Below are 56,472 nucleotides of genomic sequence, written 5' to 3'. Positions count from 1 at the left end.
CGTCGATCGTTTCGGCGTTGTGAGATTTGTCCGTCGGGATGAAGGTGACGGTATCGCCCTTGGCAACCTTGAGGGAACTCGGTTCGAATACCATCGCGCCGTCATTGCCCTTGTTGAGCATATGCACCTCGAAATCGGCCGCCGACGCCATTGTCGCGCAAACAGCCGAGACGATCGCCGCACCGACCATGGATGCCAGAATCTTCTTCATTTTCTTACTCCTGTTTGGAAGCCCTCGGCTTCGTTGAAATTCACACTAGGGCAAAAACGCCGGTGCTCTTTGACCTACGACAACCAGTTTTGAGTTTGCCGCGGCTCGTTTTTGCGTCGGTTTGTGGCCTGGACGGCACGATGACGATCACGTCGCCCAACCCGCCCGGCGAAGCGTCCTCAGAAGTGGCGCATACCACCGGGTGGACTTGACTAGGCGAAAACCCAGATTGGCCGGCGGCGTACCCACCGCGCAGCCGCCGCCTTTTGGATCCCGGATGAACGAACTCATCGGCGAGCGATGCGGGCCAACAGTCACGTAGACGCCGCCCCCGTAGCCCAGACATAGTCGCCATGGCCGCCGATGAGGTGAGGCCGCGTGTCGCGGTTTGCCTGCGAATGGACGATCAGCACCTTTTCGCCAACGGCGGCGGTCATGGCATTCTGGCCCGTCAAGGCGCCGACGGCCCCGTTGAAGACGATATGCGTCGGTGTGAGCGTCCGCATCACCGCCAGCGTGTCCTCATAGGCTTCGCCGGCGCTGGCGTATTTCTTGAACTTGCCGTTTTCGTCGCGCGGCACATAGAAATCCTGTTCGCCCACATAGTAGATCTTGTCGTAGGGCAGCGGTTTCCCGTTGCCGTCCTTGAGGCCATCGCGCGGCAGCACCATGATGGCGCCGTTCATGCCCGAGGTGACGTGCCACGGCACCATTCCGGGAGGTGCGCAATGGTAGACGAAGACGCCGGCCTTGGTTGCCTTGAACCGGAGAACGGTTTTCTCGCCGGGGTTCACCACCGTCAGCACCCCGCCGCCGAGCGCACCGGTCGCCGAGTGGAAGTCGATATTGTGCGGGAGTTCGTTCGTATCGGGATTGATGAGGGTGAGCTCGACGTAGTCGTCCTGATGGACGACCATGAGCGGACCCGGAACCGACCCGTCGAAGGTCATCGCATTGATCTCGGTGCCTTCCTTGTCGAGGACCAGCTTCTTCTCCTGGATGGTCAGCGTAAATTCGACGACCTTCGGCGGGCCATCGGCTTTCTGAGCATGGGCATGGACGAAAGGCGGCTTCACGAGTTCGACCTTCTCGCGGCGGAGGCGCGGGAGGTCGCCCGGCTTCATCTTTGCGGGGCGCGCTTCGTCCGCATGGGCAAAGGAAGCCTGCACGACCGGCGCGATCGCGCCAACAAAGGCTGCCCCCGCAAGGATCGAGCGTCTGGTCATCTGAATTTTGTCGGTCATGGTTTCTTTCCTTCGGAACAAGGGGCGGAGTAAATCGCCGTCCTCTGGAAATAGAATTCATGTCGACGCCAACCTCTTCTCTTTGACGCGAAACAAACAGGGCATGGGCACTTGCTTGCTCTTTCGCAAGAAAGCGGGGGAAATCTGGTTCGACGGCGACTCCCTGAGGAAGTAGCCTCCCGTCCGGCAGGCAAAACCTGCCGGCTCATGCTCGGGGAGAGGTTGGGAGAAGGACGCCCTATTCGGTCGCCTGCGCCCCGAAAGCGTTGTTGCGATAGGGCTCGCAGAGAGCCTCCATCATCTCGACTTCCTCCGCGGTCAGGTCGGTCAGCGGGGCGCGAACCGGACCCGTATCGAAACCCATCAGCCGCACGCCGGCCTTGATGGCGGAAACCGCGTAGCCCTTCTGGCGGTTGCGGATCTCCATGAACGGATAGAAGAAGTCGATAAGGATCCTGTTGGTGCCGGCCGTATCGCCGGCCCGGAGCGACTTGTAGAATTTCTGGGCCAGCCCTGGGACGAAGTTGAAGACAGCCGACGAATAGGTGGTGACGCCCGCGCCGAGATAGGCGTCCGCGAAAAGCTCGGCCGTCGGCATGCCGCCGAGATAGGTCAGGCGGTCGCCCATGACAGCCGTGATCTTGCGCACCAGACCGATGTCGCCCGAACCGTCCTTGAAGCCGACCAGATTGGGACAGGCCTCGCAAAGACGGGCCAGTGTTTCCGCCGAAAGAATCGAATTATCGCGATTATAGACCATCACGCCGATGCCGACCGACTGGCAGACGGCCTTGATATGCTGGTAGAGGCCTTCCTGGCTGGCATCCATCAGATAATGCGGCAGCAGGAGAATGCCGTCGGCGCCGGCCCTTTCGGCGGACCTGGCGATCGAGACGGCGATGCGCGTGCCGTAACCGCAACCGGAAACGATCGGCGTGCTGCCGGCAGAAGCCTTGGCGGCAGCGATGATGTCCGGAATTTCGGAAGGCTCCAGTGAAAAGAACTCGCCCGTGCCGCCGGCGGCAAACAGCACCGAAGCATCGAAACCGGCCAGCCAGCCGACATGCTGCTCGTAGGCCTTGCGGTTGAAGAGGCCATCCTTGCCGAACGGCGTGACGGGGAACGACAAGAGGCCGGCGCCGAGCGCGCGCTTCAGTTCATTTGAGTCCATAGACATGGCAGTCCCTTCCTGGTTGATTTCCAGAAGGCTACCAAGTCATATTATGACTGTCAATACTTGTATTATCTTTGCCGGTGTCTCAGGGACGCCGTATCAGCGAACGATAGCGTTGCTGGCTACCCTTGAGATGCATGCGCATCGCGTCGCGAGCAGCCGAATCGTCGCCATCGGTGATCGCGCGGGCGATACGGGCGTGTTCGTCCTGAATCTGGGTCAGGTATTCGGCCGGCGAAATCTCGATTTCCCCCTCCTGCAGCAGCGATCGCGGGATCATCTGCTTGCCGATCGCTTCCAGGAGTTCCCGGAAACGTGGGTTGTTGGTCGCATCCGCGATAGCCAAATGGAAAGCCCGATCGCTTTCAACCGTTGCCGCACCGGCAGCGATCTGCCGCTTGATGGTCTCGAGACATTCGAAGATCAATTCCTGCTGCGCTGGCGACGAGCGGACGGCGGCGAGACCCGCAGCCTCGATCTCGATCGCAGCGCGAACTTCCAGCATTTCGATGATGGAGGAAACGCGGCTGGCATCCACGGTGCGGAAGCCCGCCTGCAGCCCGCCTTGCGGCGCCAGAACGAAGACGCCGACGCCGTGACGGACTTCGACGAGATTATCCGCCCGCAACGAAGCGATCGCCTCGCGGATGACCGTGCGGCTGACCTCATACTGGAGCGTCAGTCCGCTTTCCGTGGGCAGTTTGTCGCCGGGTTTCAACGCTCCGCTCGCAATCGCATCCCGCATCCGCCGACCAACCGTCTCGACCAGATTGCGGCCTTTTCGCGAGGGCGTTTCCCCGGTGATGTTATCTGCTCTCTTCAATGTCGGCCCGCTCCCTGGCTTTGCCATTTCAGCCACTTAGAGGGGTAAAAGCCCACTCCGTTGTCAAGCGCAAGGGAATAATTTTATTGACGCGAGGCCCTAGACCTATAGTATGAGATGACCTATGAGGTATTATGACATAGCGGACAGATGCTTATTCGCCGTTGATCCGTCCGCGAGGGAAGAATGCTTTGAACCTGCGCCGAGGACAGTGTCGACCGGACAATTCGGCCGACGCTGGAGGACCGGACGGATGCGTGAACGGTGGAGGCTCGTCCCATCGCTTCTGACAGGAGGAATTTCGTGAAGATCGTAGACGTCCATGTGCGGGTATTCTCCCATACCACGCGCCGCCATCAGGATACCGCCGGCCATGCCCATCCGGGCCCGCCGCACAAGGTCAACCTGGCGCTTTTGACCATCGTCGATGACGATGGAGCCGAGGGTTACTGCTTCGCTGCGCCGGAAGTCGTTCGCCCGCACGTGATCGACAAGTTCGTCAAGAAGGTGCTGATCGGCGAAGATCCGTTCGCGCGCGAAAGGCTGTGGCAGGACCTCGCCCACTGGCAGCGCGGCAGCGCGATGCAGCTGACAGACCGGACGCTCGCGATCGTCGATTGCGCGTTGTGGGACCTTGCCGGCCGCAAGCTGAACATGCCGGTCCACAAACTGATCGGCAGCTACCGCGAAAAGATCCCGGCCTATGGCTCGATCATGTGCGGCGACGAGCTGGAAAACGGCCTCGCGACGCCGGAAGATTACGGCAGGTTCGGCGAAAAGCTTGTCAAGCGCGGCTATAAGGGCATCAAGCTGCACACCTGGATGCCGCCGGTTTCCTGGGCGCCGGACGTCAAGATGGATCTCAAGGCCTGCGCCGCGGTTCGCGAGGCGGTCGGCCCCGATATCCATCTGATGATCGACGCCTTCCACTGGTATACCCGCACGGAAGCGCTGGAACTCGGCAAGGGCCTCGAAAAGCTCGGCTTCGACTGGATCGAGGAGCCGATGGACGAACAGAGCTCGGCCTCCTACGCCTGGCTTGCGGAAAACCTCGACATCCCGGTCCTCGGCCCGGAAAGCGCCGGCGGCAAGCACTTCAGCCGCGCGGAATGGATCACCAGCAAGGCCTGCGACATCTTGCGCACCGGCGTCCACGATGTCGGCGGTATCAGCCCGGCGATGAAGACCATGCATCTCGCCGAATCCTTCGGCATGAACTGCGAAATCCATGGCAACGGCGCTCCAAACCTGATCGTCGCCGCCTGCACCAAGAATGCCAAATGGTACGAACGCGGCCTGCTGCACCCCTTCCTCGAATATGACGACGGCTTCGAATACCTGAATGCCCTTGTCGATCCGATGGACGAGGAGGGCTTCGTGCATATCTCGGACAAGCCGGGCATGGGCGAAGACATCAACTTCGATTTCATCAACGCCAATCTGGTGGGGTGAACCGTTATTCTGCCTCCCAAGCAGGAAAGAGAAGCCTGGTCCCGTTTTGGGGCCGGGCTTCTTCGTTCTGTCATCGCTACGATCAGCGGTGAGTGGATCCTCGGGTCAAGCCCGAGGATGACGAGTGTGTTGAAAGGATTGCGCGAAAACGCAACCGTCCCGCTCGCCGAAACCTTGTTTTAAAGGCCCCTCCCCTGTGAATACCCGCGCACGCCCTCTCCTTCGTCATCCTCGTGCTTGACCCGAGGATCCAGCCGCGCATTGCAAGCCTTCGCGCGGCACGCTCAAGCTCGGCCAACATTCTGGAGCCCGCGCAGTCGCCTGCCGTGGTTTTCAAAGATCGGAGAGCCCACACGAATGCGGAACCTCAATAGAGTTTAATAGGTGGCTCCGCATTCGCGTGGCCTTCGGCGTCTTTTCGGGGCTTCCGGCCCCTACAGGTGATCACCTGGCCTCGCTGCATGGCTTCGTTCGCGGCTTCCTTTCGGGAAACCTAGCCACTTGCACGGCTCAACCGAACCCGGCCCGGTGGCCAGGGGGAGGCTTGATAGGAAGGCTTGCCTTTCAGCGCACCCTCCATGGCTTTCACCTCCCTCACCTTCCCCGCACGTTACGGATCCAATGAGGGCGCCGGCCTCCGCCTGCCCGCGAACGTCTCGCGAAACACTCCGGCGACGGAAGCGGGGGGATTGTAGGCATGGGATGGGAGGCCGTGGATGATGAGGTGGTTAAGTTGTTGGAGATGCTGGGCGGAGGCGATGAATTGTCCACGGGGCAAAACCGAAGACAGCATTGAAGGGCGTGCCCCGCGATGCCACAGGCGCAATCGCGGCCGTTCAGAAGGACTGCAGAGGAAGCGGGCCAGCCCCATCCAACCCGCATTTCACGAAGGACTTGCCTTACCTCACATCACCCGCGCGAGCCAATCCATCGCATGGTCCTGCTGATCGATGGGAAATGCATGGGCGGCCCCCTGCCACAGCCGGGTTTCGATGCTTCGTGCGGCATCCGCCGCCGCCCATATCGCGTGCATCTGTTCATGCGCCGCCAAAGCCGTCGCTTTCGGAAAATGCTGGTCTTCGGCGCCGCTGAAGACCAGCGCGGGTTTCGGCGCCGCCAGTCCGGCGAAATGCGGATAGTCCAGCTTTCCCGCGATCTCAGGATGCAGCATCGTGAAGGCGGATTGGCCGCGAAGCTGGTTGTTCCCCGGCTGCATGAGGCCCTGGAGCGTCCCCATCCAGCCACCGGCGACGCAGGCTTTCACGTCGCCCGAAAGTGCGGCGAGCTGCCAGGCGCGTGAACCGCCCATCGAGTAACCGAAGCTCGCGACGCGGCGGGCATCGATACCGGGCAAGCGGCACAACAGGGCAAGCGCCTCCATATCCTCGCGCAGGATGACCGAGGCGTAGGAAACTCCGAACTGCATGAGGTTGGCCGCCAGCGCCTGCTGCGCTTCGTAACCGTTGCCTTTCCGGCTTCCCCAGCCGAGCGTATCGGCGCAAAGCACCGTATAACCGCGCCGGGCGAGTTCATTGCCAACGTGGCGCCCGCCGTAGAGCTTTGCCGTCCAGTGGTCGATATCGGCAGCGATCTCCGCGGTCTCGCCCGGGCGGCGGATCAGTTTCTCCTTGCCGATCGAAAAGAACGAGCCGTGGTCGTGCAGCAGAAGTGCCGCCGGTGTCGGAACGTCGTTATCCGGCCGAAGCAGGTAGGCGCCGGTGGTTTCGCCGTTGGAGAAACGAAGCTGCAGTTCCTGGCCTCTGCAGCCGTCTTCGTTCCATTCCCTCACCACGGAAGCCTGGGCAGGGGTTATGCTTTCGACATCGAGTGCCGCGCGGACCCTTTCACGGATCCGTTCTCTCCAGGCTGCGAAATTGTCCTCTGCCGGATCAAAATTCCATCCGAAAGAAAGGGCGTCGCGAAGCCTCACGGCCAGGCTCGACATATTGTCGCCATCGATCATGGCGCATTCCGCGACCGCGCGATCAGCCGGTCACGGCTATCGGACAGGTGCTTGCGCATCGCCGCGCGGGCACCCTCGACGTCCTTGCCTTCGATCGCCAGGAAGATCGCCTTGTGCTCGTCGTTGACGCGCTGAAGGTGTCCGGCGAAGGTTTCGTCATCGACCTGATGCGCCTGCATGCGCATGCGCGGCATCAGCGTTTCACCGAGATAGTTGAATATGCCGATGAAGTGCTCGTTCTGGCTGGCGGCCGCGACAGCGCAGTGAAATTCGAAGTCCGACTGCGTACTGCGGTCGAGCTGCCTGATCGAGCGGTCCATGGATTCAAAGGCAGCGTGCATGGCCGCGATATCGGCTGCTGTCCGGCGCTCGGCGGCGAGAGCCGCGGATTCGGATTCGATGCCGATGCGCAGTTCGAGGCCCTTCAGCACGCTTTCGACCCGCATCATATTTTCATCGGCGAGCCGGAAAGGCGTGACGCCGGCATCCTCGCGCACGAAAACGCCGATGCCGTGGTGGATGGACACGTGCCCGCTTGCCCGAAGATTGGCGATCGCTTCCCGAACAACCGTCCGGCTGACGCCCAGTTCGTCGATCAGCGCCTTTTCCGTCGGAAGCTTGGACCCGCGCGGATAGTCCCCGAGCTTGATGCGCTCGGCGATCACGCGCACCACCTGCGAACTCAGGGTCTCCCTGCGGCGCCAGGTGGCAGATGGGGCTTCGGCTGTCATCGGGGGCACCTCCATGGCATCTCAGACGCGGAACTCAGACAGCGTGGTCGTATTCGAGGCTCGCCTGGATCAATTCGCGGGCGTAGGGATCCTTGGCTTCACCCGTCGCCAGCACGTCTCGGCTCATCACCTCGACCACGCGGCCATGCTGCATCACCGCCAGCCGCTCGCACATATGATCGATCACCGCAAGGTCGTGGCTGACGAAGAGATAGGTCAGATTGCGTTTTGCACGCAGATCGGCAAGCAGATTGAGCACTTCCGCCTGCACCGAGACGTCGAGCGCCGAGGTCGGCTCGTCGAGAAGCAGGATGCGCGGTTCGAGGATGAGCGCGCGGGCAATCGCCACGCGCTGCCGCTGGCCCCCCGACAATTCGTGCGGATAACGCGACAGGAAGGCCGGATCGAGGCCGACATCGACCAGAGCCCGCTCCATGCGTTCGACCTGGCGGTCCATGCGATGGATGCGGAGCGGCTCCTGAAGCGCGGTGCGGATCGATTGGCGCGGATGGAGCGAACCGTAGGGATCCTGGAAGACCATCTGGACCGTGCGGCAATATTCGACAAAAGGCATGTCGTTGACCGACCGTCCCTCGAGCTGGATGTCACCCTCCCAGACATTCAGGAGACGGGCGATGCAGCGCAGGATGGTCGACTTGCCAGAACCAGATTCGCCGACAAGCCCGAAGGATTCGCCGGCCTCGACCGAAAAGCAGACATCGCCGAGAATACGCTTCTTCGCAGAGCTGTAACCCAGATCGATCGAGAGATTGCGAACGTCGATGGCGGTCATGCGCGCACCTCTTTGGTCTCCTGGGAGATGACTTCGCGGTTGAGGACCGGAAGCGGCCGGCGAGCGCCGCCGATATGCGGCTGCGCGGCAAGCAGGCCTTGCGTATAGGGATGCGTGCAGTTGCGCATGTCCCGGGCCGCCCGTTCCTCGACGACCTCGCCATGGCGCATGACCAGAACCCGGTCGCAGAAATTGCGCACCAGGTTGAGGTCGTGGCTGATCATGATCAGGCCGATGCCCTTGTTGGTCACCAGTTCGTTCAGGATGTTCAGGACCTGCATGCGCACCGTCACGTCGAGCGCCGAGGTCGGCTCGTCGGCGATGATGATCTGCGGTTCGGGGATCAGCATCATGGCGATCATGATGCGCTGGCCCATGCCGCCCGAAACCTCATGCGGATAAAGGCCGTAGACACGTTCGGGGTCGCGGATTTTTACCGCTTCCAGCATTTCCAGCGTCTTCTGCCGGGCGACCTGCGTCGAGGCCTTGTAGTGAACACGATAGGCCTCGGCGATCTGGTCGCCGACGCGGTGCACCGGGTTGAGCGAGAATTTCGGATCCTGGAGGATCATCGAAATGCGCCGGCCGCGGATCGTCAGCATCTGCTTTTCGCTGGCGGAGATGAGGTCGATGCCCCCGAAATCCATCCGGTCGGCCTCGATCTTCGCGGTCGGCAGCAGCTTCAGCAGCGCGCGGCCGATCGTCGACTTGCCGGAGCCGGACTCGCCGACAATGCCGAGCCGCTCGCGGCCGAGATCGAAGGAGACGCCCTTGACGACGGTGTTGTAGGCCCGGCCAGCGCGATAGCTGACGCGGAGATTTTCGACCTTCAGGAGTGCCTGGCTGTTATCCATGAGGGAATCCTAACACTGTTTCGGGCCTATCTTTGCTTGGGATCCAGCGCGTCGCGCAGGCCGTCGCCGAGAAGGTTGAAGGCAAGGCTGACGAGCAGGATGGCGCCACCCGGGAAGGCGACCAGCCACCAGTTGTCGAGCATGTAGCGCCGACCGGTGGCGATCATTGCGCCCCATTCGGGAAGCGGCGGCTGGGCGCCGAGACCGAGGAAACCGAGGCCGGCCGCCGTCAGGATGACGGTCGCCATCGAAAGCGTGATACGCACCAGGACCGACGGCAGGCACATCGGCATGATCGACTTGATGATGATGCGCAACGGCGATGCCCCCTGCATGCGCGAGGCCGAGATATAGTCGGCACCGCGAAAGGTCAGCGTTTCGGCGCGTGCGAGGCGGGCGATCGGCGGCCAGGCGGTCAGCCCAATGGCGATGATCGCATTTTCGAGGCCGGCGCCCAGCGCCGCCACGAAGGCGAGCGACAGGATGAGGCTCGGGAAGGACAGGAAGATATCGGTGATCCGCATCATGATCGTGTCGTACCAGCCGCCGAAATAACCGGCCGTCGTGCCGACCAAAAGCCCGATCGGACCGACGATGACCGACACGATGGTGATGATCGTCAGGCTGATGCGCGTGCCGTAGATGATGCGGCTCATGATGTCGCGGCCGAGTTCGTCGGTCCCGAACCAGTGTTCGGCGCTCGGCGGCTTCAGCGTGTTGCCAAGATTGATGATATTCGGATCATAGGGCGCAATCAGCGGTGCTACGATCGCCGTCAGGACCAGGATGGTGATGACCACGAGGCCGAAACCCGAAGACGGGTTGCCGAGGAGCTCGCGGATGACGGCGAGCAGACGGCGGAAGGCCGAGTTGGGATTTGAGCGCTTACCGTTCATGGCCACGTCCTGCATGTCGAGAGATTGAGCTGCCATGTCACCGCGTCCTCGGATCGAAGATCTTGTACAGCGCGTCGGAAAGCAGGTTGAGCGCGATGAAGATGATACCGACCAGCAGCACGCAGGTCATCACCGCGTTCATGTCGCCGATCAGCATGTTGTTGGTGATGTATTGGCCGAAGCCCGGCCAGGAGAACACCGTCTCGATCAGCACCGCCCCTTCCAGCAGGCTGCCATAGGCGAGCGCCACGATCGTCACCAGCTGCACCCGGATATTCGCGAAGGCGTGGTGCCAGATGGTGCGGCCCTTCGAGAGCCCCTTCACCCGTGCCGTGGTGACATATTCCTGGTTCAACTGGTCCAGCATGAAGCTGCGCGTCATGCGGGTGATATAGGCCATTGAGGAATAACCGAGGATGCTCGCCGGCAGCAGCAGATGATTGACCGCATCCCGGAACACTTCCCAGTCGCCGGCAAGGATCGCGTCGATCAGCAGGAAGCCCGTCGTTTCCGGCACCAGGCCGATATAATAATCCGACAGACGGCCGCCGCCGCCGACCAGATCGAGCGCCGCATAGAAGATGATCAGGCCGATCATGCCGGTCCAGAAGATCGGCATCGAATGCCCGATGAGGGTCAGGAAGCGGATGACGTGATCGACCGGCCGGTTGCGGCGCACGGCTGCGAGAATGCCGAGCGGAATGCCGAGGCCCGCCCCGACGATGATCGCGAATGTCGCAAGCTCGATCGTCGCCGGCATGACATGCAGGATGTCGTTGATCACCGGCTGCCCGGTCCGGATCGAAGTCCCGAAATCGCCGTGCAGCAGATCGCTCACATACCGGAAAAACTGCTGGTAGAGAGGAAGGTTCGCACCGATCCGTTCCGCCACCATGTTGTATGTGGCCTGGTCGGCCTCTTCGCCGACAATGGCGCGGACCGGATCGACCGGCATCAGCCGTCCGATGCAGAAGGTCAGGATCAGCAGCCCGACAAGGGTTGCCAATATGGTGCCGGCCTGCCGCGTGAAAGCGGTGAAACGCTCGTTGTTCATGAGGCTTCCTCAAAATCGTACCGGACGCCGCGGCGGCATCAGCATTCTACGCCGCGGCAGCCGACGATTATCGTTCTTTCTTGACCGTGCGAAGCTGGGTCGACCAGGACGGGTTAAGTTCGAGACCCTTGATGTCGGCCCGGAAGCCGACGCTGTCCACCACTTCGGAGAAGGGCTGGATCGCCGGGACGATATCCGCGTAATAGGTCTGGATGTCCTGGTATTGCTTGATCTGCTTGTCCTTGTTGCCTTCAACGAGAGCGTCATCGATCATCTTGTTGATCTTCTCGTCATAGAAAGACGTGCGCCAACCCTGGAAGTTGGTGAGCTTCGCCTCATCCGCATTGTTGGGATTGTAGACGATGGCGCGGAAGTTCGAGTCCGGATGCGGCAACTGGCCGCCGCCGCCGCGGCCGACGAGAAGCTCATATTTGCGTTCGCGCATCGCGCCGTAGATCTGGTCGCCGGAGCCGGTGACGATCTCGGCCTTGATGCCCGCCTGCGCAAGCGTCGCCTGGATGGCAGTCGCAAGGCTCATGAACGGCACGTCGGAAATGGCGCGCAGCGTGGTCGAGAAGCCGTTCGGATAACCGGCCTCGGCAAGCAGCGCCTTGGCCTTTGCGACGTCGAGCTTGTAGCCCGCATTCGGAAGAGCGCCGAAGATGCCTGCAGGAACGGGACGATCGCGCAGCTTGCCGAAATAGGGCAGCACGCTGTCGTTCAGGCCCTGGTAATCGATGAGATAACGCAGCGCCTCGCGAACCTTCGGCTTCTGGAACTTCTCGTCCTTCATGGAAACGGCGAGATAGTAGAAGCCGCTGCCGCCATTCGTCTGGATCTTGACATCCTTGCTGCTCTCGAGCGCCTTCAGGTCCGCTGCCGACATGGAAAAGGCGATGTCGATATCGCCCTTTTCGAGCATCAGCCGCTGGCTTTGCGATTCAGCCAGATGGCGCATCATGATCCGGCGCATGGCCGGCTTCTCGCCCCAGTATTTCGGGTTCTGCTCGAGCGTAACGCGCTCGTTCGACTGCCACTGGCCGAGCGTGAACGGACCGGAGCCGGCGGAGTTATTGGTAAGCCACGCCGCACCCAGGTCACCGTTCTTGTCGTGCTCCATGACCGCCTTCATGTCGAGGATGGAGCCTGGACCGACGATGCCGAGCGTCTGTACGATGACCTGCGGATCGACCTTCTTCGGCAGCTTGACGACAACCGTGCCGTCGTCCGGAGTGGTGAAGCTTGCATCGGCATTGGCCGCAGAGAAACCGTGGGTCTTCAGGAATGACGCCTGTGCCAGGTTGAGCTTCATCAACCGCTTGAAGGACCAGACCACATCCGCCGAAGTGACCGGGTTTCCGGAAGCGAAGGTCGCCCCCTTGCGCAGCTTGAAGGTGATCGAGCCGTTGTCGTCGGCGATCGTCCAGCTCTCCGCCAGCTGCGGATTGACCTGGGCGCGATTGACGGCGTCGAGCGCCACAAGGTTATCATATATGTTTGTGAGAACCTGTACGGTCTCCTTGCCGGTGATGGCAGCGGGATCGAGCGTCAGGATATTGGTCATCGAAAAGCCGACGACCAGCATGTTGGGCGGGGTTTCGGCATAGGCGGGCTGGAAAAACAGGGTGGAACCGAGCAATACCGGCCCCATCAATCTCATTAGCGGCTTCATGGCCGTCCTCCCTTGGGTTGCCGGTCTCCTCCCGGCAAATAGATAGTGACAATCCAAGAGATATGATGTCTTACGACACGTGTCAATCCGAAATGCCGCTTTCGCCGACTCCTGGCGAACCCGCTGTCCGGATGTCACGGAAGTGGAATTAGGCCGCGAGACTGCCTCCTGCCGGTTCGATGGGCGGTCCTGTGTTGGAGAAGCGGGATCGGGAAGAATGCTGTCAGGAGGAGGCCGACGAAGTGGCGGACTGTCGTTGGGAACTTATGTTTCCGTTCGCTGAAGAGATGCAGGAAAACGGTCCGGCGCAGTCGTGCCAAATCCATTGATTTTATCGGGGTGCCTGAGAGCTCGGCAATTGGTAGTGATTGTCAATGCCCTGGGGCCTCCACCTCAAACAAGGAAACTGAGCTTATGCCCGACATGCCCACCGACACTCTCCCGGCCCGCCTCGCGAATGCCATTTGCAATTCCATCCTGTCGAGGACAGTGCTTGATCCGGAGCCGTTTCTCGGGCTGCCGCTGGCGGAAGCCTATGCCGTGCAGCGGGATGTGTTTCACGCCCTCGGCCAGCCGTTCAAGGGCGCCAAGCTCACCCTGAAAGGCGATTTCTGCCAGAGCGCACCGCTTCTGTCCGTCAATGAAGAAACCAGTCATGCCCATCAGCCGGGCATTTCGCTCGAAGTGGAACTCGCCTTCGTGCTCGGCAAGGATGTCGTGGCCCGCCACGGCGAGGTCGCCCGCCAGGATATCGTCGATGCGATCGGTTCGGTACGGATCGGCGTGGAGCTTCTCCGCAGCCGGTATCAAGGCGGATCCCGTGGCGATCCGGCCCTCGCCGCCGCCGACATGATGAGCAATGTTGGTTATGTCCTCGGCCCGCCGCTGGACCGGAGCCTGCTAGACGAAGGCGCATCGATCGGCCAGCTGTCGGTTTTCATCGACGGACAGTCTGGATTCGACAAGCCGGCAGCGCACGCCGATGGCGACCCGCTGAAGACGATGGTCGTGCTGGCGAACCAGAACCAGCTCTCCTCTTTCTCTATGCTCAAAGCCGGACAGGTGATGACGACGGGCACGTTGTGCGGACTGATCCCGATTGCAGAACCGGGCAGGATCGAAGTGAACATGGGCGGACAACGGTTCGTTCTCGACCTGATCTGACGCGATCTCCGAGGGTTTTGCGATGACACCTTTCGTGCGCGTCGGTATGGGCATCGCTCGGTCTCGGAGAGGGCCTCCTCGTGACAACCGTGACAATTGCAACTAAGCCTTCATGGACCTGAGGAAGAGCGATGCATATCGAACGCGACCCGAACGGCGACTTCATCCTGGAATCCGGCGAGATCGCCGCTCGGTTCGGGCTGTCTCGCGACGATTTCCGGCAGAGAATCCGTCAAGGTCTCGTGACGAGCACGGTAGAGCGCGGCGAAGCTGAGGATATCGGAACATCCCGCCTGAGCGTTCGTCTCGGAAACCGCCAGTGGCGCGCCGTCCTGAACAGCGAAGGCGAGGTTCAAAACGAAGCCGTGACCTTTGTTCGGGGGAGAGGGCGATCCGGCGGATCTTGAGGCCTATGCGGCCGACGGTCGCCGCGCTCCAATCGGCTCTCACGGGTCTCTCGGAAGAACCCTCATCCTCTTTGCGCCAGCTCAAACACGGCCGCTCCCTTAGCCGATAGCCTGTGCCTGCATTTCAGCAGAATGCATAAAATGGAATTCCCCGACTTGCTCGCCATCCCCTTGAACTACATGCCACTTGCGGCGATCGAACGAGCGGCAGGACTGCTGTTTGAGCGCGTCCTGAAGGAACATCCGGACCTGTTCGAAAGGCTGAGCGCGTACATGGCGAAGCGCTTTGCCTTTCTTCCGGGCGACCTGCCTCTCGCCTTCATCGTGGAGCCGGCCGGGCCATCCATCCGCGTCATGCGCAAACCGGCGATGCGGGACCTGGGGGATGCCTCCGTCGAAGGGCCGCTCTTCCTACTGCTTGCCCTGCTTGAAGGCCGCTGCGATGCCGACGCGCTGTTCTTCTCGCGCGACCTTTCCGTCACCGGCGACATGGAAGCGATGCTGGGGATGCGCGATGCCCTCGATGGCGCCGACATCGATCTGCCACGCGACCTGTCGAGGCTCGCCGGCCCTCTTGCGCGCCTCTTCGGACGGATGGGACGGATATCCGGCGCCGTGCACTGAAGAACGAGACGTCCTCATGGAACTGATCTGCCCCGCCGGAACGCCGACCGACGACAAGCCCGAGGAGGACGGCAAGGCGGCCGAGGATCTCGACGAAATGGTTCTCGGACGCCGGAAGGAGAGCCCCTCTTCCCGTTTCCACTTCGATCTCGATCTTCCGCCCGAAATGGTCGACCTGAAGGAAATCGCCTCCGAACTAACCTATCCCGAATGGGACTACCGGAAGGCAACCTACCTGAAGAACCATTGCCGGTCCTCGCCGTCCCGACGTCGGCAAGCGGCGATCACCTGGAAACATCGGAAGACACGAAGGCGCTGGTGAGGAAGGTGCGCAAGCAGTTCGGGATCCTGCGGCCGCGCCAGGAAATGCTCAAATCGCAACTGGACGGCGTGGAACTCGATCTCGATGCCGTCGTCCGGCGCAGGACCGATCTCCTGGCCGGAGGAGAGGCCACGGATCGCATCCACGTGGCAAGCCGGGCGCGCACGCCCGATCTCGCGGTCACCATTCTCGTCGACGTGTCCCTCTCGACCGATGCGTGGATCGACAACCGGCGGGTCCTGGATGTCGAGAAGGAGGCGCTGCTCGTCCTCGCGCAAGGTCTGAGCGCCTGCGGCACGGATCACTCGATCCTCACCTTCACCTCCCGCCGCCGCTCCTGGGTGCGGGTCGAGACGGTGATGGAGTTTGACGAGCGGCTTTCGCCAGCCGTCGAGGATCGGATCGCCGGCTTGAAGCCCGGATATTACACCCGCCTTGGAGCCGCCCTGCGGCACGCCACCGCAGACCTCGCCAAACGCCCCAACTGGACGCGGCTGCTTCTCGTGCTGACCGACGGCAAGCCCAACGACATCGACCACTACGAGGGCCGTTTTGCGATGGAAGACAGCCGCCGTGCCGTGCAGGAAGCAAGGCGCCTCGGCGTCAACGTGTTCGCCGTGACGGTGGACAAGGATGCGAAATCCTATCTGCCGACGATGTTCGGTCGCAACGGCCATGCGGTCGTCGGCGATATCTCAAAACTTCCGGCGGCTCTGCCCGCCATCTATCGCGGCCTGACGGGATAAGGGGTCCCGGCCGCGCGGGAGGTCCGGCTCGGCGGACTGCCGGACCTCCATTTTCCGTTCTGAATCCTATGCCGCCTTGCTGAAGGACCTGCCGCTCTTGTTCAGATAGGCATCGAATGCGGAGGCTGCGGCTCTGACGATGAACCGGTGATCGTCCGAGACGCGGATATTCCCGCCCTGACGCTCGATCAGTCCGTCCCGCTCAAGCTCATCCAGCCGATCATTGCGCAGCAGAAGATCGGCATCGAAGCCGTGCGCCGCCGCATGTGCAGCGACATCCACCGCGAAATCGCACATCAGCCTTTCGATCACCTCGCCGCGCAAACGGTCTTCCGGTGTGAGGCGATAGCCCTTGGCGACCGGCAGTTCGCCTTTCGACACCCGGGTCGCATAGAGGCCGGGCGGAACCTCGTTCTGGACATATCCCTGCGGCAGCCGGCCGATCGAGGAGGCACCGAGCCCGATCAGGGCCTCGCAGGCATCTGTAGTGTACCCCTGGAAATTCCGGTGCAGCCGGCCTTCGGCCTGCGCAAGCGAGAGGTCGTCGCCGGGCAGGGCGAAATGATCGAGGCCGATCCGGACATAACCGGCCGCCACCAGCGCGTCTGATATCGCGGATGCCTGGAGCGCGCGCTCCCGCACGTCGGGAAGTGCCGCCTCGTCGATGAGCCGCTGGTGCTTCTTGAAACTCGGTATATGGGCATAACCGAAGACGGCCAGACGATCCGGCCGCATGGCGACGGCGGCTTCGACGGTCTCGACGCAGGATTCGACGGTCTGAAACGGCAGCCCGTAGATCAAGTCGAAGTTGATCGCGTTGATGTCGTTACGGCGCAGGTGTTCGACCGTCTCCATCGTCGTTTCGACGCTCTGCATGCGGTTGATCGCCTTCTGGACCTTCGGGTCGAAACTCTGGACGCCGATGCTTGCGCGGGTGACGCCCGCCTCCCCGAGCGCGTCCGCCATCTCCCCGGTCAAGGTTCTCGGATCGATTTCGACCGCCGCATTGACGACCCCCGCGAAACCGAGACGGTTGCGGAACGCATCCATCAGCGCGATGAATTCCTCCGGCTTGATGATGGTCGGCGTGCCGCCGCCGAAATGGATTTCCCCGACGCTGAAACTGTCGGCTCGAGCGGATGCCAGAAGCTCGATCTCCCGGTGCAATGTTTCGATATAGTCGAGAATAGGCCTGTCACGCTCGGTGATCGTCGTGTGACAGCCGCAATACCAGCACATCGATCGACAGAAGGGGATGTGGATATAGAGCGAGGTCGGCTGTCCGTCCGGCAAGGCCTTCAGCCAGGCCGGATAATCAAGGGCGTCGAACTCCGCGCTGAAGTTCGGAGCCGTTGGATAGCTCGTGTAGCGCGGCAGTCGCGCATCGCCATATTTCTCGATTATCGCTGCGGACATATCGGCTCCTTTGCAGTTTTCATCGGAGAGCATTAGCTGCCCGTCGCCGGCGTCTCTTTGTGCGAAATCAACGACAGTAGGCCCTTTCTGCGAAATATTTGTCCCGACGCAAATTTCGTCGATCGCGCCGCTGCTAAATCATCAAGGTGGCCGGGATCGGCCAGGCCGCTGCACCAGCTTGAAAGGCCCGGAACACACCATGTCGGATATTGTGGGTCACCGGCAGGCTGGCGATACTTTTGTCCGACTTTATCGGCATCATGGCCGCAATCTTCGCCGACAGTGTCTTTTTGCCCCTCCTCCTGTTCATCTGCGTGCGCGAGGTGGTCGCTGGCCGGAAATGGAAGGACCTGAAGGTCGTCGCCGGCCTGATCGCCCTCTCCGCTGCAAACCTCCTCTATCATCTGGCCGTAGTCGGCGGGCAGCATCCATCCGTGGGGATCAAGCTTGCCCTCTCGGCTTATACCGCAATGATCCTCATCGTCGGCGGACGAATCATCCCGAGCTTCACCCGCAATTGGATCAACAAGACCGGTCGGACCGATTTTCCAGCCGTCTATGACCGGTTCGATACGGCTGCCATCCTGTGCGGGGTCGCCGCCCTGGCCGCCTGGGTCATTCTGGACGACGGCAGGCTCGTCGCCGGGATAGCAGGGCTGGCGGCAGTCATGCATGCGGTTCGGCCCGCACGCTGGCGGGGCTGGACGACGACCGCGGAAATGCTGGTGACGACCCTGCATATCGCCTGCCTGTTCGTGCCGCTGGCATTCCTTGCGATCGGCCTTGCAGCCGTGAACGTCTTCGACGAGACCTCGGCTTTCCACGTCCTCAGCGTCGGAACCGTGACCATGATGATGCTCGCCGTCATGACAAGGGCGAGCCTAGGCCATACCGGACGAGTGCTACCGCATCACGAACAACAGTCGCTTCCTATGCAGCAATCGTGCTCTGCGCCCTTCTGAGACCAGGCGCCGACCTCTTTCCGGAATTTGCGAGCCTTATCTATTCGCTGTCCGGTACTGCATGGCTTGCCGCCTTTGGCCTCTTTGTTCTCGAATACGGGCCGATGCTGATCCGCGTGCGGCGGCGGGTGGCGGAAGGGTAGGATGCTGGTTACGGCCGCTCCGCTCGGGGCGGAGCGCCAGGCCAACCAGGGTCAAGGCGCGATTTCGACCTCGCCCTCCATTCTGGTCATCTCGAAATCGCTGATGATCACGTCAAGGCGAAGTCGCCACCGCCCGGGAACGGGAAGCGCGATATCGGGCACCGTCCAGCCGTCCTTGCCTTGCTGGGCCCGGCGCCTGATCGGCTCGATCTCCGCCCCCGGGTTCGACAGCACGACCGTCACTTCCTGAGGATCGAGCGGAGATAGATCGCTTTTGACGATGGCTGCGGATATCGCGATCGCTCCTACCCTGTCCGGCGTGATCCTGACGTCGGCCACGGCCTTGCCGGTCTGCAGCTTAGCCACGACAGTCCTCTGGACTTCAGCGATCAAGGTGCGTGGGGGCGGCGTGAAGCGCCACGTGGCAGCCACCGCGAAGATGAGGAGCAGAACGGCGGTTTCCGCGGCGATCGAACGAACGAGCAGACGGATCGCGGTCGGCTCCCCCTTTTTCGAACCGGCCGTGAGCTTCCATCGGTTGACGGCCGCCAGGGCAAACAGCAGGACGAGCAGCCCAAGCTTTATGAGGAATACGATCCCATACGCCGTCGTAACCAGTCCAGCCGGAGTGCGGACTTGAACGACGGCGAGCACACCGCCGGCCAAGGAAAGAACCAGGACGGCCCATGGTATGAAGACCGAGAAGCGGTGCAATGCCGCGCCGGCCGCTTCTCCGCCTCTTCTGAACTCGGCCAGAAGCGGCAGCAGTGCACCGGCCCAGATCGCTATGGCCGCGACATGCAGGAAAACCGCGGGGCGCATCAGCCATTGCGGGTCTGCCGCACTCGCATGCCCGCTGAGGCAGAGGGCAAAAGCCGCAGTCATGAGAGCCGATATCGATATCCAGCGCGCATCCCGGCCCCGGCCGCTGGCCAGAGCGAGCCCTGCAAGCGCCAGGGCCGCGGCCGCAAAAATGACCGTCGGTCCGAAACTCGTGGCCATTCCCGCCTTCCAGACAGTCGGAGTGAAGAGCCGCGAAACGGGCTCGCCCACCGTGTCGAGGCCCTGAAAGCCCGCCGAAAGCAGGGCACCTGCAAAGCCGGCGCCAAGGGTAACCACAATCTGCCTCAGCGCCTTCCCGGAGCCGTCCGCGAACCAGTTGATGGCAAACGCGCCGCCGACCCCTAAAAAGAGGCCGACATAGAGCGCGACCTTGCCAATCCAGAGACCGGCGCAGACCGGCCAGTCAATATCGGCAGCAGCCCCCCGAGGGTTGGCGTTCGGCTGCCCGATCGAGAAGACGACCGAGCCGCCGATCGGGTGACCATCTTCCGAAACGACGCGCCAGGAAAGGAGGTAGCTCCCGTCCGAAAGGTCGCCGGGCGGCGTGATCTCAACCGTCCTGTCCTTCAGGACGAAGCTCCCGAGAGTGACCGTCCTGCGGTCCGGGCGCGTGAGCTTGAGACTGGTCGGCGAGACGGGCTCGCTGAACGTCAGAGTTATCACGCGCGGGGCCGTGGACACGACCGAACCATCGCTCGGCTCGGTCGTGTTGAGGGAGGCATGGGCGGATGCCGCCGCCGCCATGGCCAACCACAGCAGGATCGCAGAGACGAACCGCTGCAGAGTGCCGGTCTGTGAGAGTGCCTTGTAGCAAAGCGGCGTCATCGGCCTTCGTGCTCCCGGGTGGATCGATCGCTTAGTTGCCGGTCTTCTGAAGAAGCTTTACCCCCGGGGCGGGGAGTTCGAGGTCCGACGCCTTCTGACCTGCGGCCGGCACTTCGATCCAGCGCTCCTTGAGGCCTTCCGAGCATTCCTGGATCACCGGGAAATAGAGCATGTCGCCGGCTTTCAGATCGGCCGCAATCGTGCCCCGCAGAACGAACTCGTCATATTCGTCGTCGCCGAGGCTGCCGCCGCTCCAGACCACTTCCTTGACACCTTCGGTGACAGGAGAACCGTGATTGTCATAGGCCTTTGCATAGGCACCCTTGACCTTGTCGAGCGTCCAGCCGGCCTTCGGCTGCGGCTTGACACCATAAAAACCCTCCGGAATCTGGACGCGCACGGTGTTCGTGGGCTTGCCCTCGCAACCATGCGGGACGCGCAGCACCGCCTTGTAGGTCGACCCTACGGGGGCTTCCTTTCCTTCCAGGGTGACATGCGCCAGAGCGGCGGTGCTGCCGACCACGAGGATGGCGGCGGTTGTGGTGATTTTCTTCAACATGTGACTCTCCATGCTTGGCCGCGCATTGGACGGCCTGATCTTCGGGTGACGGGCAGGCCAGGAAGGCGCCGGTCCGGGGATGGATTGATGGTTTGAAAAGGCGATCCTGCCCGTGCTCCGATACGGCCGGAGGCCCAAGGCCCGATGCACGGCCTTTGCCGCGTCATTGCCGTTTGACGGAGCGAGTTTACGGAACAGAGCGCCCGACTTGGCGCGCTTTGCGATCAAGCAGCCCGAGGCGGCGCGCGAGGATTTCCGGGGGAGGTCTCGGGGCGTTCGAAGGGACCTGTGTCCACTTCGATCGGAACCGGTCTGGAGTTGGCCTCCAGCCGGTTGCTCAGAAAATTGTCGGAAAGTTGCGGTGCGAGTACCGGAGCGAGAACGCTGCACGCCTGCGTGCAGCACTCGGGCAGTTTCGGGCCGTCCTTGTGATCGGATTGGCCGCTACCGCCGGCATGGGTAATGCAAAGCGGGTTTCCAAAATCATCGACGACGGGAGCCGCGACCGCTGAGCCGAGAAGGACGGACCCAAGCACCATCTGCACGACGAGCGCGTAGGCCGCGATCGACGCGAGCACAACACTCCAGGCTGGTGCTCTGCGGTTTTTCACGATCCCCTCATTGGTTGCGGCCAGCCGCGGATGTCGATCTCGACGCCTGTTATTGGCACGGCGCAGTCAGGTCTGTCTATGCGCCCTTCCGCCACAGCGTTCTTTGATGCGCGTCAACTCCCGGCCTGTGTGGAGCGGTTGGCGCTTGTCCTGCGGCTGGTTGAGCACGCATCCCCCGACTGGCAGCATGACGGGAGAAGGGCGTCTGGCCCTCCCCGCTCCTAGATCGTTTCGGTCGCCTCGATCCGGGCCGCCTTGCGAGTGGCGTGGATGAAGGCGAGCACAAAACCGATCGCCAGCAGGAGCACGATTGTCGGGGCCGGGGCGCTGTCGATGAAGAAGGACAGATAGACGCCGCCGAACGAACCGGTCACGGCAATGGCGACGGACAAGACCAGCATGGTGCTGAACTTGCGGGTCAGCAGGAAGGCGATGGCTCCCGGCGCGATCAGCATGGCAATCGAAAGAATGATGCCGACCGCCTGCAGGGCACCGACGATCGTCAGCGAGATGAGAGCGAGAAGACCGTAGTGCAGGAAATTGACCCTCAGTCCCACGGCCTTTGCCTGCGCCGGATCAAAGGCGTGCAGCAGGAAGTCCTTCCATTTCACACCGAGAATGCCGGCCGTGATCGCCGCGATGACGGCCGCCTCGCCAATGTCACGCCAGGAGACGCCGAGCATGTCGCCGAACAGGATGTGATCGAGATGCACGTCGGACTGGATCTTCACATAGAGGACGAGGCCGAGCCCGAACATGCCGGCGAACACGATGCCCATCACCGTGTCCTGCTTGATGCGGCTGTTTTCCTTCAGGAAGCCGGTGGCGATGGCGCAGAACATGCCGGCCACGAAAGCGCCGATCGCAAGGGGCATGCCGACGATATAGGCGATCACCACGCCGGGAAACACGGCGTGGCTGATCGCATCGCCCATCAGCGACCAGCCCTTCAACACAAGGAAGCAGGACAGAAGCGCCATCGGCACGGCCATCAGCACCGAGATCACCAGCGCATTGACCATGAAGCCAAACTGGAAGGGTGAAAGAAGCATATCGACGATGATCATGGTGCCGTCTCCAGTGCCTGGGCTGCCCGCCTGCGGGCCGCCAGCATCCCGTGCTTCGGCGCCAGGAAGAATGCGATCAGGAAGATTGCCGTCTGCAGCACCACGATGATGCCGCCGGTCGCCCCGTCGAGGAAATAACTCGCATAGGCGCCGACAAAGCTGGTGATCGACCCGATGATCACCGCCAGAACAAGCAGGCGCGGGAAACGGTCGGTCAGGAGGTAGGCTGTCGCCCCGGGGGTGACCACCATACAGACGACCAGGAAGGCCCCGACCGTCTGGAGCGCCGCGACCGTCGAAGCCGACAGCAGGCTGAAGAAGACGATCTTGAGCACGGTCGGATTGAGGCCGATCGAGCGGGCGTGGCTCTCGTCGAAGAAAGTGACCATCAGATCCTTCCATTTGACGAGCAGAACAGCCAGCGACACGAAGCCGATGATGGCGAGTTGCAGCGTGTCCTCGGGCGTGATGGCGAGGATGTTGCCGAGCACGATCGTCTGGATGTTCACCGCCATAGGCTTCAGCGACACCATGAACAGCCCCAGCCCGAAGAAGGAGGAGAAGATCAGGCCGATGATGGCATCCTCCTTCAGTTTGGTACGATGGTTCAGGAAAAGCATCGCGGCCGCGGCGAGCCCCCCGGAGAAAAACGCGCCTATCGAAAAGGGAAGTCCGAGCATATAGGCGGCTGCAACGCCGGGAACGATCGAGTGCGAGAGCGCATCGCCGATCAGCGACCAGCCTTTCAGCATCAGGTAGCAGGAAAGAAAGGCGCAGACACCACCGACGAGGGCGGAGACCCACATGGCATTCAGCATGTAGCTGTAGCTGAAGGGTTCGATAAGGACGGCGATCATTCGCGGCCTCCGCCTTCCTCGTCCGATGCCCGGTTAGTCGCCTTCCCGCCCCGAAGCACCAGGGGCCGCTCATCGTCGCTGATCAGGCCGATCGACGTCGGCCTTCCGTTCTGAGCCGCGCTGAGCACAAAGTGACGCAGCACGCCGCCAAAGGTCTTTTCCAGGTTTTCCTGCGTGAAGGTCTCGACAGTCGGCCCGTAGGCGAGCACCGTGCCCTTGATCAGGATGGTCCGGTCGCAGAATTCCGGCACTGAGCCGAGATTGTGCGTCGAGACCAGCATGACGCGGCCCTCGTCGCGCAACTCGCGAAGCAGGGTGATGATCTGGTCCTCCGTCTTGACGTCGACGCCGGTGAAGGGCTCATCGAGCATGATAACGCGGCCGTCCTGCGCCAGTGCACGGGCCAGGAAAATCCGCTTCTTCTGCCCGCCGGACAGCTCTCCGATCTGGCGCTTGCGGAACTCGCTCATGTTGACGCGGGCAAGCGCCGTTGCCACTGCCTCGTGATCGGCGGCTTTTGGAATGCGCATCATGCCCATATGGCCGTAGCGGCCCATCATGACGACATCCTCGACCAGCACGGGAAAGTTCCAGTCGACCTCTTCCGACTGCGGCACATAGGCGACTAGGTTCTTGCGCAGCGCCTCCTTGACCGACATGCCGAGCACCCGGATGTCGCCTTTCGCCAGGCGCACAAAGCCCATGATCGCCTTGAACAGCGTGGACTTGCCGGAGCCGTTGACCCCCACCAGCGCGGTGATCGTACCCTGCGGGATGCGGAAGCTCGCATCCCGCAGGGCCGTATGGCCATTGCGGTAGGTCACGGTCGCACCATCGACCATGATTCCCTCCTCCTCAGAGCCAGAAGAGGCATGGATCGGCCAACCGGGTTGAGCATTCATTGGTAACATCCTCTTGAAAACGATGGATGCACCCGCCGGCCGGCCGGGTGCGAACAGGCGCACGGCCAGGGATCAGAGCGAGGAGGCAAGGCCCTTGGCTATGGTATCCGAGGTCACTTTCAGCAGATCGAGATATGTCGGAACCGGGCCATCGGCCTCGCTCAGCGAGTCCACATAAAGAACGCCGCCGTATTTGGCGCCGGTCTCTCGCGCCACCTGCTCGGCTGGCTTCGACGAGATCGTGCTCTCCGAGAAAACGACCCCGATCCGGTTCTTGCGAACGGCGTCGATCACCTTGCGGACCTGCTGCGGCGTGCCCTGCTGGTCGGCATTGATCGGCCACAGATAAAGTTCCTTCAAACCGAAATCGCGGGCGAGATAGGAGAAGGCGCCTTCGCTCGACACAAGCCATCGCTTGTCTTCCGGCACCGCGGCGAGTTCGGCCTTGATAGGATCTATGGCCGCCTTGATCTTCTCTTTGTAAGCTTCCGCATTGGCCTTGTAGGTCGCAGCGTTCTTCGGATCATGCTTCACGAAGGCGTCGCGGATATTATCGACATAGATCAGCGCCGCGGTGGGAGACATCCAGGCATGCGGGTTGGGCTTGCCCTGATACGGGCCTTCGACAATGCTCATCGGCTCGACGCCTGTCGAGACCACCACGCCCGGCACGTCCTCCAGGTTCTGAAAGAACTTCTCGAACCAGAGCTCGAGATTGAGCCCGTTCCAGAAGACGAGTTCGGCGCCCTGCGCCCGTTGGATGTCGCCAGGGGTCGGCTGGTAGTTGTGGATTTCCGCACCGGGCTTAGTAATGGATTCGACGACCGCGGCGTCACCGGCGACGTTTTTCGCGATGTCGGCGATCACCGTGAACGTCGTCACCGCCTTGAACTTCTCCTGAGCCGATGCCGGCACAACTGCCAGGACGGCGGCGAACGCCGCCCCCATCATTCCGATCAGGACCAGCCTTCGTACCTTGTCGCGCATGCACGTCTCCTTTTGCGAATAAGACTTAGTTGCAGTTAGTGATCGAAATGGCCTCGTCGCAGTTCGGGATCGTCTGCAACAACGATGGGCGCTCTCATTATACCCATATTCTGCAATTGCGAATGAATTGCAACAAGGAATCGCAACGGAAGGACAAAATGATTGCAGCCGGACATGAAGGGATTGCCGCCTATGCCGTTCCCGGTTGCGCGCGAAGCGCTCCTTCTTCGGGATCGAACATCGACACGCCGCCAAGAGCCGCCGTTACCGGCACCTCATTTTGGAGCACCCAATGCTCGGCCAGCTTGCCGCCCTCAACCCGAAAGACATCGATCACCACCTGCGGTTCGTCTGCCCAGCCGCGGATGCGGCCGTGGATGGCGACGAAATCGCCCTCGGCGACGATCAGGCCGGGCTCGTAGTAAAACAGCGACTGGTGGTCGTTGATCATGCCGGCCGCCCTGCATTCAGGCATGGGCAGCCGTCTTGTGGAGAGGGGATGATGCAGCTCGACAATCAGCCAGCGTATTGGCGCAGGATCGCTCGAGATTTTCATCACCCCCGCCCAGATCAGCCTGCGTTGCTCGGCACTGGCGTGTTGAGCAGCTGCTGCTCCCACAGGAACGCGATGCCGCTGCCGCCGAAGTGCTGGATGAGAATCTCGGTCAGCTCCTCGACATGCTCGGTGCGAGCCCAATCGCGTTGCCATTCGCCAGCGAGCGCCATCACGGTCATCATGTTCGCGCCGGCCGCGATCATTCGCTGGATGGCAACTTCGTGAGACTCCTTTGAAATCCCGCCCGACGCGTCAGCGACCTTCGCGGCCGCTTGCGAGTTGCCGTGCCACTTTCTTTCGGTCCGACTCGCTTCGCTCCCATCCTCGCGGAAATGGCGCGGCGCCACCCCCAGCTCCAAATCCACACGTGCTACAGTGATCGCTTCGTCGATCTCATCACGGAAGGCTATGATTGTGCGATACGGGTTGGCTATCTTCAGGACTCCAACCTGATCGCAAGACGCGTCGGACCAATCTACGGGAAGTTCGTCGCGAGCCCGGACTACATCAGGGCGCATGGGTCGCCCGAGACGCCGGATGAACTCGTCGCTCATGAGGCTCTCATGCAGGGCACCGAGAGCTGGCAGCTCATGGATGGCGACAAGATCATCACGGTTCGTCCGCAGGGACGCTTCAAGGCGGACAACGGCATAGCTCTAGTTGCTGCCGCAACAGCAGGACTCGGGATTGCTTACCTGCCCGATTGCCTAACCCATGAACATATAGCTTCCGGTGCGCTCGTGCCGGTCATGACACGTCATCCGCCACCTCCGGCCGGTGCATATGTCATCCGCCCGCCAGGTCAGCATCCCGCACGGAAGATACGGGTCCTCACCGAATTGCTGATCGAGTATTGCGAACCGGCTCCGGACCTCGCGGGTGTCGATCGCTAAACCACGAACGGCGCGAAGCCGATCCCGATTTCACAACAGCCGATGCGGGTATGAGATCGGGCTAGATACCGAACCATCACGCGGGGCCCACCGGGCCTGACAACAATGAACACCACGCCTACCCATAATCCTCTACTGCTGCGCGACATTCCGATCGGCAGAACTCAATCTGAGCTGTCGCGCTCCTCCCGCCCGCTCAGGCGTAGCGCTGCCTGCCCGACCAGATGAGCGATGCGGTCCGACATCCCAGGGTCTGATACGGCTCGGGCCAGCGTAACGCCTCCACTGAGCATGGCAAGCAGCACGATTGCCCGGTCCTCTCGGGAGGAGGCGATCGCGCTTGGATCACAATTCTCGGACAGACCCGCGGCCACTTCTTCGACGAGGTGTTGCAACTCCGCGGTATAGGCGGCGCGCGTATCATCCTCCGCACGCATCACATCAGGGGACAAACTCGGCAAGGCACAGCTCTCGCCGAGATCGCAGGTTCGCTTATAACCAAGATAGAACCCCACGAAGGTCGTCAACCAGCCTTGCGGCTCGCTGGCCTTGAGCGCCGCAATCCCTTGCCGCAGATCTTCTAAACCCGACAGCACGGCCGTACGGAAGGCTTCGCTCTTCGTTTTAAAGTGTCCATAGAAAGCGCCGTTGGTCACGCCAGCCGCCTTGGTCAATGCGTCAATACCGGCGCCACCATAGCCCTCCTTCCGGAAAACCCGTCCCGCCGCCGCTACGACCTTGGCTCTGGTCTCTTGTTTATGCTCCGCGCTGTAACGCATGCCGGCCTCATTCAGAGTAATCACTCTTTATGCCTTGCATAGAGAGTGATCCATATGTATGGATAGAGAGCGTTCGATATATATCAAATGCTGTCCCTATTCAAATCAGGAGAAATCCATGCCCATTACGCTCACAGTGCCCGAAGGCCTGCTGTCGCCACAAACGCAGGCCGAAGTTTTCGCTGGACTGACGGACGCGATCCTCGAGGTCTCGGGCCTGGCCGGGAATGCCTTCATGGCCGCCAACATTGTCGGTTCTATCAATGTGCTGCCGAAGGAACGTGTCCTTGCTGGTGGCAAACCGGTGGCGGCAGCTTTTGTCGAACTTAAGTTGCCAGAAATCGCGCTGGCGACGCCGGATGCAAAAAGGGCTTTCATCGCGAAGGCCACCGATGTCGTCGAAAAAGCCGGCGGAGGACGACTGAAGCGAGAGCATATCTGGTCAAACATCGTCTACGCTCCCGAAGGAGCCTGGGGCATAGCGGGGCGCAGCTACGACAATGCAGGCTTGGTCGACGCCATCGCGGGCACGGCTGCGCTCTAACGACTCTCATCCCGAAATTCCTCGAAGGCTGGACCGCGCGACGCGAAGAATTCGCGTTCTGGCCTAGTTGGAGACCTTGCCATGCAGCTTGCCAACTATCTCTTTTTTACGACCCAGTGTGAGGCCGCGCTTGATTTCTATGCCGAATGTGGCCTTGGCCGGGTCACGACACTAAAACGTCACGGTGATTATGGCATGCCGCTCGCCAGCGAAACCATGCGGGGTAAGATCATGCACGCTCGCTTCGAGGGACCAGGACTCCTGTTCTTCGCCTCTGACAACGACGACGCCGAGCCGATGCGCGGCTCCGCTCACATGCTCGTCATGGACGATCGCGCCACCACCGACCGATTATTCGCAGCGCTCGCAGAAGGCGGCGAGATCACCACGCATCTCGCGCTGCAGCCGTGGGGGAGTTACTATGGCAAACTTACCGATCGGTTCGGTGTCCAGTGGATGCTGGACTGCCTCGCGTAATCATGTCGTCGCACATGAGCCTGCACTGAGCGATGACCCCGCGATCACGAGACAGAAATCGCTCCCTGAGCACACACTTCTGGTAGTGGGTCTATGAGGCGGCGGCGAGAACGATCGCGATCGCGAGAAGCAAGGGACCCATCCACTTGAAGTGACGGACCACCGGCAGCCGGTTTTCCAGATTTTTTGATGACTGCAGATAACCAAAGCCCACGGACGTCATCCATAAGCCGGCGCAAAACATGATGAATTCGTCGATATAAGCTGCGATCATGACGCTCCTGCTCTCGAGCCGTTGCCACAAATCCTTCCTGAACCTCGCCTTGATAATCGGCGCGGTCCTCAACATCCACGCTGGCTCCAATGCCTGAGCCTGTACCTGCTCCCAAATGGCAGCCTCTGGAGAGACTATCATTAGGCCGCGGCGCGACCGAAGCTGCTCATTTCCGACCTGGAATTTCGCTCGCTAGCCTCGGCGAAGCGGGATCGCGAGCAATTCCAAGGCGCAAGGGTGTACGTGCGAATGCTTCCAGACAGGCTGCCAGCCCCTTAACCGTCGCTTCGAGGATCAAGATGCCGTTTTCAACGGTAGCCTTTGCGGGATCTCCGAAATAGCCACAGTCGTCAGCCTGGAAGATCGGCGGCCAGCCTGCCCCGAACGCCGTTATGGGATCGTCCACGTGACCTGGTGCGATCCATGGCTGCACCAGACGAGCAGGAAGCCCTTCGATCGCCGATTGAACCCGCTCCCGCGCTTCGGAGGACATCAATGCCATTGTCAGCGCCACCTCCTGCTCGCAGGCATGACCGGTTCGTGGCAGTCCGCCTTTCAGAAAGGGCAGCCAATCCTTTTCGCCCGGCGCGAAATAATCGACCATACCGACCGCGTACCCATCGGTCACCATCTGGGCGCAGAGCGAGCGTAATGGCGCCGAGTTGCCTCCGTGACCGTTGACGAAGACGACGCGCGGAAAACCTGCGTCAAGAATTGACCGCACCGTATCGGCAAGCACGGCCAGATAGGTTTCCAGCCTCAGGCTGATGGTGCCGGGATGGCTGAGATGATGGGGCGAAAAGCCGACGGGCACGGCCGGAGCCACAACGATCTCCACCCCGGCCACCCGGCTTGCCGCCAACTCTGCAACCGCGGACGCCAGGAAGGTATCGGTCTCCACCGGAAGGAAATCACCGTGCTGCTCGATCGCGCCGGTCGGCACGACGACCAATGCCCCTGCATCCCGCTTGGTCGCGAGTTCCGCGCGCGTCAACTCGGCCCAGATAAGTGAAGACGGCGCAAAATGCCGAGGTGCAATGCCTGTCATGGTGGTTTCCCTCATGCCTGGTGCGACGGGCGATGGCCGCTCGACTCCGCCCGCACTGGAATTACATGTCGCCCGCCTCTTTTGACGGATTGGCGCAGACGGCAATCACGAGGCCGGCTTCGCCGATAATGTGGCGGTAGCGGTAGTTCACGGGCAGGTACATCGCATCACCCGGCTTGAAGATGTGCTCCTCGCCGGTCTCCTCGACGATCTGCTTCGACCAGCCATGCAGGCAATAGAGGATCACTTCATGCACCCCATCGCCTTCGACCATCGTGTCGAAGTGCGGCATGTAGGTGGTGATATGAAAGGAAATCGACGAGCCATGCAGCTTCTTGGTGACCAGCCGGTGGCTGAATTCCTGGCCCGGGTGCACCCAGGTCAGCGCGACCTCTTCCTGGCGCGACCATTTGATCTTGCCGCCCACCGTTTCTTCGCTCATGTCATCACCCCTTGGTTTGGAGAAGTTGGAAATTGGGATTTGCAGATGTGTGGCGGCCTTATCGGAACCGCGCTTCGAAAGCGTCTCGCGCCTCCCAGACCGGGAGGATGAGATGCGGTCCAAGTCCGGATATGCGACTGAAGGGGATCGGGCGCGGCGGTGTCAGCGGCAATGTCAGATCCGCGTCAGCGACCTGTCCGGCAAGCCAGGGGCCGATCTCGCGTCCCAGGGCTGTCGTCAACGCCACGCCACGGCCGTTGCAGCCGATCACAGCGTCAATGCCAGGCTTGAGGCGCATCATTCGCGGCAGGAAATCCAGTGTCCCGGCGATGATCCCGGTCCACGAATAGTCCACCCGGATCTCCGGCAGATCAGGAACTATGCGGCGCAGTCGGTTTGCGAAGAGCCTGCGGGCCAACGCCATGCGTCCGGGCAGCGGCGGCACCATTCCTCCCGTGACCAGCCGTCCGTCCGGAGACCAGCGCAATGCGAATGTGTGACGGCGCGTATCCGCGACCGGCGCCATATCCGGCAACAGGGTCGCGCGAAGAGCCGGGGGCAGCGGCTGGGTGGCAATCTGGAAAACACGGGCGGGTATGATCGACGCGCGCAATTCCGGCAGCAAGTTGCCGATAAGGGCGTTAGTGGCCATGAGCACGCGGCGAGCGCGGACTTCGCCGCCTGCGGTCATTACGCGCCAACCCTGCCCATCCGGCTCGATACCCTTTGCCGGACTCTCACCGAACAGCCGCACGCCTGCCGATATGGCCGCACGCGCAAGCCCGTGCGCATAGGCCAGCGGTGTGATCTGTCCGCCGGACGCCACCCGAATTCCACCGTGTAAAGAAGGCACCCCCGTACGCTTCAGCATGGCATTGCGATCCAGCCACTCGGCATCCACGCCGGCTGCCAGGAGCGGCGGAATGCGGGCATGCAGCGTCTCTTCCGCTGCGCGGCAATGGGCAGGCTGTAACCAACCGTTCTGGACTGGATCGCATTCGATGCCGTGACGCGCAATCAGATCGAACACCGCCCTGCCGGATCCGGCAACGAGTTTCAGCAAACGCTCCGCATGATCGGCGCCAAGTGCTGCCACGACCTCGGAGGGGCCTAGCGATGTCTTGAGGCTCGGAACCACAAAGCCGGTGTTGCGCCCGGACGCGCCGAAACCGGGCTGATGGCTTTCAAGCACGACGACATCGATACCTGCCTCGGCCGCATGCAGGGCGGATGAAAGGCCAAGGTAACCTGCGCCCACCACCACGACATCAGCGGTGACCGCTCCCGTCAACTTTGCGCATTTGGGTGCGGATGGCGTGATTGCCTCCCACAATGACCCGACTTCCATCATCATTCCTGTCCATGCGGGACCTGAGGGCCCGCGCCTTCCTGAGTTCTGCACCGGATGTTCCGGCGCTAGAGGTTGATCAAGTCGTATCCCCGCCCCGTTGCCAGCGCCTGGAATAGACCCTGGCGGGTCTGCTCGTTGTGACGGATCATGATCTCCCGTGCTGCCGCCTTGTCACGGCGGGCCAGGGTTTCCACGATCTGGTGGTGGGAGACGTTGGTTTCGTTGTTCACATCCCGCAACTGCGCGCCGAGATAGAAGAAGCGTTCGAGCGCATCGATCTGGCTAGTTAGGAGCTGGACGAGCCGGCCATTGCCGGTCGCCTCCGCGATTGCCAGATGGAATTCCCGGTTGGACCGAATGAACGGAGCCAGACTGAGCTCCTCGCCCTGATTGTAGGTCGCATCGGCAAGCGAATTCAGGCGATCTATCTGCTCCGGCGTCAGCTTCGTACAGGCGAGTTCGGCCGCTCCCGCTTCCAGGATGGTTCGCACGTCGAACAGTTCGTCCATGTCCGCAAAGGTGATCGGCGTGACCTGATAGCCACGGCGCGGAAAGGACCTGACCAGTCCTTCCTGCCGCAACGCCGCCAATGCCTCGCGGGCCGGCGTCTTGGATATGTCGAAGCGCTCCGCGACTTCGGCCTCGTTCAATTCCTGACCCGGCCGGATGACGCATGTCAGAATCTGGGTTCGCAGCGCATCATAGACCTGCTCGGTCAGCGAGGCCGGCTTTGCCGGCTGCACCACGCGCCGCCTCTTCCTGATTGCGGTTACCTCACCCATGCATTCTCCTAGATGTAGTTCGGCTTTTCGGTCTGCAATCCAGCGATTGCCCGAACAGATATGCACGTCCAAAGCGCAACGGGTAGACAGCGTTCCTTACCAGCAAGCAATTCCACGTGGCTTATCCCTGACTATTCGCGAGACAGAAAGGCGCGGAAGTAATCCGGCGCGTTATCGCAGAAAGCCTGCTCGCGCGGCAGATCCATCAGAAGTCGTCCACGCTCCATGTAGACGATGCGGTCGGCGATTCGTCGGGCAAAGCCGATCTCATGGGTGACTATCACCATCGTCAAACCCTGCCTGGCCAGGTCGGCCATCACACCCAGCACGCCTCCGGTCGATTCCGGGTCCAGCGCGGACGTGGGTTCATCGAAAAGCAGGGCATCCGGCTTCATCGACAATGCCCTGGCAATGGCGACGCGCTGGCGCTGCCCGCCGGACAGTTCCACGGGATAGGATTGCACCTTGTCACCAAGACCAACCTTGTCGAGCAGCCCGTCCGCAGCAGCCAGCGCTTCTGCCTTGGCAATACCGAGAAGCCTGCGTGGGCCGAGGGCAACGTTCTGCCGCGCCGTCATCGTCGGAAACAGGGCGAAACTCTGGAACACCATGCCGAGGCGCCGGCGACGCCTGTCGAGCATACGCTCCGGTCGCGGGATATGGCGCGCCGCATCGGCCCATGGCAGGCTTTCGCCATTCAGCAGCACGTCGCCGCTGTCCGCCGGCTCGATCCAGTTCAGCGCGCGCAGCAACGTGCTCTTGCCCGACCCCGACGGTCCGAGGATGACCACGACTTCGCCCTTGCCGACCGCAAGCGAGACATCGTCCAGCCCTTTGACCGGGCCGAAGCTGCGGCTGAGATTGCGGGCCTCGAGCACCGGATGGAGACGGGAAGGCGCATCTGGTCCCAGATCCGCTCGCACCACGCTGCGCTCGACGATCGGCGGCGGTGCGGACACGTGGCTGGAGGTCTTCAGCGCGACCGCTTTTTCTATCCGGTGCTGGATCAGCGTCCAGATCGTCAGGATGACGAGATACCAGAGCGCGACGGCCAGGTAGACTTCCAGCGAACGGGTGGTCGCTTGGGCGAGTTGCTGGGAGACGCGCAGAAGCTCGGCGAAGGAGATGGCCGCAAGCAGCGACGTGGCCTTGATCATATAGCTGAAATTGTTGCCGAGCGGCGGCACGATCGCCCGGATCGCCTGCGGGAACACCACCTTGAGGAAGATCTGCCAGGGATGAAGTCCCAGCGCCAGGCCTGCCTCGCGCTGGTCGCGCGAGACGGACATCAGGCCACCGCGCACGATATCGGCCATGCGGGCGCCCTCGTTCAGGCCAAGCGACAGCAGTCCGGTCGCGATCAGGCTCAACGGAACACCCATCTGTGGCAGCGCAGAATAGAAGAACAGGATCTGCGCCAGAAGCGGCGTGCCCTTGAATACCCAGATGAAGCCGAGCGCCGGCCAGCGCATCACCTTGGGTGCCGCCAGCATGCCCGCCAGAACGAAGCCAAGGACGGTTCCGATCGTCTGGGCAACGACGGCAACCCAGATCGTCACCCAGGCTGCCTTCAGCAGCAGAGGCGACGGAAGGATATCCAGGAATATGCCAGCGTCGAAGCCCACGAAATCAGACCCTTCTCGTCACCGGCAGGTAACCGGGCTTGGCCTGGCGCGACGGATCGACCGTGTAGCGCGCAACGCCGCGTACGGTGCCGCCTGTCGGAAGGTCCAGCGGAGACACGAGACCGGGCTCGGCATCGGCCAGCGGCACGATCGTGTTGGCCATGATGTTGGCCGCGCCGAACAGCGACTGCATGGCGGGCTTGATTGACATTTTGACAGGCATGGCACCCTCGATCTCGATCCGATCCTCCTCGACGAGGTTGAACTTTTCCGGCTGATAATACATTGCCAGCGAAGTGCTGAGCACTTCCCTGCCTTGGTGCAGCGCCCGGGCACGCTGGGTGATGCCGATGACGCGGCCGGGCGGCAGGACGCCCAGCGTCGGGTCGCCGCTGTCGACTTCGAAATCGGCCGTTTCCAGATCCCATGCCTCGGTGATCTCCTCGATCTCGAGGTTGAGGGCATCCGCGATCCGCGTCAGCGATTCCGGCGCACCCATGTGCCCCTCGACGCGACCATCGGCGATGCGGCGGTTGAATTCCTCCGGCGTCAGGCCGTAGCCAACGTGCTCGATATCCCCCGGCCCCGTGCCGGTGACGTCGATGCAGCGATGGATGGTCAGGCGCCTCACCGCACTGGTGCCACGTGCCAGCACAAGCGGAAGCACGTCGTAGGAAAAGCCTGGATTGATGCCAGTGCCGGTGATCGAAACGCCGTTGGCGCGCGCCGCGCCGTCCAGCGCCTCCGCGAACTCGCCATAGCGAAGGCCGGGATAGAACATGGATTCAGCGGCCGACACCACGTTGAGGCCGGCATTCAGGGCGGCAAGCAACTGGTCCCTGATGAGGTGAGGCTTGGATTCCGTCATGTGCACGAGCACATCCGGCTTCTTCGGATGGCCAGCAAGCGCCGTTGCGAGGTCGCCGACGATCCTGACGCCCCCAAAACGCTTGCAGCCCGTCACGTCGGCAAGCGTTTGACCGATCTTGGCGGCATCGGTATCGACGGCCGCAACGATCTCGACGGACGGATAGTCGGCTTCGAGTACCCGCAGCAGCCGCCCGCCCATGGCGCCGACACCGAACAGAACAACGGTCTTCATCTCAGTTTCTCCGGAATACGAGTGTCTCAACCCTTCGCCGCCGGGATCGCGACGTTGGTCATGTTTCGTTTGACGCTGCCGGCTGCGGCGTAGCGCTCGAGCTGGCGCTGCACGATGATCCAGGCGGAATACATCAGCAGGTACCAGAAGGCGGCAACGGCGTAGAGCTCGATGACAGCGTAGGTTTCGTTGATCGCCGTTCGCGTGACGCGCAGAAGCTCGCTGAAGGAAATCACCGAAAGAAGCGAGGTGGTGCGCATCATGGAGGAGAATTCATTGCCGAACGGCGGTAGGATCAGCCGCACCGATTGCGGCAGGATCACGTGGATCATCGCGCCCAGCCAGCTCATGCCCATGGCGCGCGCCGCCTGCATCTGGTCGGGTGGTACGCTCTGCATGGCAGCGCGAATGATTTCGGACATGTAGGCGCCCGAGTAGCAACCCAGGCCGATAAGCCCGGCCTCCAGCACCCCCAGGCGGATGCCGAGCTGGGGCAGGCCGAAATAGAGCAGGAAGAGCTGTACCAGCGGCGGGGTGCCGCGCCACAACCATACCCAGGTCCCGGAGAATATCCGCAAGACTCTGTGTCGCGACAGGGCGCACAGGGCCAGGATGAGCCCGATGACGGTTCCGATCGCCTGCGCAGCGATCGCGACCAGCAGAGTGACGCCAGCCACGGTGGCAAACCGTGGCTGCGCCAGATAATGCAGAAATGTCTCGACCGAGAACTGCATCGTCAGCCCATGTCAGATCATTGCGGGTTGAGCACGAAGGCATCGACCGGAGCGACACCCCATTTGTCGACGATCTTTTTGTAGGTGCCGTCCGCCCGCATCGATTCCAGTGCCTTGACGATCATCGCCGCCAGCTCGGTATTGTCCTTCAGCGTGGTGATCGCAAGGCGGTTGGCCGCGTTGCCGGTGAAGGCCATCTCGAAGGGCGCCTTGCTCGTGGAGATGTAGTAGGCCGCCTGCGGGTCGTTCAGGTATGCCGCATCGACCTGCTTGGTCGCGGCTGCCTGGATGGCTTCCGAATTGGAGTCGAACGCGCGGATGTCGATCGCCTTCTTTCCGGCGGCGACCAGACGATCGCTCTGGGCTTGGAGGTTCTTGTTCGTTGTGCCGCCGGCGGCGACCGAAACGACCTTGCCGGCCAGACCGTCGAAGCAGGCATTGTAGCTCGCCGGCATACCGATCTTGCCTTCGCATGAGATGCCGCCCGGATTGCCCTTCGGCACCATCAGGCCCTCGCCCCACTGGACGTATGCGATCATGTTCATGATCTTCAGACGATCCGGATTGATGAAGATCGCCGTGCAGAGGCTGTCGAACCGCTTGGCCTGCAGGCCTGGGACGAGGCCCGGAAATGCAAGGTTGGTCCATTCGACCTGCTGGCCGAGGCGTTTGCCGATCTCGCCGCACATGTCCACGTTGAGGCCATCATTCTGGCCATCGGGGCGGATAAACTGGTTCGGCGCCGCGGCAAAGTCGGCGGCGAAGGAAATCTTGCCCTTGGTGATGGTCGGATCCGCCAGTGCGGAGGTGGCCATCATGGCAAGGAAAGCGAAACTCAGTGTTTTCTTCATTGTGTCATTCCCCTTTTTTGGTTGGTCTGGACTTGCTGGTAATTTTCGCGTTCGGGCTTAGAGAATTGGTTCCTGGAAGTTCCGCAGCGTCTTGCGTCCTGTAAATCCGTAATCCATCAGCCCAGCTCCCCGAGACGCTTTTCCTGGCGGCGAAGCAACCGCTCCACTTCTGCCTGCGCCGGTGCATCCAGTTGAGCACCCGGCTGGCGTTGCGCGGCCGAGGCAATCGCGCCGCGCCTGGCGAGCACGTATTTGCGGACGGCAAGCCCGACGCCGGGCTGCTGTTCGTACCGGACGAGCGGCAGGTAGGCATCGAAGAGGTCCTGGGCGCGATCCATCTCGCCGCGGCCTGCCAGATCGGTGACCTGCACCAGCATTTCCGGGAAACCGAAGCCGGTCATGGCACCATCGGCGCCGCGCGCGACCTCTTCCGGCAGGAAGACGCCGCCATTGCCGCACAGCACCGAGATGCGCCGGCGACCCTTCTTCTCCGCGTCGCGAAGCTTCGAGATTTTCGACAGGCCCGGCCAGTCCTCGTGCTTGAGCATGACGATCTGCGGCAGGTCGTCGATCAGGCGCCCGAGAAGTTCGTCGCTGATCTGCACCGTCGTCGCCAGCGGGAAGTCCTGAAGTACGACCGGCACGTCCTTGCCGAGGAAGGCGCAGGCCTGGCGATAGTAGTTCAGGATCTGCGCATCCGTACGCAGGCTCATCGGCGGCGCGATCATCACGCCGGCAGCACCCTGTGCCATCGCCTCGTGGCTGACCTCGGCGAGCGCCGCGAGACCGGGCGACGAGACGCCGACCACGACCGGCTTGCCCTGCGCCCGCGAAATGACACGCTGGATCACCTGACGGGACTCGGCACCCGTCAGCTTGGGCGCTTCGCCCATCATGCCGAGAACAGTCAGCCCATCGGCCCCGGCGGAGAGGTAGAAATCCGTCACCCGATCGAGGCTGTCGAGGTCAAGGGATCCATCATCCTTGAACGGCGTGACCGAGATCACGAAGACGCCACGCGCCTTTTCTGTGAGAGGTGCCATCGTCAGTCCTTCCCAGGCCCAAACCAGCCGGCCGTGGCGCGCGGCACAAAACGACCGCTTCCGGGGCCGTTGAGAATGTCTTTCCCGTCCCAGGCGAGTTGTCCGCGCAACCAGGTTGCGGCGACGCGGACGGTAAACCTTTCCCCGTGGAAGGGGCTCCAGTTCAGGCCGTCATGGGAGGCCGCCTCGTCCCAGACGAAGGAACCCTGTTCGAGCGCGACCAGGTCGGCATCGCAGCCCACCGCGATCGCGCCCTTTCGGTCGTCGATCCCGAAGAAGCGCGCCGGTCTCCTGGCCAGATATTCCGCGGTCAGACGCGCGGCATCGAGGCCGCGCGCCTCGGCAGCGGTGAAGAAGGCGGGAACCAGCGTCTCCAGGCCCGGAACGCCGGCGCCGGCATCGAAGATCGAGTCCGTCAGCTTGTTGTCGATCGGCCAGCTGGAATGGTCGGAGGAAACGAAGGCAACGAGGTCATCGGAAATCGCCCGCCACAATCCATCAATCGCAGCCGAGCGGATGGGCGGGTTCACCTTCATCCGTGCACCAAGCCGGTCGCCGTCGCGCGCGGCATCCAGCCAGAGATAATGGATGCAGAGCTCTCCGGTCGCAGCAGCACCCAGTCCGGCCACCGCTCCCGTCAACCGGAAACCCGCTTCCGTCGTCAGGTGGACAGGGTGGACATGCGCCCCGCTTGAAAGACCAAGCGCAAGGAACTGACCGGTCGCCGCCAGTTCGGCCGCTTCCGGCCGCGCTCGCGCGTGCGCGACAATCCCGTTTTGACCCGCCGCCTTCGCTGCCGCGATGCGGGCCATGACAATCTCCTGATCCTCATTATGCAGTCCGAGCGGAATGGGCGTCGGAGCCAGAGCCTCCATAAGGTCGAGCACGAGATCCTCGCCGATCCGCGGGAAACGTACCGGATTGCTTTCGAAGGACGAGATCTTGAAGGCGACAACACCGCCTTCGATCAGCGCGGCCAGGTTGGCGGTGCCCGTCTCACGGGTCGCCGTTCCATAAAGCGCCATATCCGCGTGCGAATGAGCGGCAATTGCGGCGATCTTGGCGACGAGGCGATCCGGCCGGTCGAGCGGCTCCGGATTGTCGTAAGGCATATCGACCAGCGTGGTAACGCCACCCGCGATTGCCGACCGCGTGGTATCGGCGATCCCGGGCAAGCCCTTGTAGCTTGTCGCATGGGTTTGCCCGTCTACAGCACCCGGAAGGATCAGCGCGTTGCCACGATCGTCCACCCTCGCGGCGGCCGGAGCGTCGCCGGTTCCGACTGCGGCTATCCGACCGCCGGAGATTGCGACCCAGCCGTTTTCGAGGATGCCATCCGGCACAACCACCCGGCCTTTGACGACCAACTCCATCGGATCAACCCTTCGCAAAATAGTTAAGGTCGAGCGCATTGATCGCGACAGCAACTGCTGCCTGTACGGGATCGACGACCGGCACGCCCAGTTCCTGCTGCAAGAGAGGACGATGACCGCCCATGCCGGCGCATCCAAGGATCACCACGCCAGCACCGTCTGTCTCCGCCATGACTTTGGCGGTCCGCGCGACCGATGGACCGGCAAGGTTTAGATCGTTCGCTTCGGCCACCGACATGTTGACCGGCCGATCGGCTGCGAGACGCGCGGTCAGGCCGAGCCGTTCGATATGGGACGCATGGCGTGCCACCGACGATGCTCCGAGCGAGACGACACCAAAGCGCGGCGCGAGTTGAAGGGCAGCATAGTAGGCAGCCTCCGCAATGCCAATCACCGGCCGGTTTATCGCCGCCCGCGAAGCCACGACTCCCGGGTCGGAAAAGCACGCAACCACAAACGCATCCGCATCACTGGAAACGATCGCCTCGACGACCATCGGCGCGACGAACAACACGTCCTCGTCCGTTTCGATGCCGATCGGAGCCTTGGGAAGACGATCACAAACGATCGTGTGAGCCGTCACCGCGCGTAGCGGTGCAATACTCGCCGAAATCGCCTCGGTCACTTTTACGGAACTGTTCGGATTGAGAACAAGAATTTTCATCGGAGCCTATCCCAGTATGTGTTCTCAAACGTTCAATATCCCACGTAATATGTCAATTGATATTTTTATGGCGATATTGGAAAGAAGATGCATATCTTACAGATATTTAGGTGATATATGTCTGAGCACGGCCTGAATATATATGGCGCACAAGCCAAAGCCTGCGCCTGCGCAGGGTCTCAAAGCTAAGGCTGCGAAGCTCCGTCATATCGACGTCTACCGCCGCGACGCACGAGCCTCACCCGCAGTCTCCGATCGACTTCTTCCAAGATTGGTGTCCACCTATTTTGGTGGACACCTCATCCAGCAGAGCACTCAACGGAAAAGGGGAGAGCTGGCTCGGTTTGTCCGAACAGCCAGGATAAGTGGAAATTCTGCATGGCGCATTGCTGGGATTCCATCCGATCCAGCCACCTGATATTTTAATCCAATCCATCAATGACAACGACCACTGGAACAGCTCCGTCAACCGATGTTCTTTCAACTCCGTCCCCATCGAGCCACGATCGTCCCGCATCTCGGGATCGCAGCGTTTGGCGCCCTCGCCTGCGCAGCCGGAGCGATCGCGGTCGCTTACATAATGAGCCTGATTTTCCAGGAGCGTCCGCTCTGGGTGGAATTGACGGTCGTCGCGCTGGTATCGGCGGTTGTTGCATTTCCGCTTCTATTGACGATTTGCCTGCGCAACGAAGCGCTTCGCAAGATCCAGAAGCAACTCCAGCACGCGCTGACCCATGACCCCGTTACGGGTACTCTCAGCGCCAATGCATTTGCGACCTCGGTCGGGCACGCGATGGACCGCAGGCGCGTGACCGATGGGGAAAGCCCGGACGGCATCATGCTCGTTCTCAAGGTTGGCAACCTCGATGAAATCGGTCGCCGCTATGGTCCGCAATGGGCGGATACGCTGCTTCAATCGCTTGTCCGGATCGTGCAATCTTCCGTGCGCTACGGCGATCTCGTCGCTCGCCTGGCCTCCGACGAACTCGGGATCTACCTGCCAGGCGCGACGGCGGAAAATACCAGGGAGATCTGCGAGCGCATCCGCACGCAGATCCGCGAGACCACCTTTGCAGCGGGGCAAGAAGGCCAGATATCCGTGGCGTTGCGGCTCGGCGGGACCAAGGTCGAGGACCAGGCAGACTTCCAGTCGCTCCGGGAGGCTGCTAACCGCGCCGCTCTTGCAGAAGAAGAGGCTGGCCCGCTCCTGTTCCGTGAACTGTTTTCATAACGGGGCAACCGCATTTACACTCGCGGCGTCCCGGACGATCCGTCCTACGACCTCTTCGAGTGACTGCTGCCAATGCGGCATGGTCCAGCCGAATGTCGAAGCGAACTTGGTGCTGGACAGTTGCGTATTCATCGGACGGGGTGCCCGCGCGGCAAATTCGGCGGCTTTTATGTCACGAACCTCCGCCCATGCGCCCCCGCCGGCCCGGCTTGCGGCGAACGCACGGCGCGCGAAGTCGGCCCATGAGGTCGTGCCGGTTCCTGCGAGATGGTAGGTCCCGTATGCCGCGCCCTCCCGCATGGCGACGGCGACGCGCAGAATAGCATCGGCAATATCGAGTGCCGCCGACGGATTGCCCTGCTGGTCTGCAACGACTGCGATTTCCCTGCGTTCCCTCGCCAGCCGCAGCATGGTTTTTACAAAATTCGTCCCGAACGGGCTGTAGACCCAGCTCGTCCGCAGGATGAAATGACGGGGCGCCATCGCTGCCACGACCATTTCGCCCGCAAGCTTGGAAGCGCCGTAGGCATTCAGCGGCGCCGGCGTGTCCGTCTCATGGTAACCGCCCTGCTTCTTCCCGTCGAAGACGTAGTCGGTCGACAGATGGACGATCGGCGCTCCGAGACGGGTCGCCGCCTCGGCGACTGCCCCGGCGCCGGTGGCATTGATCCTGTAGGCCAGTTCCGCCTCATCCTCGGCGCGATCGACGGCGGTGTAAGCCGCGGCTGAAACGACAAGGTTGGGGCGCGAAGATGCCAGCGCCGGCCAGATGGTCTCTGGCCGGGCCAGATCGAGTTCGGGGCGCCCCAGGGTGACCACCTCGACGTCGGGCAGCCGCCCTGCCCGCTCCATCAGGCTTAGAGCGACCTGCCCCCTTGTGCCGGTCACCGCAATCCTCACGCCGACAGCCGCGAACGTTCGCCGAGACGCATGCCCGGATAACGCCAGCGCCGGATCGGCTCCCACCACCAACGATTGGCCAGATACCAGTCCACGGTCATGTTCATCCCATCTTCGAACCCCACCTGAGGTCTCCACCCAAGCTCACGCTCGATCTTTGAAGGGTCGATGGCATAGCGGCGATCATGACCGGGCCGGTCGGGGACGAACGTTATCAGGTCCCTGTAGCTTCTGCCCTGTCCGCGCGGTCGCCGGACGTCGAGACGATCGCAGATGCCCTCGACAACGGCAAGATTGCTGCGCTCGGCCCGTGCGCCGATATTATAGCTTTCCCCCGGCCTGCCTTGCCTCATCACCAGTTCCAGCGCCCGCGCGTGGTCCTCCACATGCAGCCAGTCCCGCACATTCGCCCCGGTGCCATAGACCGGCAACGACTTCTCCTCGACAGCGTTCAGGATCGTCAGCGGGATCAGTTTCTCCGGAAACTGACAGGGACCGAAATTGTTGGAGCAGTTGGACAGCACAACGGGCAGGCCGTAGGTGTGAGCCCATGCGCGCACAAGATGATCCGAGGCGGCCTTCGACGCCGCATAGGGTGACGACGGGGCATAGGCCGTCTCTTCGGTGAACACGCTCCCATCGAAGGGAAGGTCCCCGAACACTTCATCCGTCGAAACATGATGGAACCGGAAGCGGTCTCGCGCTTCCGCCGAAAGCTCGCGCCGATAGGCAAGCGCGGCGTTAAGCAGGCGAAGGGTACCGACGACATTCGTCTCGACAAAGACGTCCGGACCATCGATCGAACGGTCGACATGACTTTCGGCCGCAAGGTGCATCACGGCGTCGATCTTTTCGTGGCGCATGATCTCGAGCATAGCCTGCTCGTCGCCAATGTCCGTGCGATAGTGCACGTAATTCGCGTGCGTCTCGAACATTCGCAGGGAGTCGAGATTGCCCGCATAGGTCAGCTTATCGACGTTGACGACACGTTCGGCGACACCTGCCACAAGATGGCGGCAGACCGCGGAGCCGATGAAGCCAGCGCCGCCGGTGACAAGAATGCGCCCGCCCGCCGTGTCCATCACACGATCCCTTCGAAAACCGCTGCATTCGCCAAAAGCGGTGCATTCTCGTCCTTCGCAGACATTCGCACGCGACGGAGATCGACAGGCCAATCTATCGCGATTTCGGGATCATCGAAGCGGATAGCCCGATCATGGTCAGGCGAGTAGAAATCGCTCACCTTGTAGAGGACCTCGGTATCCGGCTCCAGCGTGACGAAACCATGCGCGAAGCCCGCTGGCACCAGAATCTGGTTGCCGGTCACAGCGGAGAGTTCGATCCCCAGCCATCTCGCGAACGTGGACGAGCCCCGGCGCACATCGACCACGACGTCGAACGCGCGCCCACGGACAACCCTGACGAGCTTTGCCTGAGCCCGCGGCGGCAACTGATAGTGCAGTCCGCGCAAGGTACCTGCATGGGCGGAGTAGGAATGATTGTCCTGTACGAACGTCGTCTCTATGCCGTTCGCGGCAAATATCCCCGCGTTATAGGTTTCGACGAAGAAACCACGTCCATCATCGAACCTGCGGGGCGTCAGTTCGAGGACGTCCTCGAAACCAAGGCGGCGGATCTCAAGCATCCGCGAGTTCCCTGATGCGCCGCCGAAGATAGGCGGCGTAGTCGGTTTTTCCCATCGTGTCGGCGCGGGCCAGCACCTGGTCCGCCGACAGATATCCGAGTTCATAGGCGATTTCTTCCGGGCACATGATCTTCACGCCCTGCCGGCACTCGATCGTGCGCACGAAGGATGCAGCGTCGTGCAGGCTCTCATGGGTGCCCGTATCGAGCCATGCGTAACCACGACCGAGACGGCGGACATGAAGGTCGCCGCGGTCGAGATAGGCACGGTTGACGTCGGTGATCTCCAATTCGCCCCGTCCGGACGGCAGGACCGAGGCCGCGATGTCAAGCACGTCGTTGTCATAGAAGTAGAGACCGGTGACCGCCCAGTTCGACCGCGGCGCGACCGGTTTTTCCTCGATCGACTCCGCCCTGCCGGTGACGGCATTGAAGCTGGCCACGCCGTAGCGGCTCGGCTCGTCCACGTGGTAGGCAAAGATCGTTGCCCCGGCTTTTTGAGCGGCGGCATCACGGCAGATCTCGGCCAAGCCCGCTCCGTAGAAGATGTTGTCGCCCAGAATGAGCGCGACCGGGCTGTCCCCGACAAATTCCCGACCGATGACGAAGGCTTCCGCCAATCCGTTCGGCTGCGGCTGCTCGGCGTAGGTGATCGAAAGGCCGAGCGCACTCCCGTCTCCGAGCAAACCCTCAAACAGCAGCTTGTCCCGCGGCAGCGTGATCACCAGAATGTCGCGGATGCCGGCCAGCATGAGGGTGCCGAGCGGATAGTAGATCATCGGCTTGTCGTGAACGGGAAGCAGTTGTTTCGAAACCGAGATCGTCACGGGATAGAGGCGTGTGCCACTGCCGCCCGCCAGAATGATGCCCTTCATGCGGTGTCTCCGGTTGCTGTTGCCAGGCCCGTGGTTGCAATCATCGCGCCGAGGCTCCTGCGAAAGTCGGGGCGATCGCTGCCACACCAGCCGGGCTCAGCGCGCCGCAACGCCAGACGCTGTAGGCAGGTTGGGTGTCCCAATCGTAGTAGAAGGCGGCCTCCAGCCTTTTCTCTTCCATCAACTGATCGAACGCGCTGCGCACCGCGCGAATTGCGCCCTCCCGTTCCCGGTCATCGATCGGGCAGGAGCGCGCCGGGTTGGCGATCCCCCATTCTGTCACCCAGCACGGCTTGCCGGTGTCCTGCGGCTGACAAAAGCCGAGTAAGGCCGTCACGTCCCTCATCAGAGCAGCGTCACGCTTGCGGCCGGGATAGATGTGGATGCCGTAGGCATCGACCACGTCGTCCATGCCCTTTTCGCGGAGCAGCGAGATCACCTCGCCGGGATCGAGCCGCTCCATGCCGCGCCGATCGGCCTCGCCGACGCCGACGTCGGAAAGGCCAGCGGAGACGACCGCTGCGCCACGGCTATGCACCGTTGACCGCAATTCCTCGCGCGCGATCCCGACAGCCTTGACATAGATATCGAGCCCTCGCTCAAACCCATCCCGGTCCGCAATCTCGGCGACGCTTCGCGGTGTTCGCCCACCTGTCTTGCGATAGACGAGAAGATCGCCGTTATAGGCACTGTAGTTGATCTCGTTTCCGGGCTCGACCGCATCGAGACGGATGCCCTTGTCGTCGATCGCCTGCAGCGCAGCGCGCAGGCCCGCGCGGAAGCGCCCGAGATCGAGGTCCGAAAGCCTGTAGACGTCCCAGATGCGGCCGAAGCCACTTCGGGGACGGATGCCCTCCGGATAATAATCCTCGTTCCCCAACTGGATCTCAAGGAGTATCCGCAAGCCCAGCCGATCTGCGATCTCGACGGCCTCTATGCTTTTGTTCACCGGCCTCGACAGCGAAAGCCGAACATGGGTCACTCCGCCGGCTGCCATCTCTGTGAGTACACGCTTCTGGTCGTCGCGCGAAAGCCAGGCGAGGTTCACGCGGTTGATGCCGATACGCCCCGGCGACGTCTCGCTCGCGACGACCGGCGCCTGAACGAGGATGCAGAGTATCGCGAGCGCGCAAGACAGAGCCGTGCGCGCCCTCACCCGACCGTATTTACGCCTAGAGACCAATTTGCTTAAGAGCATTGCGGAAATTGACCTCGCAAGCGGAGTAACGGTCGATCACGGCCTGCGTGTCTATCTTGCCGAGGAAGTTGGTGAGATAGGCGCGCTTGTCCGCCTCCCTGTTCCAGGTGGCTGCCTCGATATAGGGGAAGCCGATGAATTCCAGCATCTCCCGCATGCGGTCGTCGACTGCGATCATGAGGGCAGGCGTGCCGGCCTGCATGCCGATGATGCAGCCGTGAAAGCGGCGGCCGAAGCACAGATCGCGCGTGGACATCGCCCCGCGCCACTGGTTCGTATCGAAATAGACCAGCAACTCGTATTTCCGCTGCCATTTCTCCGAATGCTTGTACTCCGTTCCTCCCGTGATGCGTCCGCTCGACCGGTCGTAGACGATATCATTGTCGTCGCCGGTGAGGGAGAGGCTGTAGGCAACCACTTCGTCCTGGACGACATAGCTTGCCACGCTGTCGGGCTTGAGCAGCGCATGGGCATCGACGATCGTATCGGCAACGCTGCCGAGATAGCCGCCGAAGGCGATCTTCTGGGCCTCCGCCAGTCCCGGATTGGCAAGCGCCGTAAGCGAACGTTTCATGTCGTTCGGCGAGAAGTAGAGCGACGGGCAGCCGGTCGGCTTGACGAACTTCATCCCCTGCTCCCTGAGGAATTCGGCGGTGAAGTAGCCGCGCGTGAGGAAGAAGCTTTCCTTGTTCCTCAACACCTCCAGGAACTTGAGTGTGCCGGCCGGCAGCTGATCCTTGAGGCCTTCCTTGCGCTGGATGCCGATGCCCATCACCACGACCGGCATATTCAGCTTCGCGAAGATTTCCGCTTCGAGATCGGCGGAATAACCGGGGCGCAGCAGATTGGCGGAGGCGAAGACGCACAGATCGAACTCGCGGTTCACCTGCTCGTAGACCTCGTTCGAATCCCGACTGTTGGCGAGATGCCAGAACGGGAGATAAGTGACGTCATGACCGCGCAGGCTCTCGGCCGCTCCTTCACCGATCAGATAGTTGCCGGTGTTGGCGATCTTCCTGACCTGCGAGAGCAGGTCCTTCCTGGTCCTGGTCTCGTCGAAATAGGGCCGATGGATCACGGTCGTGCCGGAGACGTCCGCAATCGTCCGCTGCAGATAGGATGGAATTCCCGTTAGCAAGATACGCATGACTATCCTTTGAACCGAAAAATGACGGTGCTTGGCCGCTAGAGACCGATGCCTATTTCACGAAGTGTGGTGCGGAAGGCGCGCTCACGGTCGGAATACCGGTCGACGAGTTCGCTCGTGTTGACCTTTGCCAGATGATCGGCCACGAACTCGGCGCGGTTCTCCGCCTTGTCGACTTCCGTGATGTCGACGGCCGGCAGACCCGTGAAGCCCAGCATCTCGCGCATACGGTCGTCCACCGCCACCATCAGGCTCGGCACGGCCGCCTGCATGGCGATGATCGAGCCGTGGAACCGACGGCCGAAATTGAAATCCATCGACGAAGCCCAGCCGCGCCACTGGTTGTTGTCGAAGAAGGTGCGGACCTCGAACCGCTGCTTCTCGCGCTCAGTACCGGGATAGGCCAGATCGCCGATCATCAGGCCAGATGCGGAATCATAGACGCGCCCCTCGTCGTTAGGCTCCACCTTCATATCGAAGTGGAGGAACTCGTCCTGGACGACGTATTGCGGCACGGTGTCCGGCGGGGCCAGCGCATTGGCATCGAGGATCGCATCCTGATTGCCGCCGAGGTAGCCGGAAAAAATTGTCCGCGCCTTGCCGATCTGCACGCTGGACAGTTTCCTCATGGAGCGGCGCATGTTGTCGGGCATGAAGTAGACGGAAGGGCAACCGGTCGGGCGCACGAAGGAGAAGCCCTGGTCTTTCAGGAAGCCGGCCGACTCATAGCCGCGCGTCAGGAAGTAGTGCTCACGCTCCTTCAGGACGGCCAGAAGCCGCTTCGTTCCCTCCGGAAGATTGTTCTCGAGGTCCTTGCGGTTTTGGAGGCCGATGCCCAGCATGACGATCGGCATGTTGAGCCGGCTTAGGACATCCGCCTCGGCATCTGCGGAAAGCCCCTTGCGCAAGAGGTTCGCGCAAGTGAAGACGCAGATGTCGAAGTTGGCGTTGAACTCGTCGAACCCGCTGCCGTTCTTGCTCAAATTGTGGAGATGCCAGAAGGGAACCTGCTTGGCATGCGGCGCAAGCGCACGCAGGGCTCCCTCGCCGATGAGGTAGTTCCCGGTATTGCTGATATTGTGCAGCTCCTGCAGAAACTCCTCTTTCTTTTCCGGCTGCTTCTGCCGCTCCGCATAGGAGACGGACAGGCCGTGGGCGCCGTTGGCAAGGCGGGTGTAGTGACCAGGAATACCCGTCACGAGAATTCGCGGACGCATTCGACTAGACCTTTCTGTTTCAAAGAAGCGGCCCGGCATCAGCCAGCTGCCGCGACCACGGGATTTGCCGCCGCTTGCTCGCGAAAGACCGCGGCGCGGGACAGTGACGAATTTTTCACGGACCGATCGCTCCACGAGATGAAATCCGAGAAGGAGACAGTCCATGACCGGCGCGCAGCGGTCCTGATGCAGCCCTCCATGAGCGGAGCCAGCCTCTCGCGATTGCGCGCAACCTCTTCGATGATCCGAGCCATCTCTCTCACCACCTGAGGATCGGAAGCCGCGTTGATGAGTATGCCGTCATCGCCGTCACAAATAAGCTCGTCCACTGCGCCGACCTCGGTCGTGATGGGCACGCAGCCGAGCTGCTGCGCCTCGGCGATCATCAGCGGCGCGCCCTCCCATCGTGAAGGCATGACAAGAACGTCGGCCCAGCCCAGCGCCTTGATCAGATCCTTGCTCGCGAAGACGGGCGGGCGCACGTCGACGCCCAGGTCCTTCAGCCGCTCGCTCCAGGAGACGGTGGAATCGGCGAGGATTTCCCCTCCGATGGCCCGGGCGTCGAAGGCGACGTTGGACGCCCGCAGTTCCGCGAGCACTGCCGCCAGCCGGTCGATACCCTTCTGCTGATCGAACCGGCCCATGTAAAGAAGCCGCAAGCGGTCATCCCTGCGCTCGATCCGCCTGACGGTCAGAACCTCCGCAAGGGCCTTGGGCGGCACCGAGAAGCTCGCTCCGTTCGCAACGGCGAAGACTTTTTCGTGCGGGACGCCGTAGCTGTGCAGATAGATCTTGAGCTGTTCGGAGCAGGTCAGGAAAGCATCATAGCAATGCTCGTGGGCAATCGCCGCGAAGGGCTGGCCGGCGGGCCTCTTGAAGGCCGTGCTGTCCACGACGTGAAGATAGCAGGCGGTGCGCGTGCCTTCGGCGCGCAGTCGCGCGATGAGGGGATGGACGGCCATCACGTGATTGTTGATGACCAGGTCGAAGCCGGAGAGCTGTCCCTTCAGCGCCTCCCAGTCGACCGAATGCCCCTCGGCGATAAAGTCCTGTCCCAGGAACGAACCCGACCCTCCCCAGGCCGGAATTCCCGCGTCCCAGAAGTGAATGTAGTCGAAGCTGGAATCGAATTCATCGATCACGTCCATCCGCGACGTGCCAAGCACGAAGAGATGGGTTTCGTAACCCGCCGCCTTCAATTCTCGGGCGGCTGCATAGACGACCTTTTCGGCGCCGCCGAACGAGGCGTTCGGCACGAGCAGCGCCACGGTCCGCTTACCCTCGCCATGCCCGAGCGGCAGGACCGGCGATCCCCCGACCTCCTTGCGCAGCGCCTTGTAGAGATCCGTGTAGGGCACGAGCCGTGCGGGACGCCAGGTCCAGCGCTTGCCCGCCGTCTCGCGCAAGGGGCTGGTGGCAATCGCGTTGACGCAGTTGATCGTCACCTGCTGGGGCGTGATGAGAGAACGCCGCGGGAGGCTTCTTGGAAAGGGGAAGCGCACTTTCAGGACGGCGGATGTCGGCCATACCTGCTGGCTTGCGATCGAGGAGAACCAGTCCACCGCATTGTTCTGGACCACTTCCTGGATGAGCCTGGTCGAAAGGAAAACGAGATCGGCGGGACCGATTTTTTGTGCGCCCGGCCCATGAACGATCGGCTCGATCTTGCGCTGGGTGGCATCGTTGGCGAGCTGGACGAAAACGACGTTGCTCACCTCGCTCAGCCGCTCGAGATGGGCAAGCACGTTCGGCAGCATGCGCGAACGCCGCAGAAGGTCGAGCGCAGCACCACTTCCGGCGACCAGGAAAGGCGGGAAATGTTCGTTGTCGGGCTCGCCGATATTGCCCCAGAACGCCGGGATGATGTCGTCGAGGCGACGTATCGTCGGTGGCTTGGTGGGATCGGTGAAGAATGAGATCGCCGTGTCTTCCGTTCGTGCAAACAGGTAGCGCGGGCACTCCTCATGCTCGAAATCCACCAGCATCGGGCGCTGGAACAAGGGCAGGTGGCGCTTGCGCAGGAAGCTTACCGACGTGGCGCGGTCCCGGTTGGCCTCCTTGAAGCGGCTCTCCGCCCTCAGCCTGTATTCGAAGATGGTGTCGTGGCAGGGCGTGCCGACGAAACCGTGCTCGATGCAGGACAGCCAGAACTCCCAGTCCTCGAAACCGTTCTGCCTGTCGTCGTTGAAGCGGACGCCTTCCCGGAAAACATCGATCGAGATCATCGATCCCGTATCGCAGATATTGTCGGTGATGCAGTGGACCAGTCGCGAATAGCGGTTGCCGTAGTGGGCGCGCCAGCTTACCGAAAATGTGTCGATATTCGTGTAAACCCACCCGCAGCCACTGGAAACAAGCTGCCGGTAAAGCGTCTCGATGGTGCCGGGAAGGACGCGATTGTCGGCGTCGAGGAAATAGACAGCCTTCGTCTCAGGAAAGTGCTCGAGGACGAAGTCGATGGCGCGATTGCGCGCGCCGCCTGGGCCGGCGTTCCGCCCGAACACGACATGGAGGGAAGGATGGGCCGCGGCGTAAAGCAGCAGCTGATCGAATGTCTCGTGCCGTGGATCGCCATCGACCGAGACGACAATGACGATCCGGCAGCCGCTGAGATTCGAGGCAAGTACCGACTCGATCGCCTCCAGGGCGAGTGCCGCGTGACCGTAAAGCGGCATGGCCACGGCAATCAGGTCCGTTGGCTCCCTGTTACTGGACATCGGCCGCCTCCGTAAATTGTTTGACCATCCGGAAGCCGGACACCTTCAGCCAGGAGAAATCGACCGAATCCGTGACGGCGCGGCTGAGGATCATCAGGTCCATTGGACCCCGTGCCGGCTCGTCCAGCTGGATGTTGATGTTGACGACCTCGCTGGAACTGACTTCACGCCATCCGCTGAAGAATGCCGACGGCTTGGCCGCGCCCTTTCGCGCAAGCTCGGCCACTTCGGAACGCGCGTTTGAATTCGACGGTGCGAGCAGGAAGCTGACCGCCGCGGGCTGACCTTCCGGATGATCGATGAAGGCGCTCGCCGAGAAAGATACCGTTCCGGGCTCGATAGCGCGACTGACCGCGCCTGCCGATATGCCACTCGGCAGCGGGTGGCAGACAACGGCATGCTCATGCTCGAGGAAGCGCACCGTCTGGAATTCCGGGACGATCGGCGTGACCGAGACGTCCGCGATCTGGCTCAGCGTACCGACCGCCAGGCGATAGTCGACAGTGTACTGGCCTTCGAGCAGGCTGCTGGGCGCAATCATGTTGGGCGTTCTGGCGGGTTTGACCCCAGGCAGCCCCGTAAACACCTTGAACGCCAATGGGCGCAGGTCGAGATCCGGATGCGGAAGTTCCGACCGCGCCGAATAGCGCTCGCCCGCGATCGGATAGCCGAGCGAAAGCCCGACGGTCTCTGGCCCGGTCGCGGAAATCTTCAGCCGAAGTGTACGCGCAGCCCCTCCGCAGGCCCGGGGCAGCGAGAAGAAATTCCAGTTCTGCACGAGTTGCGCATACGATACGTTCCATTCGGCGACCCCTTCGCCGCTCTCCAGATAGCTCAATGCAACGACAAGCTCTCCGCTAATCCGAGGCACCGAGTGCAGGTGAAGGGCGAACCCGGCCACGCCAAGGCTGGATACCGGCAGCAGCTGCTCGACAAAGGCGGCGGAAAGCAACTGCCCGATCCCCTCGTCCTTTGGATCAGAATAGGGATCGTGGGAGAAAATCTCCGAAACCGGCTCCCAGTTTCGCGCCTGGAACGCATCTTCGAGCGCCCGGTAGTTTTCCATCAGCGTTTCGCGTTCCCGACGCAGGATCGCAAGCTCCGAGGTGATTGAGGCGCTGTACCGCGCAAGCCGCCCGACGCCACCCTCGGTCAGCGCCCGCAGAAGCGGAAAACTGTCCGATGTATTGACAGGATCAAGCCGCTGAATGGGAACCGCGGGGACAGTTCCCAGTGGTCCAAGCAGCGCCAGGCGCTCCCGCAAATCCGCCTCGCCCTCTTCGGAAAAGGCGACGGCGATCAATGGAAAAGCATTCTGCATTGTCGCGGGAGGTTGGCCATCAGCATCGAGGCAAACAACCAGATGCTCGATATCGCTCCCTTCGAAACATGATCGATCCCGGCCCGATGCTGCGATCAGCTTTCTCGTCACCAGTCGTTTCCCAATGCCGGAAGACGTCAATTCTTGCACGCGCGGCCCCTGAAGAATTATCTCGCAACAAAGAACAAAAGCGCCGAATAATCAAATTTTATCAAAGTCATCCGGCGTTCTTGATAGGGAGCCTAACAACTAACATTGCAGTGCACAATAAGAAAATTCAACCGATCTAAAGAAATATATTTCATATATACTTAAAAAATCAAAGTAATAATCACGCGACAGCATTCAAATTGCCGCGAAGTGATTTTCCAATCAGTTTTTCAAGAAGATTTTGCTGTCGATCGAGGCAGTCCGCCAGCCGAAAACGCCCCTCGATTGTCCGGCGCGCCGCTGCACGCATCCCAAAATGGCGTTCCGGATTCTTCAATGCCCCGAGAATGGCCTCAGCGAGTGCGTCCGTATCGAAGAACGGCACCAGGAGGCCGTTCCGGCCGGAGCGAATAACCTCCTGGACGGGCGCGGTGTCCGATCCGATGACCAGGGCGCCGCAGGCCATTGCTTCCAGCACCGACCAGGACAGAACGAACGGATAGGTCAGATAGAGATGCGCGGCCGAGATCTGGTAAAGCTGCCGCAACACCGAATGCGGCACCGCTCCGGGAAAGAGGATGTTCTCCCGCGGCATATCCAGCGATTTGAGGAGATGGTCCTTCCACGCTCCGCCGCCGGGCGGAGGCACACCATAACTGATGCCATCCCCTCCGACGAAAACGAACAAAGCATCGGGGCGTTGGCGCACAACCTTTGCGGCAGCCTCCAAAACCTGTGGAAATCCACGATACGGCTCAAGGTCGCGGGCGACAAATGTGACGATGGGAGGGCCATCGGCACTAAGTACACGTCCGTCTGGAAGCGTGACCGACGTTGTCGGGTCCGGTCGAAACCGCGCCGTATCGATCCCCTCGTGACATACCGAAATGCGCCCCCGGGCGTCGGCAGGATAGAGACTTCTCTGCCAATGGGTGGGGCTGATGCCGGCCTCGATGGCCTCAAGGGACAGGAGCTGCGCGATGTTGCGCAGCCGCAGCCTCTTGCGCGTCTCCAGATCGGGCAGATCGCCGGGGGCGAACCCGATGTCCGCCCCTTCCGACCGGTAAAAGAACTCGCAATACCCCAATGCGGGCACCTGCGGCAGCACGTCCTTCAGGAACATCATGCTTCCCCAGCCGATATGGCCAACGACAACGTCGGGCACCAGTCCTTGCCGCGCCATGGCGTCGAGCGTTTCGGCGACGCGATGGCCGATTCGCGCATGGTGATCGGGCGTCCCCATGTGTCGGGCCATATGCGGATCGGCGCGCGGGCCCGATTCCGCTCGATGTCGAACGACGCGAACGGAAGGGATCTTCTGGTCTATGGTCTCGGTGATGAGGCTGACCTCATTGCCCGCCTGCGCGAGCTGAGCGGCCAAGGCCGCGAACTGACCGAAACCCCGTCGATGAACAAACGCCACGTGCATCGCGTCTAGTCCGCCGTTGCCAGGTGCGCGGCATCACGCACCGCTTAGACGCCGTACCGCGAGGCGCTGCCCCAGGCCAGTTCGAGCTGGTGCAGCGTCTGGAAGACCGTCTCAAGCATCTGTTGGTCCTGGTCGCCCCTTTTCACCGCACGCTCATAGGTCATCGCCGCATCGCGGAGATTTGCCCTGAGCTGCCGCCCCTTCTCTGTCAATTTGATGCGTGCTGACCGCTTGTCGCGCTGGGAGGCAACGCGATCGATGTAGTCGCCATCGGCCAGCTGCTTCAGATAGTAGGAAACGTTGGAGCCGACATAATGCCCGCGATCGAGAAGCTCGGCGACCGACAGTTCCGAATCGCCGATCGCCAGCAGGATCATCGCTTGTGCCGGTCCGATATCGTCCACCCGAAGCTTGGTCAGCTCGGCGCGGATCAGGCCCGAGAACCGTCGGGTTGCCCGCTCCATGAGGCGAGCAAGCTCGAAATACGTAATCTGTTGGAGGTCCCCGAATTCGGCATCCTGAGGATGCCTGGGGTCTGTCTGTGCTGCCTGACCCATTTGAACCGTTAGTTCGCCGTTCAGCTCTACGGGTAAATTAAGCACAACTTCTTCTTTCATCCCACTCTCCGTTTCAGGAAAATACTTCAAAAATTGAAGTATTATTCGACTACGCCCATCCCTCCCAATCGCCATTAGCTTGCGCGGCCCCCCCGTTATGTGCCAGATTGGCAGAAGCAATACTATCCTTCGGTTTAGCTATAACGAATACGTCCTCCAACTGGTTGATCTAACGTTAACTCGAGGCAAATTTCCATGCGCGATACTGTTCAAAATGGGACAAGAAGCAAGGGGCAAATGCGGGGAGGAAAAAAACAGGACAGCCCTGGATTGTTGATATCGCAAGCCAAGCGTGTATTCCTGTCGGGATTGCTTTATGCAGCGGCACTGAGCGTGTGCCTCAACCTATTACAATTGACGATGCCTCTGTTCATGCTGCAGGTTCATGACAGGGTGCTCAACAGTCAGAGCATGGACACGCTCACCATGCTCATCATCCTGGCCATCGGCGCCCTGGTGGTGCTCGGTGTTCTGGAATTCATCCGTGCACTCTCGTTCCAAGCCATCGGAGGCGCGCTCGTGCGTCGGCTGAACATGCCGGTCCTTGCCGCCGCCGTTCAGGCCTCGGTCGATCAGGGCCTGTCGCGCGCAACCCAGTCACTTCGGGACATCGCGGAATTGCGAAGCTTCCTGACCTCGTCCGCGGTGACTGCGCCCCTGGACGCTGCCTGGTCGCCGATTTTTCTTGGCGCCCTTTTCCTTTTGCATCCGCTTTTTGGTCTTATCGGAGCGGTCTCCGTCGCATTGCTCGTTGGCGGCGGCCTGGTGACATACATGTTGACGCACCAACTCACCAAGGAAGCGAACCAAACGAATATCGAGGCCGTATCCAGGATTGGCGCCTCGCTGCGACATGCCGAGGCCATCGAGGCGATGGGCATGCTGCCGGCTCTGGCGGCCCGTTGGCGCGCCCTTCAACTGCAGGCTCTCAGCGATTTTGAAACGAGTGGGAGCAGGAGCAAGGCGATGTCGTCCATCACCCGCACCCTGCGCTACTCCATCCAGATCATCACCCTGGCAGCCGGCGCGTATCTGGTGCTGGAGCAGGAAATCACGCCCGGCGCGATGATGGCGTCGAGCATTCTTGCCGGGCGCCTCCTGATTCCCTTCGATTCGATCATCGAGAATTGGCGCCAGTGGGTGCTGGCGATCGCCGGCTGGCGCCGCATCGAGGCCCTTCTCAAGGCAGACCTTGCGATCCGTCAAACGATGCCCACGCCGCATTCGTCGGGCGACATCGTGGTCGACAAGCTCGTCTATGCAGCCCCGGGGCTGGATGTGCCCATCATCAAGGGCATTTCTTTCTCCGTCTCTCCGGGCGAGGTTCTGGGCGTGATCGGTCCTTCCGCGGCCGGCAAATCGACACTCGCGCGCCTGCTGGTCGGCATCTTGCGCCCCACATCCGGCGGCGTCTTCCTCGACGGCAACAACACCTATCTCTGGGAGCGCGGCTCGTTCGGCCAGGTGGTCGGATATCTGCCGCAATCCGTCTCGCTTCTGGAAGGCACAATTCGAGAAAATATCGGGCGAATGGCGGACAGCGATCCATACAAGGTGCTGGAGGCGGCGCGTCTGGCCGATATCCACGAAATGATCGGACGCCTGCCCCTCGGCTACGACACACCCGTCGGCGACGGACATCTGACCCTTTCCGGCGGGCAACGGCAGCGCATAGCGTTGGCGCGCTGCCTCTACAACCAGCCTCGCCTCATCGTGCTCGACGAGCCGAACGCAAATCTGGACTCGATCGGCGAGCGGGCCTTGATCCGCGCGATCCAGCACGCGCGCGACGACGGCGCCATCGTTATCATAATCGCTCACAGGCAAGCCATCATGCAGGTCGCCGACAAGCTGCTCGTGCTCGAAAACGGCCGCATCACGCAGTTCGGACCGCGAACGGCCGTGGTTACGACCACGATACCGGGCGAATCACTCCGCGAGGTAACCGCGATATGACTGAAAAAAATCCCCTCGCGGTCCGTGCTGATCTCGCCGAACGCCGCCTCCAGCGGCATCAGCCGGTATTGCTGGATGTCGGCCCGCCTGACCTGGAGTTCGACCAGTTCGACAGCCGTTCGCCGCTCCGTCGTCTTGTCATTGCGGGGCTCGCCACGATCTTGGTGTCCTTCGGTGGATTCTTTGCCTGGGCCTTTTCGGTCGAGCTCAGCAGCGCGACGGTCGCCAAC

The 56,472-nt window shown here is 61.7% G+C and carries 52 protein-coding genes and 6 pseudogenes (2 of these 58 running past the window's edge); 12 read left to right on the top strand and 46 right to left on the bottom strand.

What is annotated here, in order from left to right:
- The 5 genes and pseudogenes from J2857_RS00545 to J2857_RS00530 all read right to left on the bottom strand — a co-directional run.
- Window positions 1-211: the 5' portion of a pseudoazurin gene (locus J2857_RS00545; RefSeq protein WP_210008061.1), read on the bottom strand. The gene continues 236 nt to the left of window position 1, outside the view; 211 of the gene's 447 nt are visible here — the first part of the coding sequence; it begins with the start codon at window positions 209-211; the stop codon falls past the left edge of the window.
- A 147-nt stretch (window positions 212-358) separates the two neighbouring features.
- Window positions 359-538: pseudogene (locus J2857_RS30820) on the bottom strand (formylglycine-generating enzyme family protein); the annotation flags it as partial.
- A gap of 2 nt (window positions 539-540) precedes the next feature.
- Window positions 541-1,455, bottom strand: a pseudogene (gene nirK / locus J2857_RS00540) (copper-containing nitrite reductase); the annotation flags it as partial.
- A 238-nt stretch (window positions 1,456-1,693) separates the two neighbouring features.
- Window positions 1,694-2,626 carry a 5-dehydro-4-deoxyglucarate dehydratase gene (kdgD, locus tag J2857_RS00535; protein ID WP_210009966.1) on the bottom strand — a complete coding sequence of 311 codons (933 nt, stop codon included), beginning with the start codon at window positions 2,624-2,626 and terminating at the stop codon, window positions 1,694-1,696.
- Window positions 2,627-2,714: 88 nt separating this feature from the next.
- Complete coding sequence (locus J2857_RS00530) at window positions 2,715-3,452, bottom strand: FadR/GntR family transcriptional regulator (RefSeq protein WP_281068595.1); 738 nt, start codon at window positions 3,450-3,452, stop codon at window positions 2,715-2,717.
- A 303-nt stretch (window positions 3,453-3,755) separates the two neighbouring features.
- Between J2857_RS00530 and J2857_RS00525 the strand changes: the two genes are divergently transcribed.
- Window positions 3,756-4,904 (top strand): mandelate racemase family protein, encoded by a 1,149-nt coding sequence (locus J2857_RS00525; protein ID WP_210008059.1) that lies wholly within the window; start codon window positions 3,756-3,758, stop codon window positions 4,902-4,904.
- A gap of 904 nt (window positions 4,905-5,808) precedes the next feature.
- Here the strand turns inward: J2857_RS00525 and J2857_RS00520 are convergent.
- From J2857_RS00520 to J2857_RS00490, 7 genes are all read right to left on the bottom strand, one after another.
- Window positions 5,809-6,867 (bottom strand): dienelactone hydrolase family protein, encoded by a 1,059-nt coding sequence (locus J2857_RS00520; RefSeq protein ID WP_210008058.1) that lies wholly within the window; start codon window positions 6,865-6,867, stop codon window positions 5,809-5,811.
- A complete protein-coding gene (locus tag J2857_RS00515) occupies window positions 6,864-7,598 on the bottom strand; it encodes a FadR/GntR family transcriptional regulator (protein ID WP_210008057.1) in 735 nt (244 codons plus the stop codon). The genes J2857_RS00520 and J2857_RS00515 overlap by 4 nt, the downstream gene beginning before the upstream one ends.
- Window positions 7,599-7,632: 34 nt before the next feature.
- Entirely contained in the window at window positions 7,633-8,391 is a 759-nt protein-coding gene (locus J2857_RS00510; RefSeq protein WP_210008056.1) for an ABC transporter ATP-binding protein, read from the bottom strand.
- Window positions 8,388-9,245 (bottom strand): ABC transporter ATP-binding protein, encoded by an 858-nt coding sequence (locus tag J2857_RS00505; protein ID WP_210008055.1) that lies wholly within the window; start codon window positions 9,243-9,245, stop codon window positions 8,388-8,390. Before J2857_RS00505 ends, J2857_RS00510 begins: the two co-directional genes overlap by 4 nt.
- 26 nt (window positions 9,246-9,271) lie before the next feature.
- Window positions 9,272-10,156: an ABC transporter permease gene (locus J2857_RS00500; protein ID WP_432420148.1), complete on the bottom strand. Its 885-nt coding sequence runs from the start codon at window positions 10,154-10,156 to the stop codon at window positions 9,272-9,274.
- A 22-nt stretch (window positions 10,157-10,178) separates the two neighbouring features.
- A complete protein-coding gene (locus J2857_RS00495) occupies window positions 10,179-11,195 on the bottom strand; it encodes an ABC transporter permease (protein WP_210008053.1) in 1,017 nt (338 codons plus the stop codon).
- A 67-nt stretch (window positions 11,196-11,262) separates the two neighbouring features.
- Entirely contained in the window at window positions 11,263-12,867 is a 1,605-nt protein-coding gene (locus tag J2857_RS00490; protein ID WP_210008052.1) for an ABC transporter substrate-binding protein, read from the bottom strand.
- Window positions 12,868-13,281: 414 nt separating this feature from the next.
- Between J2857_RS00490 and J2857_RS00485 the strand changes: the two genes are divergently transcribed.
- The 4 genes and pseudogenes from J2857_RS00485 to J2857_RS00470 all read left to right on the top strand — a co-directional run.
- Complete coding sequence (locus tag J2857_RS00485) at window positions 13,282-14,031, top strand: hypothetical protein (RefSeq protein WP_210008051.1); 750 nt, start codon at window positions 13,282-13,284, stop codon at window positions 14,029-14,031.
- Between the two features lie 131 nt (window positions 14,032-14,162).
- Window positions 14,163-14,438, top strand: a complete 276-nt coding sequence (locus J2857_RS00480) for a DUF6522 family protein (RefSeq protein WP_210008050.1) — start codon at window positions 14,163-14,165, stop codon at window positions 14,436-14,438.
- Window positions 14,439-14,579: 141 nt separating this feature from the next.
- Complete coding sequence (ubiT, locus tag J2857_RS00475) at window positions 14,580-15,062, top strand: ubiquinone anaerobic biosynthesis accessory factor UbiT (protein WP_210008049.1); 483 nt, start codon at window positions 14,580-14,582, stop codon at window positions 15,060-15,062.
- A gap of 1 nt (window position 15,063) precedes the next feature.
- Window positions 15,064-16,130 (top strand): annotated as a pseudogene (locus J2857_RS00470) (nitric oxide reductase activation protein NorD); the annotation flags it as partial.
- A gap of 66 nt (window positions 16,131-16,196) precedes the next feature.
- Here the strand turns inward: J2857_RS00470 and hemN are convergent.
- Window positions 16,197-17,546: an oxygen-independent coproporphyrinogen III oxidase gene (gene hemN, locus J2857_RS00465; RefSeq protein ID WP_210008048.1), complete on the bottom strand. Its 1,350-nt coding sequence runs from the start codon at window positions 17,544-17,546 to the stop codon at window positions 16,197-16,199.
- 260 nt (window positions 17,547-17,806) lie between these two features.
- On the opposite strand from hemN, the pseudogene J2857_RS00460 reads away from it, so the two are divergent.
- Window positions 17,807-18,651, top strand: a pseudogene (locus J2857_RS00460) (NnrS family protein).
- A gap of 51 nt (window positions 18,652-18,702) precedes the next feature.
- Here J2857_RS00460 and J2857_RS00450 read toward each other — a convergent pair.
- The 9 genes and pseudogenes from J2857_RS00450 to J2857_RS00410 form a co-directional block, all read right to left on the bottom strand.
- Complete coding sequence (locus J2857_RS00450; RefSeq protein WP_210008045.1) at window positions 18,703-20,319, bottom strand: copper resistance CopC/CopD family protein; 1,617 nt, start codon at window positions 20,317-20,319, stop codon at window positions 18,703-18,705.
- A gap of 31 nt (window positions 20,320-20,350) precedes the next feature.
- Complete coding sequence (locus J2857_RS00445) at window positions 20,351-20,878, bottom strand: YcnI family copper-binding membrane protein (RefSeq protein WP_210008044.1); 528 nt, start codon at window positions 20,876-20,878, stop codon at window positions 20,351-20,353.
- Between the two features lie 224 nt (window positions 20,879-21,102).
- On the bottom strand, window positions 21,103-21,489 hold the full coding sequence (locus J2857_RS00440; protein WP_210008043.1) for a hypothetical protein: 387 nt from the start codon (window positions 21,487-21,489) through the stop codon (window positions 21,103-21,105).
- A gap of 221 nt (window positions 21,490-21,710) precedes the next feature.
- A complete protein-coding gene (locus tag J2857_RS00435) occupies window positions 21,711-22,556 on the bottom strand; it encodes a metal ABC transporter permease (protein ID WP_245362960.1) in 846 nt (281 codons plus the stop codon).
- Entirely contained in the window at window positions 22,553-23,413 is an 861-nt protein-coding gene (locus J2857_RS00430) for a metal ABC transporter permease (protein ID WP_210008042.1), read from the bottom strand. The genes J2857_RS00435 and J2857_RS00430 overlap by 4 nt, the downstream gene beginning before the upstream one ends.
- Window positions 23,410-24,315, bottom strand: a complete 906-nt coding sequence (locus tag J2857_RS00425) for a manganese/iron ABC transporter ATP-binding protein (RefSeq protein WP_210008041.1) — start codon at window positions 24,313-24,315, stop codon at window positions 23,410-23,412. The genes J2857_RS00430 and J2857_RS00425 overlap by 4 nt, the downstream gene beginning before the upstream one ends.
- Before the next feature lie 72 nt (window positions 24,316-24,387).
- Window positions 24,388-25,302 carry a metal ABC transporter substrate-binding protein gene (locus J2857_RS00420; RefSeq protein WP_210008040.1) on the bottom strand — a complete coding sequence of 305 codons (915 nt, stop codon included), beginning with the start codon at window positions 25,300-25,302 and terminating at the stop codon, window positions 24,388-24,390.
- Between the two features lie 190 nt (window positions 25,303-25,492).
- Window positions 25,493-25,858, bottom strand: coding sequence for a nuclear transport factor 2 family protein (locus J2857_RS00415; RefSeq protein ID WP_210008039.1), 366 nt, complete (start codon window positions 25,856-25,858; stop codon window positions 25,493-25,495).
- A gap of 14 nt (window positions 25,859-25,872) precedes the next feature.
- A pseudogene (locus tag J2857_RS00410) lies at window positions 25,873-26,118 on the bottom strand (hydrolase); the annotation flags it as partial.
- Here J2857_RS00410 and J2857_RS00405 point away from each other — a divergent pair.
- A pseudogene (locus tag J2857_RS00405) lies at window positions 26,116-26,751 on the top strand (substrate binding domain-containing protein); the annotation flags it as partial. The pseudogenes J2857_RS00410 and J2857_RS00405 overlap by 3 nt on opposite strands.
- Before the next feature lie 164 nt (window positions 26,752-26,915).
- Here J2857_RS00405 and J2857_RS00400 read toward each other — a convergent pair.
- Complete coding sequence (locus J2857_RS00400) at window positions 26,916-27,530, bottom strand: TetR/AcrR family transcriptional regulator (RefSeq protein ID WP_210008038.1); 615 nt, start codon at window positions 27,528-27,530, stop codon at window positions 26,916-26,918.
- Window positions 27,531-27,648: 118 nt separating this feature from the next.
- Between J2857_RS00400 and J2857_RS00395 the strand changes: the two genes are divergently transcribed.
- Together J2857_RS00395 and J2857_RS00390 are read left to right on the top strand one after the other, a co-directional pair.
- Window positions 27,649-28,074 carry a tautomerase family protein gene (locus tag J2857_RS00395; RefSeq protein ID WP_210008037.1) on the top strand — a complete coding sequence of 142 codons (426 nt, stop codon included), beginning with the start codon at window positions 27,649-27,651 and terminating at the stop codon, window positions 28,072-28,074.
- A gap of 81 nt (window positions 28,075-28,155) precedes the next feature.
- The gene (locus J2857_RS00390) at window positions 28,156-28,551 is read left to right on the top strand and encodes a VOC family protein (RefSeq protein ID WP_210008036.1); all 396 of its coding nucleotides are present in this window, start codon (window positions 28,156-28,158) and stop codon (window positions 28,549-28,551) included.
- Window positions 28,552-28,642: 91 nt separating this feature from the next.
- Here J2857_RS00390 and J2857_RS00385 read toward each other — a convergent pair whose 3' ends face one another.
- From J2857_RS00385 to J2857_RS00330, 12 genes are all read right to left on the bottom strand, one after another.
- Window positions 28,643-28,825: a hypothetical protein gene (locus J2857_RS00385; RefSeq protein WP_210008035.1), complete on the bottom strand. Its 183-nt coding sequence runs from the start codon at window positions 28,823-28,825 to the stop codon at window positions 28,643-28,645.
- Between the two features lie 166 nt (window positions 28,826-28,991).
- The gene (locus J2857_RS00380) at window positions 28,992-29,873 is read right to left on the bottom strand and encodes a creatininase family protein (RefSeq protein ID WP_210008034.1); all 882 of its coding nucleotides are present in this window, start codon (window positions 29,871-29,873) and stop codon (window positions 28,992-28,994) included.
- A gap of 61 nt (window positions 29,874-29,934) precedes the next feature.
- Window positions 29,935-30,315 carry a hypothetical protein gene (locus tag J2857_RS00375; RefSeq protein ID WP_210008033.1) on the bottom strand — a complete coding sequence of 127 codons (381 nt, stop codon included), beginning with the start codon at window positions 30,313-30,315 and terminating at the stop codon, window positions 29,935-29,937.
- Window positions 30,316-30,373: 58 nt separating this feature from the next.
- Window positions 30,374-31,669: an NAD(P)/FAD-dependent oxidoreductase gene (locus J2857_RS00370; RefSeq protein ID WP_210008032.1), complete on the bottom strand. Its 1,296-nt coding sequence runs from the start codon at window positions 31,667-31,669 to the stop codon at window positions 30,374-30,376.
- A 62-nt stretch (window positions 31,670-31,731) separates the two neighbouring features.
- The gene (locus tag J2857_RS00365) at window positions 31,732-32,448 is read right to left on the bottom strand and encodes a GntR family transcriptional regulator (RefSeq protein WP_210008031.1); all 717 of its coding nucleotides are present in this window, start codon (window positions 32,446-32,448) and stop codon (window positions 31,732-31,734) included.
- 131 nt (window positions 32,449-32,579) lie between these two features.
- Complete coding sequence (locus J2857_RS00360) at window positions 32,580-34,073, bottom strand: amino acid ABC transporter permease/ATP-binding protein (protein ID WP_210008030.1); 1,494 nt, start codon at window positions 34,071-34,073, stop codon at window positions 32,580-32,582.
- A gap of 4 nt (window positions 34,074-34,077) precedes the next feature.
- A complete protein-coding gene (locus J2857_RS00355) occupies window positions 34,078-35,175 on the bottom strand; it encodes an NAD(P)H-dependent amine dehydrogenase family protein (RefSeq protein ID WP_210008029.1) in 1,098 nt (365 codons plus the stop codon).
- A gap of 26 nt (window positions 35,176-35,201) precedes the next feature.
- Window positions 35,202-35,909: an amino acid ABC transporter permease gene (locus J2857_RS00350; protein ID WP_210008028.1), complete on the bottom strand. Its 708-nt coding sequence runs from the start codon at window positions 35,907-35,909 to the stop codon at window positions 35,202-35,204.
- A 17-nt stretch (window positions 35,910-35,926) separates the two neighbouring features.
- Complete coding sequence (locus J2857_RS00345) at window positions 35,927-36,760, bottom strand: ABC transporter substrate-binding protein (protein ID WP_210008027.1); 834 nt, start codon at window positions 36,758-36,760, stop codon at window positions 35,927-35,929.
- 116 nt (window positions 36,761-36,876) lie between these two features.
- Complete coding sequence (locus J2857_RS00340; protein ID WP_210008026.1) at window positions 36,877-37,803, bottom strand: dihydrodipicolinate synthase family protein; 927 nt, start codon at window positions 37,801-37,803, stop codon at window positions 36,877-36,879.
- 2 nt (window positions 37,804-37,805) lie between these two features.
- Window positions 37,806-39,176, bottom strand: coding sequence for a dihydroorotase (locus tag J2857_RS00335; RefSeq protein WP_210008025.1), 1,371 nt, complete (start codon window positions 39,174-39,176; stop codon window positions 37,806-37,808).
- A gap of 4 nt (window positions 39,177-39,180) precedes the next feature.
- Entirely contained in the window at window positions 39,181-39,840 is a 660-nt protein-coding gene (locus J2857_RS00330; protein ID WP_210008024.1) for an aspartate/glutamate racemase family protein, read from the bottom strand.
- 580 nt (window positions 39,841-40,420) lie between these two features.
- On the opposite strand from J2857_RS00330, the gene J2857_RS00325 reads away from it, so the two are divergent.
- Window positions 40,421-41,071, top strand: coding sequence for a GGDEF domain-containing protein (locus J2857_RS00325; RefSeq protein ID WP_245362948.1), 651 nt, complete (start codon window positions 40,421-40,423; stop codon window positions 41,069-41,071).
- Here J2857_RS00325 and rfbD read toward each other — a convergent pair.
- The 11 genes from rfbD to J2857_RS00270 all read right to left on the bottom strand — a co-directional run bounded on the left by rfbD (window position 41,066) and on the right by J2857_RS00270 (window position 54,226).
- Window positions 41,066-41,971, bottom strand: a complete 906-nt coding sequence (gene rfbD / locus J2857_RS00320; RefSeq protein ID WP_210008022.1) for a dTDP-4-dehydrorhamnose reductase — start codon at window positions 41,969-41,971, stop codon at window positions 41,066-41,068. The genes J2857_RS00325 and rfbD overlap by 6 nt on opposite strands.
- Entirely contained in the window at window positions 41,968-43,053 is a 1,086-nt protein-coding gene (gene rfbB / locus J2857_RS00315; RefSeq protein ID WP_210008021.1) for a dTDP-glucose 4,6-dehydratase, read from the bottom strand. The genes rfbD and rfbB overlap by 4 nt, the downstream gene beginning before the upstream one ends.
- On the bottom strand, window positions 43,053-43,616 hold the full coding sequence (rfbC, locus tag J2857_RS00310; protein WP_210008020.1) for a dTDP-4-dehydrorhamnose 3,5-epimerase: 564 nt from the start codon (window positions 43,614-43,616) through the stop codon (window positions 43,053-43,055). The genes rfbB and rfbC overlap by 1 nt, the downstream gene beginning before the upstream one ends.
- Window positions 43,609-44,490: a glucose-1-phosphate thymidylyltransferase RfbA gene (rfbA, locus tag J2857_RS00305; RefSeq protein ID WP_210008019.1), complete on the bottom strand. Its 882-nt coding sequence runs from the start codon at window positions 44,488-44,490 to the stop codon at window positions 43,609-43,611. The genes rfbC and rfbA overlap by 8 nt, the downstream gene beginning before the upstream one ends.
- Window positions 44,491-44,530: 40 nt before the next feature.
- On the bottom strand, window positions 44,531-45,688 hold the full coding sequence (locus J2857_RS00300) for a glycoside hydrolase (RefSeq protein WP_245362946.1): 1,158 nt from the start codon (window positions 45,686-45,688) through the stop codon (window positions 44,531-44,533).
- Window positions 45,663-46,835, bottom strand: a complete 1,173-nt coding sequence (locus J2857_RS00295) for a polysaccharide pyruvyl transferase family protein (protein ID WP_210008018.1) — start codon at window positions 46,833-46,835, stop codon at window positions 45,663-45,665. Before J2857_RS00295 ends, J2857_RS00300 begins: the two co-directional genes overlap by 26 nt.
- A gap of 38 nt (window positions 46,836-46,873) precedes the next feature.
- Window positions 46,874-48,052: a polysaccharide pyruvyl transferase family protein gene (locus J2857_RS00290; RefSeq protein ID WP_210008017.1), complete on the bottom strand. Its 1,179-nt coding sequence runs from the start codon at window positions 48,050-48,052 to the stop codon at window positions 46,874-46,876.
- A gap of 38 nt (window positions 48,053-48,090) precedes the next feature.
- On the bottom strand, window positions 48,091-50,769 hold the full coding sequence (locus J2857_RS00285; RefSeq protein ID WP_210008016.1) for a glycosyltransferase: 2,679 nt from the start codon (window positions 50,767-50,769) through the stop codon (window positions 48,091-48,093).
- Window positions 50,759-52,240: a DUF6212 domain-containing protein gene (locus tag J2857_RS00280; protein ID WP_210008015.1), complete on the bottom strand. Its 1,482-nt coding sequence runs from the start codon at window positions 52,238-52,240 to the stop codon at window positions 50,759-50,761. Before J2857_RS00280 ends, J2857_RS00285 begins: the two co-directional genes overlap by 11 nt.
- A gap of 181 nt (window positions 52,241-52,421) precedes the next feature.
- Window positions 52,422-53,669: a glycosyltransferase family 4 protein gene (locus J2857_RS00275; RefSeq protein WP_210008014.1), complete on the bottom strand. Its 1,248-nt coding sequence runs from the start codon at window positions 53,667-53,669 to the stop codon at window positions 52,422-52,424.
- 44 nt (window positions 53,670-53,713) lie between these two features.
- Entirely contained in the window at window positions 53,714-54,226 is a 513-nt protein-coding gene (locus J2857_RS00270; RefSeq protein ID WP_373426866.1) for a MarR family transcriptional regulator, read from the bottom strand.
- A 255-nt stretch (window positions 54,227-54,481) separates the two neighbouring features.
- Here J2857_RS00270 and J2857_RS00265 point away from each other — a divergent pair, with 255 nt between their 5' ends.
- Both J2857_RS00265 and J2857_RS00260 read left to right on the top strand, forming a co-directional pair.
- The gene (locus J2857_RS00265) at window positions 54,482-56,242 is read left to right on the top strand and encodes a type I secretion system permease/ATPase (RefSeq protein WP_210008012.1); all 1,761 of its coding nucleotides are present in this window, start codon (window positions 54,482-54,484) and stop codon (window positions 56,240-56,242) included.
- A protein-coding gene (locus J2857_RS00260; protein WP_210008011.1) for an HlyD family type I secretion periplasmic adaptor subunit crosses the window boundary here: on the top strand, window positions 56,239-56,472 show its 5' end (the start). 1,167 nt of this gene lie beyond the right edge of the window; only the first 234 of its 1,401 coding nucleotides appear in the window; it begins with the start codon at window positions 56,239-56,241; its stop codon lies off the right edge, out of view. The genes J2857_RS00265 and J2857_RS00260 overlap by 4 nt, the downstream gene beginning before the upstream one ends.

It is taken from the genome of Neorhizobium galegae, assembly GCF_017877055.1.
GTDB lineage: Bacteria > Pseudomonadota > Alphaproteobacteria > Rhizobiales > Rhizobiaceae > Neorhizobium > Neorhizobium galegae_D.
The sequence above is the reverse complement of the archived record's forward strand: the minus strand, read 5'-3'. Positions and strand labels throughout refer to the sequence as shown.

What these genes read in the sequence shown, in the direction of transcription:
- kdgD (WP_210009966.1), bottom strand. Translation starts at nt 2,626, where the DNA reads ATGGACTCAAATGAACTGAAGCGCGCGCTCGGCGCCGGCCTCTTGTCG.
- J2857_RS00520 (WP_210008058.1), bottom strand. Translation starts at nt 6,867, where the DNA reads ATGATCGATGGCGACAATATGTCGAGCCTGGCCGTGAGGCTTCGCGAC.
- J2857_RS00515 (WP_210008057.1), bottom strand. Translation starts at nt 7,598, where the DNA reads ATGACAGCCGAAGCCCCATCTGCCACCTGGCGCCGCAGGGAGACCCTG.
- J2857_RS00510 (WP_210008056.1), bottom strand. Translation starts at nt 8,391, where the DNA reads ATGACCGCCATCGACGTTCGCAATCTCTCGATCGATCTGGGTTACAGC.
- J2857_RS00505 (WP_210008055.1), bottom strand. Translation starts at nt 9,245, where the DNA reads ATGGATAACAGCCAGGCACTCCTGAAGGTCGAAAATCTCCGCGTCAGC.
- J2857_RS00500 (WP_432420148.1), bottom strand. Translation starts at nt 10,156, where the DNA reads ATGCAGGACGTGGCCATGAACGGTAAGCGCTCAAATCCCAACTCGGCC.
- J2857_RS00495 (WP_210008053.1), bottom strand. Translation starts at nt 11,195, where the DNA reads ATGAACAACGAGCGTTTCACCGCTTTCACGCGGCAGGCCGGCACCATA.
- J2857_RS00490 (WP_210008052.1), bottom strand. Translation starts at nt 12,867, where the DNA reads ATGAAGCCGCTAATGAGATTGATGGGGCCGGTATTGCTCGGTTCCACC.
- J2857_RS00485 (WP_210008051.1), top strand. Translation starts at nt 13,282, where the DNA reads ATGCCCGACATGCCCACCGACACTCTCCCGGCCCGCCTCGCGAATGCC.
- J2857_RS00480 (WP_210008050.1), top strand. Translation starts at nt 14,163, where the DNA reads ATGCATATCGAACGCGACCCGAACGGCGACTTCATCCTGGAATCCGGC.
- ubiT (WP_210008049.1), top strand. Translation starts at nt 14,580, where the DNA reads ATGGAATTCCCCGACTTGCTCGCCATCCCCTTGAACTACATGCCACTT.
- hemN (WP_210008048.1), bottom strand. Translation starts at nt 17,546, where the DNA reads ATGTCCGCAGCGATAATCGAGAAATATGGCGATGCGCGACTGCCGCGC.
- J2857_RS00450 (WP_210008045.1), bottom strand. Translation starts at nt 20,319, where the DNA reads ATGACGCCGCTTTGCTACAAGGCACTCTCACAGACCGGCACTCTGCAG.
- J2857_RS00445 (WP_210008044.1), bottom strand. Translation starts at nt 20,878, where the DNA reads ATGTTGAAGAAAATCACCACAACCGCCGCCATCCTCGTGGTCGGCAGC.
- J2857_RS00435 (WP_245362960.1), bottom strand. Translation starts at nt 22,556, where the DNA reads ATGATCATCGTCGATATGCTTCTTTCACCCTTCCAGTTTGGCTTCATG.
- J2857_RS00430 (WP_210008042.1), bottom strand. Translation starts at nt 23,413, where the DNA reads ATGATCGCCGTCCTTATCGAACCCTTCAGCTACAGCTACATGCTGAAT.
- J2857_RS00425 (WP_210008041.1), bottom strand. Translation starts at nt 24,315, where the DNA reads ATGAATGCTCAACCCGGTTGGCCGATCCATGCCTCTTCTGGCTCTGAG.
- J2857_RS00420 (WP_210008040.1), bottom strand. Translation starts at nt 25,302, where the DNA reads ATGCGCGACAAGGTACGAAGGCTGGTCCTGATCGGAATGATGGGGGCG.
- J2857_RS00415 (WP_210008039.1), bottom strand. Translation starts at nt 25,858, where the DNA reads ATGAAAATCTCGAGCGATCCTGCGCCAATACGCTGGCTGATTGTCGAG.
- J2857_RS00400 (WP_210008038.1), bottom strand. Translation starts at nt 27,530, where the DNA reads ATGCGTTACAGCGCGGAGCATAAACAAGAGACCAGAGCCAAGGTCGTA.
- J2857_RS00395 (WP_210008037.1), top strand. Translation starts at nt 27,649, where the DNA reads ATGCCCATTACGCTCACAGTGCCCGAAGGCCTGCTGTCGCCACAAACG.
- J2857_RS00390 (WP_210008036.1), top strand. Translation starts at nt 28,156, where the DNA reads ATGCAGCTTGCCAACTATCTCTTTTTTACGACCCAGTGTGAGGCCGCG.
- J2857_RS00385 (WP_210008035.1), bottom strand. Translation starts at nt 28,825, where the DNA reads ATGATCGCAGCTTATATCGACGAATTCATCATGTTTTGCGCCGGCTTA.
- J2857_RS00380 (WP_210008034.1), bottom strand. Translation starts at nt 29,873, where the DNA reads ATGACAGGCATTGCACCTCGGCATTTTGCGCCGTCTTCACTTATCTGG.
- J2857_RS00375 (WP_210008033.1), bottom strand. Translation starts at nt 30,315, where the DNA reads ATGAGCGAAGAAACGGTGGGCGGCAAGATCAAATGGTCGCGCCAGGAA.
- J2857_RS00370 (WP_210008032.1), bottom strand. Translation starts at nt 31,669, where the DNA reads ATGATGATGGAAGTCGGGTCATTGTGGGAGGCAATCACGCCATCCGCA.
- J2857_RS00365 (WP_210008031.1), bottom strand. Translation starts at nt 32,448, where the DNA reads ATGGGTGAGGTAACCGCAATCAGGAAGAGGCGGCGCGTGGTGCAGCCG.
- J2857_RS00355 (WP_210008029.1), bottom strand. Translation starts at nt 35,175, where the DNA reads ATGAAGACCGTTGTTCTGTTCGGTGTCGGCGCCATGGGCGGGCGGCTG.
- J2857_RS00350 (WP_210008028.1), bottom strand. Translation starts at nt 35,909, where the DNA reads ATGCAGTTCTCGGTCGAGACATTTCTGCATTATCTGGCGCAGCCACGG.
- J2857_RS00345 (WP_210008027.1), bottom strand. Translation starts at nt 36,760, where the DNA reads ATGAAGAAAACACTGAGTTTCGCTTTCCTTGCCATGATGGCCACCTCC.
- J2857_RS00340 (WP_210008026.1), bottom strand. Translation starts at nt 37,803, where the DNA reads ATGGCACCTCTCACAGAAAAGGCGCGTGGCGTCTTCGTGATCTCGGTC.
- J2857_RS00335 (WP_210008025.1), bottom strand. Translation starts at nt 39,176, where the DNA reads ATGGAGTTGGTCGTCAAAGGCCGGGTGGTTGTGCCGGATGGCATCCTC.
- J2857_RS00330 (WP_210008024.1), bottom strand. Translation starts at nt 39,840, where the DNA reads ATGAAAATTCTTGTTCTCAATCCGAACAGTTCCGTAAAAGTGACCGAG.
- J2857_RS00325 (WP_245362948.1), top strand. Translation starts at nt 40,421, where the DNA reads ATGAGCCTGATTTTCCAGGAGCGTCCGCTCTGGGTGGAATTGACGGTC.
- rfbB (WP_210008021.1), bottom strand. Translation starts at nt 43,053, where the DNA reads ATGGACACGGCGGGCGGGCGCATTCTTGTCACCGGCGGCGCTGGCTTC.
- rfbC (WP_210008020.1), bottom strand. Translation starts at nt 43,616, where the DNA reads ATGCTTGAGATCCGCCGCCTTGGTTTCGAGGACGTCCTCGAACTGACG.
- rfbA (WP_210008019.1), bottom strand. Translation starts at nt 44,490, where the DNA reads ATGAAGGGCATCATTCTGGCGGGCGGCAGTGGCACACGCCTCTATCCC.
- J2857_RS00300 (WP_245362946.1), bottom strand. Translation starts at nt 45,688, where the DNA reads ATGCTCTTAAGCAAATTGGTCTCTAGGCGTAAATACGGTCGGGTGAGG.
- J2857_RS00295 (WP_210008018.1), bottom strand. Translation starts at nt 46,835, where the DNA reads ATGCGTATCTTGCTAACGGGAATTCCATCCTATCTGCAGCGGACGATT.
- J2857_RS00290 (WP_210008017.1), bottom strand. Translation starts at nt 48,052, where the DNA reads ATGCGTCCGCGAATTCTCGTGACGGGTATTCCTGGTCACTACACCCGC.
- J2857_RS00285 (WP_210008016.1), bottom strand. Translation starts at nt 50,769, where the DNA reads ATGTCCAGTAACAGGGAGCCAACGGACCTGATTGCCGTGGCCATGCCG.
- J2857_RS00275 (WP_210008014.1), bottom strand. Translation starts at nt 53,669, where the DNA reads ATGCACGTGGCGTTTGTTCATCGACGGGGTTTCGGTCAGTTCGCGGCC.
- J2857_RS00270 (WP_373426866.1), bottom strand. Translation starts at nt 54,226, where the DNA reads ATGGGTCAGGCAGCACAGACAGACCCCAGGCATCCTCAGGATGCCGAA.
- J2857_RS00265 (WP_210008012.1), top strand. Translation starts at nt 54,482, where the DNA reads ATGCGCGATACTGTTCAAAATGGGACAAGAAGCAAGGGGCAAATGCGG.